Origin of the sequence: Rhodoferax sp., from assembly GCF_013297935.1 — a bacterium.
Lineage (GTDB): Bacteria > Pseudomonadota > Gammaproteobacteria > Burkholderiales > Burkholderiaceae_C > Allorhodoferax.
The window spans coordinates 620,969-673,440 of record NZ_JAAFIX010000001.1 but is presented as its reverse complement, the minus strand read 5'-3'; the positions used below and the strand labels follow the sequence as shown (position 1 = coordinate 673,440).

The 52,472-nt window shown below is 60.7% G+C and carries 61 protein-coding genes and 2 pseudogenes (2 of these 63 running past the window's edge); 28 read left to right on the top strand and 35 right to left on the bottom strand.

Features of this window, described 5'->3' with window-relative positions; genetic code table 11:
- A protein-coding gene (gene gshA / locus QZW03_RS03255; RefSeq protein WP_296508263.1) for a glutamate--cysteine ligase crosses the window boundary here: on the top strand, positions 1-1,244 show its 3' portion. Its footprint begins 298 nt before the window's first position; the window shows 1,244 of its 1,542 coding nt (coding positions 299-1,542); its start codon lies off the left edge, out of view; its stop codon occupies positions 1,242-1,244.
- Here the strand turns inward: gshA and QZW03_RS03250 are convergent.
- The gene (locus QZW03_RS03250; protein WP_296508261.1) at positions 1,241-1,816 is read right to left on the bottom strand and encodes a hypothetical protein; all 576 of its coding nucleotides are present in this window, start codon (positions 1,814-1,816) and stop codon (positions 1,241-1,243) included. The genes gshA and QZW03_RS03250 overlap by 4 nt on opposite strands.
- Before the next feature lie 171 nt (positions 1,817-1,987).
- Between QZW03_RS03250 and ylqF the strand changes: the two genes are divergently transcribed.
- Together ylqF and QZW03_RS03240 are read left to right on the top strand one after the other, a co-directional pair.
- Complete coding sequence (gene ylqF / locus QZW03_RS03245) at positions 1,988-3,001, top strand: ribosome biogenesis GTPase YlqF (protein ID WP_296508260.1); 1,014 nt, start codon at positions 1,988-1,990, stop codon at positions 2,999-3,001.
- A 67-nt stretch (positions 3,002-3,068) separates the two neighbouring features.
- A complete protein-coding gene (locus QZW03_RS03240; RefSeq protein WP_296508259.1) occupies positions 3,069-3,803 on the top strand; it encodes an SOS response-associated peptidase in 735 nt (244 codons plus the stop codon).
- A 22-nt stretch (positions 3,804-3,825) separates the two neighbouring features.
- Here the strand turns inward: QZW03_RS03240 and QZW03_RS03235 are convergent, their stop codons facing one another.
- Positions 3,826-4,728, bottom strand: a complete 903-nt coding sequence (locus tag QZW03_RS03235; RefSeq protein WP_296508258.1) for a hypothetical protein — start codon at positions 4,726-4,728, stop codon at positions 3,826-3,828.
- Between the two features lie 160 nt (positions 4,729-4,888).
- Here QZW03_RS03235 and QZW03_RS03230 point away from each other — a divergent pair, with 160 nt between their 5' ends.
- From QZW03_RS03230 to QZW03_RS03220, 3 genes are all read left to right on the top strand, one after another.
- Entirely contained in the window at positions 4,889-5,326 is a 438-nt protein-coding gene (locus QZW03_RS03230) for a universal stress protein (RefSeq protein WP_296508256.1), read from the top strand.
- 85 nt (positions 5,327-5,411) lie between these two features.
- Entirely contained in the window at positions 5,412-6,251 is an 840-nt protein-coding gene (locus tag QZW03_RS03225) for a M90 family metallopeptidase (RefSeq protein ID WP_296508255.1), read from the top strand.
- 152 nt (positions 6,252-6,403) lie between these two features.
- Positions 6,404-6,991 carry a YitT family protein gene (locus QZW03_RS03220; protein ID WP_296508320.1) on the top strand — a complete coding sequence of 196 codons (588 nt, stop codon included), beginning with the start codon at positions 6,404-6,406 and terminating at the stop codon, positions 6,989-6,991.
- A gap of 4 nt (positions 6,992-6,995) precedes the next feature.
- Here the strand turns inward: QZW03_RS03220 and QZW03_RS03215 are convergent, their stop codons facing one another.
- Positions 6,996-7,640 carry a DsbC family protein gene (locus QZW03_RS03215; protein ID WP_296508254.1) on the bottom strand — a complete coding sequence of 215 codons (645 nt, stop codon included), beginning with the start codon at positions 7,638-7,640 and terminating at the stop codon, positions 6,996-6,998.
- A gap of 526 nt (positions 7,641-8,166) precedes the next feature.
- Here QZW03_RS03215 and QZW03_RS03210 point away from each other — a divergent pair.
- Positions 8,167-9,663, top strand: a complete 1,497-nt coding sequence (locus tag QZW03_RS03210; RefSeq protein ID WP_296508253.1) for a sensor domain-containing diguanylate cyclase — start codon at positions 8,167-8,169, stop codon at positions 9,661-9,663.
- 216 nt (positions 9,664-9,879) lie between these two features.
- Here QZW03_RS03210 and QZW03_RS03205 read toward each other — a convergent pair whose 3' ends face one another.
- Positions 9,880-10,206, bottom strand: a complete 327-nt coding sequence (locus QZW03_RS03205; RefSeq protein WP_296508252.1) for a DUF6172 family protein — start codon at positions 10,204-10,206, stop codon at positions 9,880-9,882.
- An 86-nt stretch (positions 10,207-10,292) separates the two neighbouring features.
- Here QZW03_RS03205 and QZW03_RS03200 point away from each other — a divergent pair, with 86 nt between their 5' ends.
- A complete protein-coding gene (locus QZW03_RS03200) occupies positions 10,293-10,898 on the top strand; it encodes a 3'-5' exonuclease (RefSeq protein ID WP_296508250.1) in 606 nt (201 codons plus the stop codon).
- A gap of 4 nt (positions 10,899-10,902) precedes the next feature.
- On the opposite strand, the gene QZW03_RS03195 is transcribed toward QZW03_RS03200, so the two are convergent.
- The 4 genes from QZW03_RS03195 to trxC form a co-directional block, all read right to left on the bottom strand.
- Positions 10,903-11,532, bottom strand: a complete 630-nt coding sequence (locus tag QZW03_RS03195) for a DUF938 domain-containing protein (protein ID WP_296508248.1) — start codon at positions 11,530-11,532, stop codon at positions 10,903-10,905.
- A gap of 11 nt (positions 11,533-11,543) precedes the next feature.
- Complete coding sequence (locus QZW03_RS03190; protein ID WP_296508246.1) at positions 11,544-11,792, bottom strand: hypothetical protein; 249 nt, start codon at positions 11,790-11,792, stop codon at positions 11,544-11,546.
- Positions 11,793-12,039: 247 nt separating this feature from the next.
- Complete coding sequence (locus QZW03_RS03185) at positions 12,040-12,876, bottom strand: hypothetical protein (protein WP_296508245.1); 837 nt, start codon at positions 12,874-12,876, stop codon at positions 12,040-12,042.
- 39 nt (positions 12,877-12,915) lie between these two features.
- Complete coding sequence (gene trxC, locus QZW03_RS03180; RefSeq protein ID WP_296508243.1) at positions 12,916-13,356, bottom strand: thioredoxin TrxC; 441 nt, start codon at positions 13,354-13,356, stop codon at positions 12,916-12,918.
- A 166-nt stretch (positions 13,357-13,522) separates the two neighbouring features.
- Here trxC and QZW03_RS03175 point away from each other — a divergent pair, with 166 nt between their 5' ends.
- Positions 13,523-13,789: a hypothetical protein gene (locus QZW03_RS03175; protein ID WP_296508241.1), complete on the top strand. Its 267-nt coding sequence runs from the start codon at positions 13,523-13,525 to the stop codon at positions 13,787-13,789.
- A 62-nt stretch (positions 13,790-13,851) separates the two neighbouring features.
- Here QZW03_RS03175 and QZW03_RS03170 read toward each other — a convergent pair whose 3' ends face one another.
- The 3 genes from QZW03_RS03170 to QZW03_RS03160 all read right to left on the bottom strand — a co-directional run bounded on the left by QZW03_RS03170 (position 13,852) and on the right by QZW03_RS03160 (position 16,187).
- On the bottom strand, positions 13,852-14,907 hold the full coding sequence (locus QZW03_RS03170) for an alkene reductase (RefSeq protein ID WP_296508239.1): 1,056 nt from the start codon (positions 14,905-14,907) through the stop codon (positions 13,852-13,854).
- Positions 14,908-14,994: 87 nt separating this feature from the next.
- Positions 14,995-15,546: a hypothetical protein gene (locus tag QZW03_RS03165; RefSeq protein ID WP_296508237.1), complete on the bottom strand. Its 552-nt coding sequence runs from the start codon at positions 15,544-15,546 to the stop codon at positions 14,995-14,997.
- A 17-nt stretch (positions 15,547-15,563) separates the two neighbouring features.
- Positions 15,564-16,187 (bottom strand): glutathione S-transferase family protein, encoded by a 624-nt coding sequence (locus QZW03_RS03160; RefSeq protein ID WP_296508233.1) that lies wholly within the window; start codon positions 16,185-16,187, stop codon positions 15,564-15,566.
- Between the two features lie 75 nt (positions 16,188-16,262).
- Here QZW03_RS03160 and QZW03_RS03155 point away from each other — a divergent pair, with 75 nt between their 5' ends.
- Positions 16,263-17,180, top strand: coding sequence for a M14 family metallocarboxypeptidase (locus QZW03_RS03155; protein WP_296508231.1), 918 nt, complete (start codon positions 16,263-16,265; stop codon positions 17,178-17,180).
- A gap of 7 nt (positions 17,181-17,187) precedes the next feature.
- Here QZW03_RS03155 and udk read toward each other — a convergent pair whose 3' ends face one another.
- A complete protein-coding gene (gene udk, locus QZW03_RS03150; protein ID WP_296508230.1) occupies positions 17,188-17,832 on the bottom strand; it encodes a uridine kinase in 645 nt (214 codons plus the stop codon).
- A 180-nt stretch (positions 17,833-18,012) separates the two neighbouring features.
- Between udk and QZW03_RS03145 the strand changes: the two genes are divergently transcribed.
- Positions 18,013-19,140, top strand: coding sequence for a GGDEF domain-containing protein (locus tag QZW03_RS03145; protein WP_296508229.1), 1,128 nt, complete (start codon positions 18,013-18,015; stop codon positions 19,138-19,140).
- 21 nt (positions 19,141-19,161) lie between these two features.
- Here QZW03_RS03145 and QZW03_RS03140 read toward each other — a convergent pair whose 3' ends face one another.
- Positions 19,162-19,440 (bottom strand): hypothetical protein, encoded by a 279-nt coding sequence (locus QZW03_RS03140; RefSeq protein WP_296508226.1) that lies wholly within the window; start codon positions 19,438-19,440, stop codon positions 19,162-19,164.
- A gap of 20 nt (positions 19,441-19,460) precedes the next feature.
- Positions 19,461-20,243 (bottom strand): thioredoxin family protein, encoded by a 783-nt coding sequence (locus tag QZW03_RS03135; RefSeq protein ID WP_296508224.1) that lies wholly within the window; start codon positions 20,241-20,243, stop codon positions 19,461-19,463.
- Between the two features lie 158 nt (positions 20,244-20,401).
- Between QZW03_RS03135 and QZW03_RS03130 the strand changes: the two genes are divergently transcribed.
- The 3 genes from QZW03_RS03130 to QZW03_RS03120 all read left to right on the top strand — a co-directional run bounded on the left by QZW03_RS03130 (position 20,402) and on the right by QZW03_RS03120 (position 22,458).
- A complete protein-coding gene (locus tag QZW03_RS03130; protein WP_296508223.1) occupies positions 20,402-20,779 on the top strand; it encodes a VOC family protein in 378 nt (125 codons plus the stop codon).
- A gap of 106 nt (positions 20,780-20,885) precedes the next feature.
- The gene (locus QZW03_RS03125; RefSeq protein WP_296508221.1) at positions 20,886-21,599 is read left to right on the top strand and encodes a YafY family protein; all 714 of its coding nucleotides are present in this window, start codon (positions 20,886-20,888) and stop codon (positions 21,597-21,599) included.
- Positions 21,600-21,621: 22 nt separating this feature from the next.
- Positions 21,622-22,458: a carcinine hydrolase/isopenicillin-N N-acyltransferase family protein gene (locus tag QZW03_RS03120; RefSeq protein WP_296508220.1), complete on the top strand. Its 837-nt coding sequence runs from the start codon at positions 21,622-21,624 to the stop codon at positions 22,456-22,458.
- Between the two features lie 68 nt (positions 22,459-22,526).
- On the opposite strand, the gene QZW03_RS03115 is transcribed toward QZW03_RS03120, so the two are convergent.
- Both QZW03_RS03115 and QZW03_RS03110 read right to left on the bottom strand, forming a co-directional pair.
- A complete protein-coding gene (locus tag QZW03_RS03115) occupies positions 22,527-23,003 on the bottom strand; it encodes a YHS domain-containing (seleno)protein (RefSeq protein ID WP_296508218.1) in 477 nt (158 codons plus the stop codon).
- A gap of 53 nt (positions 23,004-23,056) precedes the next feature.
- Positions 23,057-23,860 carry an AraC family transcriptional regulator gene (locus QZW03_RS03110; RefSeq protein WP_296508216.1) on the bottom strand — a complete coding sequence of 268 codons (804 nt, stop codon included), beginning with the start codon at positions 23,858-23,860 and terminating at the stop codon, positions 23,057-23,059.
- An 86-nt stretch (positions 23,861-23,946) separates the two neighbouring features.
- Here QZW03_RS03110 and QZW03_RS03105 point away from each other — a divergent pair, with 86 nt between their 5' ends.
- Positions 23,947-24,495 carry a peroxiredoxin-like family protein gene (locus tag QZW03_RS03105; protein ID WP_296508215.1) on the top strand — a complete coding sequence of 183 codons (549 nt, stop codon included), beginning with the start codon at positions 23,947-23,949 and terminating at the stop codon, positions 24,493-24,495.
- A gap of 31 nt (positions 24,496-24,526) precedes the next feature.
- Here the strand turns inward: QZW03_RS03105 and QZW03_RS03100 are convergent, their stop codons facing one another.
- On the bottom strand, positions 24,527-25,066 hold the full coding sequence (locus tag QZW03_RS03100) for a carboxymuconolactone decarboxylase family protein (RefSeq protein WP_296508213.1): 540 nt from the start codon (positions 25,064-25,066) through the stop codon (positions 24,527-24,529).
- A 117-nt stretch (positions 25,067-25,183) separates the two neighbouring features.
- Between QZW03_RS03100 and QZW03_RS03095 the strand changes: the two genes are divergently transcribed.
- From QZW03_RS03095 to gorA, 6 genes are all read left to right on the top strand, one after another.
- Complete coding sequence (locus tag QZW03_RS03095; RefSeq protein ID WP_296508211.1) at positions 25,184-26,014, top strand: AraC family transcriptional regulator; 831 nt, start codon at positions 25,184-25,186, stop codon at positions 26,012-26,014.
- Between the two features lie 290 nt (positions 26,015-26,304).
- Positions 26,305-26,583, top strand: a complete 279-nt coding sequence (locus QZW03_RS03090; RefSeq protein WP_296508209.1) for a DUF427 domain-containing protein — start codon at positions 26,305-26,307, stop codon at positions 26,581-26,583.
- Positions 26,576-27,502, top strand: coding sequence for an L-histidine N(alpha)-methyltransferase (egtD, locus tag QZW03_RS03085; RefSeq protein WP_296508207.1), 927 nt, complete (start codon positions 26,576-26,578; stop codon positions 27,500-27,502). Before QZW03_RS03090 ends, egtD begins: the two co-directional genes overlap by 8 nt.
- Positions 27,499-28,695, top strand: a complete 1,197-nt coding sequence (gene egtB, locus QZW03_RS03080; protein ID WP_296508205.1) for an ergothioneine biosynthesis protein EgtB — start codon at positions 27,499-27,501, stop codon at positions 28,693-28,695. Before egtD ends, egtB begins: the two co-directional genes overlap by 4 nt.
- Before the next feature lie 677 nt (positions 28,696-29,372).
- A complete protein-coding gene (gene trxA / locus QZW03_RS03075; RefSeq protein WP_296508203.1) occupies positions 29,373-29,714 on the top strand; it encodes a thioredoxin in 342 nt (113 codons plus the stop codon).
- Between the two features lie 33 nt (positions 29,715-29,747).
- Positions 29,748-31,124 carry a glutathione-disulfide reductase gene (gene gorA, locus QZW03_RS03070; RefSeq protein WP_296508201.1) on the top strand — a complete coding sequence of 459 codons (1,377 nt, stop codon included), beginning with the start codon at positions 29,748-29,750 and terminating at the stop codon, positions 31,122-31,124.
- Between the two features lie 35 nt (positions 31,125-31,159).
- Here the strand turns inward: gorA and QZW03_RS03065 are convergent, their stop codons facing one another.
- From QZW03_RS03065 to QZW03_RS03050, 4 genes are read right to left on the bottom strand one after another with little or no spacing between them, the layout of a single operon-like run.
- The gene (locus QZW03_RS03065) at positions 31,160-32,275 is read right to left on the bottom strand and encodes a 3-oxoacyl-[acyl-carrier-protein] synthase III C-terminal domain-containing protein (RefSeq protein WP_296508199.1); all 1,116 of its coding nucleotides are present in this window, start codon (positions 32,273-32,275) and stop codon (positions 31,160-31,162) included.
- An 8-nt stretch (positions 32,276-32,283) separates the two neighbouring features.
- Entirely contained in the window at positions 32,284-32,940 is a 657-nt protein-coding gene (locus QZW03_RS03060; RefSeq protein WP_296508197.1) for a ferritin family protein, read from the bottom strand.
- A 43-nt stretch (positions 32,941-32,983) separates the two neighbouring features.
- A complete protein-coding gene (locus QZW03_RS03055) occupies positions 32,984-33,712 on the bottom strand; it encodes a cytochrome c biogenesis CcdA family protein (RefSeq protein ID WP_296508195.1) in 729 nt (242 codons plus the stop codon).
- Positions 33,713-33,751: 39 nt separating this feature from the next.
- Positions 33,752-34,123: a thioredoxin family protein gene (locus QZW03_RS03050; RefSeq protein ID WP_296508193.1), complete on the bottom strand. Its 372-nt coding sequence runs from the start codon at positions 34,121-34,123 to the stop codon at positions 33,752-33,754.
- A gap of 135 nt (positions 34,124-34,258) precedes the next feature.
- On the opposite strand from QZW03_RS03050, the pseudogene QZW03_RS03045 reads away from it, so the two are divergent.
- A pseudogene (locus QZW03_RS03045) lies at positions 34,259-34,384 on the top strand (IS5/IS1182 family transposase); the annotation flags it as partial.
- A gap of 138 nt (positions 34,385-34,522) precedes the next feature.
- Positions 34,523-34,708: pseudogene (locus tag QZW03_RS17415) on the top strand (DUF4372 domain-containing protein); the annotation flags it as partial.
- 312 nt (positions 34,709-35,020) lie between these two features.
- Here QZW03_RS17415 and QZW03_RS03040 read toward each other — a convergent pair.
- Positions 35,021-35,563, bottom strand: coding sequence for a hypothetical protein (locus tag QZW03_RS03040; RefSeq protein ID WP_296508191.1), 543 nt, complete (start codon positions 35,561-35,563; stop codon positions 35,021-35,023).
- Between QZW03_RS03040 and QZW03_RS03035 the strand changes: the two genes are divergently transcribed.
- Both QZW03_RS03035 and QZW03_RS03030 read left to right on the top strand, forming a co-directional pair.
- The gene (locus QZW03_RS03035; RefSeq protein ID WP_296508189.1) at positions 35,562-36,263 is read left to right on the top strand and encodes a hypothetical protein; all 702 of its coding nucleotides are present in this window, start codon (positions 35,562-35,564) and stop codon (positions 36,261-36,263) included. The genes QZW03_RS03040 and QZW03_RS03035 overlap by 2 nt on opposite strands.
- A gap of 41 nt (positions 36,264-36,304) precedes the next feature.
- Complete coding sequence (locus QZW03_RS03030; RefSeq protein WP_296508187.1) at positions 36,305-36,799, top strand: YHS domain-containing (seleno)protein; 495 nt, start codon at positions 36,305-36,307, stop codon at positions 36,797-36,799.
- Between the two features lie 65 nt (positions 36,800-36,864).
- Here the strand turns inward: QZW03_RS03030 and QZW03_RS03025 are convergent, their stop codons facing one another.
- The 5 genes from QZW03_RS03025 to QZW03_RS03005 all read right to left on the bottom strand — a co-directional run bounded on the left by QZW03_RS03025 (position 36,865) and on the right by QZW03_RS03005 (position 42,369).
- On the bottom strand, positions 36,865-38,433 hold the full coding sequence (locus QZW03_RS03025) for a DUF3179 domain-containing (seleno)protein (RefSeq protein WP_296508185.1): 1,569 nt from the start codon (positions 38,431-38,433) through the stop codon (positions 36,865-36,867).
- A complete protein-coding gene (locus tag QZW03_RS03020; protein ID WP_296508183.1) occupies positions 38,417-39,247 on the bottom strand; it encodes a DUF547 domain-containing protein in 831 nt (276 codons plus the stop codon). The genes QZW03_RS03025 and QZW03_RS03020 overlap by 17 nt, the downstream gene beginning before the upstream one ends.
- Before the next feature lie 306 nt (positions 39,248-39,553).
- Complete coding sequence (locus tag QZW03_RS03015) at positions 39,554-40,750, bottom strand: ABC transporter permease (RefSeq protein ID WP_296508182.1); 1,197 nt, start codon at positions 40,748-40,750, stop codon at positions 39,554-39,556.
- Positions 40,747-41,532 (bottom strand): ATP-binding cassette domain-containing protein, encoded by a 786-nt coding sequence (locus QZW03_RS03010; protein ID WP_296508180.1) that lies wholly within the window; start codon positions 41,530-41,532, stop codon positions 40,747-40,749. The genes QZW03_RS03015 and QZW03_RS03010 overlap by 4 nt, the downstream gene beginning before the upstream one ends.
- A 228-nt stretch (positions 41,533-41,760) precedes the next feature.
- Positions 41,761-42,369: a sigma-70 family RNA polymerase sigma factor gene (locus QZW03_RS03005; protein WP_296508178.1), complete on the bottom strand. Its 609-nt coding sequence runs from the start codon at positions 42,367-42,369 to the stop codon at positions 41,761-41,763.
- Between the two features lie 141 nt (positions 42,370-42,510).
- On the opposite strand from QZW03_RS03005, the gene QZW03_RS03000 reads away from it, so the two are divergent.
- Entirely contained in the window at positions 42,511-43,239 is a 729-nt protein-coding gene (locus QZW03_RS03000; protein WP_296508176.1) for a response regulator transcription factor, read from the top strand.
- Positions 43,236-44,816, top strand: coding sequence for a HAMP domain-containing sensor histidine kinase (locus tag QZW03_RS02995; RefSeq protein ID WP_296508174.1), 1,581 nt, complete (start codon positions 43,236-43,238; stop codon positions 44,814-44,816). Before QZW03_RS03000 ends, QZW03_RS02995 begins: the two co-directional genes overlap by 4 nt.
- Positions 44,817-44,928: 112 nt before the next feature.
- On the opposite strand, the gene QZW03_RS02990 is transcribed toward QZW03_RS02995, so the two are convergent.
- Positions 44,929-45,918 (bottom strand): MBL fold metallo-hydrolase, encoded by a 990-nt coding sequence (locus QZW03_RS02990; RefSeq protein ID WP_296508173.1) that lies wholly within the window; start codon positions 45,916-45,918, stop codon positions 44,929-44,931.
- Between the two features lie 100 nt (positions 45,919-46,018).
- Between QZW03_RS02990 and QZW03_RS02985 the strand changes: the two genes are divergently transcribed.
- Complete coding sequence (locus QZW03_RS02985; protein ID WP_296508172.1) at positions 46,019-46,774, top strand: helix-turn-helix transcriptional regulator; 756 nt, start codon at positions 46,019-46,021, stop codon at positions 46,772-46,774.
- Positions 46,775-46,913: 139 nt separating this feature from the next.
- Here the strand turns inward: QZW03_RS02985 and QZW03_RS02980 are convergent, their stop codons facing one another.
- The 7 genes from QZW03_RS02980 to QZW03_RS02950 form a co-directional block, all read right to left on the bottom strand.
- Positions 46,914-47,795, bottom strand: a complete 882-nt coding sequence (locus tag QZW03_RS02980) for a DMT family transporter (protein WP_296508171.1) — start codon at positions 47,793-47,795, stop codon at positions 46,914-46,916.
- A gap of 101 nt (positions 47,796-47,896) precedes the next feature.
- Complete coding sequence (locus QZW03_RS02975; protein ID WP_296508170.1) at positions 47,897-48,247, bottom strand: DUF86 domain-containing protein; 351 nt, start codon at positions 48,245-48,247, stop codon at positions 47,897-47,899.
- Entirely contained in the window at positions 48,244-48,534 is a 291-nt protein-coding gene (locus tag QZW03_RS02970; RefSeq protein ID WP_296508168.1) for a nucleotidyltransferase domain-containing protein, read from the bottom strand. Before QZW03_RS02970 ends, QZW03_RS02975 begins: the two co-directional genes overlap by 4 nt.
- Positions 48,535-48,642: 108 nt before the next feature.
- On the bottom strand, positions 48,643-49,182 hold the full coding sequence (locus QZW03_RS02965; protein ID WP_296508166.1) for a DUF924 family protein: 540 nt from the start codon (positions 49,180-49,182) through the stop codon (positions 48,643-48,645).
- An 85-nt stretch (positions 49,183-49,267) separates the two neighbouring features.
- Positions 49,268-50,143 carry a DNA adenine methylase gene (locus tag QZW03_RS02960; RefSeq protein ID WP_296508165.1) on the bottom strand — a complete coding sequence of 292 codons (876 nt, stop codon included), beginning with the start codon at positions 50,141-50,143 and terminating at the stop codon, positions 49,268-49,270.
- On the bottom strand, positions 50,130-51,854 hold the full coding sequence (locus QZW03_RS02955) for an AAA family ATPase (protein ID WP_296508164.1): 1,725 nt from the start codon (positions 51,852-51,854) through the stop codon (positions 50,130-50,132). Before QZW03_RS02955 ends, QZW03_RS02960 begins: the two co-directional genes overlap by 14 nt.
- Before the next feature lie 162 nt (positions 51,855-52,016).
- Positions 52,017-52,472, bottom strand: partial view of a glutamine--tRNA ligase/YqeY domain fusion protein gene (locus tag QZW03_RS02950; RefSeq protein ID WP_296508163.1) — the end only. 1,377 nt of this gene lie beyond the right edge of the window; the window shows 456 of its 1,833 coding nt (coding positions 1,378-1,833); its start codon lies off the right edge, out of view — the gene reads right to left on this strand; its stop codon occupies positions 52,017-52,019.

Here is a 52,472-nt window from a genome sequence, read left to right as displayed (position 1 = left end):
GCATGCCGTGTTGCCTGCCCGGTGACGACGCTATTCCGCTGGGCCAATACGGCACCTCCAATGTGGGACGCTCCAAAACCGTGTACCGCATGGGCCTGGGCCACCGCTACGGCCGGCGCATGCAAACTATTTCGGGCATTCACTACAACTGGTCCTTGCCCGATGTGTCGAGCGAAGCATATTTCGGGCTTATCCGCAACTTCCGTCGCCATGCGTTTTTGTTGCTCTACCTGTTCGGCGCTTCGCCGGCGGTGTGTGCCACCTTTGTGGCAGGGCGGCAGCACCAGTTGCAGGCGCTGACACCCGGCACCATGTATTTGCCTTATGCCACCTCGTTGCGCATGGGGCGCTTGGGCTACCAGAGCGATGCGCAGTCGTCGCTCGCGGTGAGCTACAACAGCTTGGAGGGCTACGGCCACTCACTCCACGGGGCGTTGACCCAGGCCTACCCGGCCTACGAGGCTATCGGTGTGCAGGGGCCGGACGGCGCTTACCGCCAGCTGGCCACCAGCTTGTTGCAGATTGAAAACGAGTTTTACGGCACCATCCGCCCCAAGCGGGTCACGTTTGCGGGCGAGCGGCCATTGCACGCCCTGCGTGAGCGCGGTGTCGAATACGTTGAAGTGCGGCTCATGGACCTCGACCCCTTTGAGGTGGTGGGCATCAACAGCAGCACCATGCGCTTTATTGACGTGTTTTTGCTGCACAGCCTGGCCACTGCCAGCCCGGACGATTCACCGGCCGAAATCACCGCACTGGCGCGCAACCAGCAAGATGTTGCAGAGCGCGGCCGCCAGCCCGGCTTGCTCTTGCAGCGCGACGGCAAACCGGTCACGCTGGTGGAGTGGGGGCATGACTTGCTGACCCAGATGCTGCCCTTCGCTCAAGCGCTGGACGCGGCCCATGGCAACACGCTGTACACAGAGGCTCTGAAGGCCGCTGCGGTGGGGCTGGATCAGCCAGACACGCTGCCGTCCGCCCGGGTCCTCCGGGCGATGCAGCAGGAGCACGCGGGCTCGTTTTCGGCTTTCGTGTTGGCGCAAAGCAACCAGACGCGTGCAACCATGTTGGCGGAGCCTTTGCCGGCTGCGCAACAGGCTTTGTTTGAGCAGGAGTCGGCGCGGTCGTGGGAAAAGCAACGCGCTATTGAAGCGGCAGACACCATGCCCTTTGATATCTACCTCAAGGAATTTTTAGCGCCCCACCGTTTGTTGGCAGGGCGCCGCAGCGCCACGGCGGCTTAGGCCGCGACAGCCGCTTCCACTGCCACAGCGGCAGCTTTGCGCACGCGGGGAGCCGCGGTGCGCACAGCTTTTTTCACGACTCGCTTGGCAGTGGCAGCCTTGGCTTTCACCTTGGAGCCCGCGATGCGGGTGGCCAGGTCGCCGCTCTTGGCTTCCAGCTTGGCCGCCACTTTTTGGACAGCGACCACGGCGGGTACTGCGGCATTGGCCACGGTGCTCAGGGTGCTCAAACCGGTGCTTTGTTCAAAGCGGTTGGCGTTCACTGCCACTTGCTCCAGGCTCTTGCCTGCCAGTTCCACGGCCTTGTTGACGGCGATGTCCGCGCTGTCGGTGGTCAGGGTCACGCCTTGCACGTAGTAGCCGGTGAGCTTCTTCTGGGCGCTCAGGGCGTTGGTGCGCACTTCGCTGCTGATGCGCTTGCCGGCTTTTTGTACGGCAGCAGACCAGGTTTTTTCCACGTAGCCGGCGGCGCGGGCGTTGCCCAGGCGGTAGGCGTTGATCACGTTTTTGGCGGTGTTGCCGTAGGTGTTGATCAAGTCGTTGGTGGCGAGGGTGAGGGTGGTGGCGGTCATGAAAGGCTCCTGCAAAGTTAAACCCGTGGGGTGATGGGAGGATTTTCAAGAACCCCCCTAGTGAAGGCACCTTAAATCCGGCCTGTTTCCTAGGTGCGGCTGCCTAAGCGGCGCGTACCGCCCACATACGGGACAATGCGGGGTTTAGCGACAGGCAGAAAGACACACGGCATGGCAATTCAGTGGTTCCCGGGGCATATGCACCTGACCCGCAAGGCAATTCAAGAGCGCATCAAGGAGATTGATGTGGTCATTGAGCTGCTGGACTCGCGCTTGCCCGGCTCGAGCGCCAACCCCATGTTGGCCGAACTCACCGCGACCAAACCCGCGCTCAAAGTCCTCAACAAGCAAGACCTGGCCGACCCCGAACGCACCGCGCTCTGGCTGGCGCACTACAACGCCATTCCCGGCGTGCGCGCGTTGCCGCTCGATGCGAGCATGACCACCCCCGCCAAGGCGCTGGTGGCCGCCTGCCACGAGCTGGCACCCAACCGGGGCGGCATGGCCAAGCCGATGCGGGTGCTGATTTGCGGCATCCCCAACGTGGGTAAGTCCACCCTCATCAACACCCTCAAGGGCAAGCGCGCCGCCAAAACCGGCGACGAGGCCGGAGTCACCAAAATCGAGCAGCGCATCACCATTGCCGACGACTTTTACCTCTACGACACGCCGGGCGTGCTGTGGCCCCGCATCATCGTGGCCAAGAGCGGCTACAACCTGGCGGCCAGCGGCGCTATCGGCAAAAACGCCTTTGACGAAGAAGAGGTGGCGCTGGAGCTGCTGGACTACCTGCGCCAGCACTACGCCGGCACGCTGGAGGCGCGCTACAAGCTTACCGGAGTGGCGGAGCAGACCGACGAGCAGTTGCTGGACGCCATCGGCCGCAAGCGCGGCGCTTTGCAGTCGGGCGGGCGTATCAACCTGAACAAGGCCGCCGAGATCGTGATCCACGATTTCCGCAGCGCGGTGCTGGGCCGCATCACCCTGGAAACGCCCGAGCAGTTCGCGCAGTGGCTCGCCGAGGGCAAGCAGATGGATGCCGAGCGCCAGATGAAGAAAGACGCGATCGAGATGGCCCGCCTGATCCGCCTCAAAAAGGTCAAGCGCCCCGCGCAGCCTCGCCATAGCGATGAGCGCGAAGCAGCCGCCGGTACCGGTGCCGCGCCGGCGCCTGAAGACGAATAAGAGTCATATAGGCCTCTAGCCCAGGTGGTATATGCGCAAGCAGCTATTATTTTTATAGCATAAGCCCATGTGCACCAACTTTGTACCGTCCGCCCGCACCGACTTTCTAGCGCAACGGCTGGGGGCAGTTACCCCCGCAGGTCGTGACTGGCCTGCTGAAACCTACCCCGGCTACGCCGCTCCCGTGGTGGTGCGCAGTGCCGGGGGGGCCTCAGTTCAACTAGCTCAGTTTGGCTTGATTCCGCCCTGGAGCCGCGACGCCCACCACGCCCGAGAGCTGGCGCGCGGCACCTACAACGCCCGCAGCGAAACGGTGGCCCTGAAGCCGAGTTTTCGCAACGCCTGGGCCGCCCGCCAATGGGCGCTGGTGCCGATGGAGTGTTTCTTTGAACCCTGTTGGGAAGATGCCGCCCAACAAGGCGGCCGGGCCACCCGCTGGCGGATCGCCCTGCGCGATGGGGAACCGTTTGCAGTGGCGGGCCTCTGGGAGCGCTGGACCGACAAGCTCAGCGGCGAGCAGGCCGACAGCTTTACCTTGCTCACGGTGAATGCCGATGGCCACCCGCTCATGGGCCGCATGCACCGGCCCGGGGAGGAAAAGCGCATTCCGGTGATCGTGCCGCCCGCGCACTATGCAGATTGGCTGCACGCCAGCCCGCAGCAGGCCATGGCGTTCATGCAAAGTTATCCGGCGCAGGACATGCAGGGTGAGCCTGCGCCTGTGTTGCGCACTCCCAAGACTACGCGGCCCGCTAAGCACCCGGACCGTCCTGCACCGCCAGAAAACCTGTCTTTGTTTTAAGGGTGGGAGGCCGGGGTCAGGCTCAGCGCAGCTCAGCCTCCAGGGTGTCCCACAAGGCGCTGTCGGCCAGTGGCGTCTCAGGGGAGAGTGTCAGGTTGGGAATGCGGATTACCCGTCGGCCGGAGAGGTGCAGGTCCGCCAGAATACTTTTCTTGAACACTACGTAGCGCTTCTGGAACTTGCCGTTACGCATGAGTATCCGCAAGCCCTCTTCAGCGCGCTGCGCTAAGCGCTCGCCTTCCGGGCTGCGGTTGAAAAAGTAGTAGCGCGGTAGCGGGTAGTAGAGCAGCAGTTTTTGCTCCACGGCTAGCCCAGGGTGGCTGCCCACATTGGCGGACAGCTCGGCGCTGATTTCATTGACGCCCCGCGAAAACAGGTCAAACCGCCCGGCCATCAGCATCGGGAACAGGCTCTCGTAAGTGGGGCCCGTTACCACCTCCAGGCCGGCGGTGCGCAGTATTTCGACATCAATCCAGCTGCTGGCCTGCCCGATGCTGAACTGTTTGAGCTCGCGGGTGCTGCGAATGCCGCTGAAGGCAGCCTGATTCGCCTCGTTGATTAAAAACAAACGGTAGCCGGTTAAGCCCTTGTCCACGGGAATGCGGATCGGCAAGAGCTTTCGCTCGCGTTCCTGGCTGGTCGTGCGGGCCATGATGGTGATGTCCTGGCCGCTAGTCAGCTGAACTTCTGCCCGTGCCGAAGTCATCACTTTCGCGGCGGGCCGTAACTCAAAAGGGCCCCATTTGGCGCGCGTCTCATCTAGCGCGAGCTGGAGCACATCCCAATAGAACTGCAAGCGCACGTCCGACCCACTCTCGGGTGGCGGGTAGGTGTATTGCATGGGCGCCGTGGCTCGGGCTGCAGGATGCAGCCAAGCCAGGCAAGCGAAGCCAACGACGGCAAGTGTTTTGAAGAGTCGCAGCATGTCTGCTCTCATGGTGTTTTGGAACTAGTGTATCGCCGCCATATGACAGCGTAACGCCGTGGTCCTGCAACCCTGTGCAGCTGGGCTGCATGTGATGCAGATCAAGGACACCAGCGCAAGACACCTACACAGTGGGGGTATGGATTCACAGGAGCACTTTATGTTCAAGCACATTCTTTTAGCGACAGACGGCTCGGTATCTTCGGAGCATGCATCGCACATGGCCGTCGGGCTGGCCCGCACACACGGAGCCAAACTCACAGCCCTGTATGTGGCAGACCCGTACCCCTATATCGGGCTGGGCGAAATGAACCCAGCTGGTCTGCAGGCTTACGCCACCGCCGGCCAGCAAATGGCGGCCAAGGCCCATGCTCAAGTCGACGCTTTGTGCCGCGATGGCGCTGCGGTGGAGTTGGAGGTGAGTCTCGTGGAGGATGTCACCGCCGTGAACGGCATTGTGCAAAGTGCGCAGGCGCTGGGGGCGGACTTGATCGTAATCGGCTCGCATGGGCGGTCTGGCATTGAGCGCCTGGTGCTGGGCAGTGTGGCGACTAAAGTGGTCGCCCAGAGCACGGTGCCGGTGTTGGTGGCGCGCTAAGCACACTGCGCGCCGCATGGGCGCTTGAAAAAGGCTGCACGGTCTCCAGTTACATTGCTCACGCAGTGCTGCTGACGGAGACCTTGTGGCCTTTTTGATTTTTTGCCTTGCAGCCTTGTTGCTGCTGATCGGGTTGCTGGGTTACCCGCGGTGGATGCGTTGGCGGCGCGAACGAGTGCAGCAGCAGCCCTTTCCGCCAGCGTGGCGCAAACACCTTCGCAAGCGTGTGCCCCTGTTTGGGCGTCTCCCGGCGGATTTGCAACTGCAGCTCAAAAAACACATGCAGGTGTTCGTGGCTGAAAAATCGTTTATCGGCTGCGACGGACTGCAGGTCACTGAAGAGATGCGTGTCGTGGTGGCCGCCAATGCCTGCCTCCTGCTGCTCAACCGCACCCGTGGCGTGCCGGCGGACTACTTTGCCGGGGTGCGCCAGATATTGCTCTACCCGGCCGCGTTCGTGGTGCAGCGGCAGCACACCGATGCCGCCGGGGTTCACCATGCCGAGCGCCAGTCATTGGCGGGGGAGAGCTGGTCGGAAGGGCAGGTCATCCTGTCGTGGCAGGACGTGGTGCAAGGTGCTGCGGATCCGCACGATGGTCGCAACGTGGTGATTCACGAGTTTGCACACCAGCTTGATCAGGAAAACGGGCAAGCTATCGGTGCACCTCTGCCGCTGCCCGGCGATGCCGACCACCATCCCGAGCGCTGGAAGGCGGTGTTTACTGCGGCCTTTGAGCGCTTGCAAGGCGAGGCCTTTATGCACCAGCAGGTGCTGCTGGACCACTATGGCGCGCAGGACCCGGCCGAGTTTTTTTCGGTCGTGTCCGAGGTCTTTTTTGAGCAAGGTGCTGCCTTGCGCGCTTACGACGCGGCGCTGTATGGGGAGCTGCAGGGCTACTACAAGGTGGACCCCTCCAGCTGGTGAGCCGGTAAGCGGCCTGTCAACATGGCGGCGAGTCGCGCGGCACAATGCTTGCTCCGCTCAGACCCATGTCACCCTCCATGCCTCCCACTGAACCTGAAAACTCCCCACGCGGACCGGTTGAACTGCCATCTGCCTTGCAGGGGGCCGTGCAAATGCACACCTGGTTTGAAGACGCTCAGGCCATTTTCACCGGCACCTTGTTTGTGAGCCTGGCGCTGATTTTGTTTGCGCAAGCCGGACTGTTGACCGGTGGTACGGCCGGGGCTGCGTTTGTGCTGCACTACGCCACGGGGGTGAGTCTGGGCAAATTGTTTTTCCTCATCAACTTGCCGTTTTACTGGTTCGCCTGGCAGCGCATGGGGCGCGAGTTCACCATCAAGACCTTTGTGGCGATCAGTTTCTTGTCGGCCATGGCGGAGTGGTCGCCCAGACTGTTTGCCATCGAGCGCCTGCACCCTGCCTACGCGGCGGTGCTGGGCGGCTTGCTCTTGGGTTCGGGTTGCCTGTTTTTGGCTCGGCACCGCGCAAGCCTAGGGGGCGCCACCATTGTGTCGCTGTACCTGCAGCGCTCACGCGGATGGCGCGCGGGTATGGTGCAAATGGGGATGGACTGCACCATTGTGTTGCTCGCACTGACCGTGGTCGAGCCGGTGCGGGTGGCCTACTCGGTGTTTGCCGCGGTGGTGATGAACCTGTTTATTGCGGTCAACCACCGGCCCGGCCGCTACGCGGTGCTCTAGCGGTTTAGCTCAGGCCCAAAAGCTCGGCCAGCGCCGCAGTTTCCATGGCGCCAGCGTGGGTAACCACCTGACCTGTCTTCACATTTTTGGCCACCACATAGGGCACGGACTCGACCGACAGGTCGTTGAACAGCACGGTGTTGGCCTTGATCGTGGCCTCTACCTCCGGTGCCACCGACGCTGGCAAAGGGGTACCGCCCGTGCCGGCGAGAAGCGAAGTCTCATGTGCAGCCATGAACTCCGCCGGATTGGCCGCGCTCAAGATGGCGGCACCCTGCGGTGCGCTTTTGCCGTTGATGAAAGACACCGGAATCCACACGAACTTGGCCTTGGGCAGCAGCGCCTGCGAGGCGGTCCACAAGTGGCCGCAGTGCGGGCACTGGGGGTCAAACAAGACATAGGCCGGGTTGGCCGCCATGAGTGCGCCCACGGTGAATCCCTTGCCTTGGGCTGCAATCTTCTCGTAGGCCTGATCAGGGGTTACCGCTGCCGCCTTGGCGGCGGGTTGGGCACCCTCGTCTTTTTTGTCGCCGCACGCGGCCAGTGTGCCTAAACCCAGCAGCGCAGGCAGTGCCAGCAGATGCAGGCGACCCCGCTCAGCGTGGCGGGTAGGCAGGGCGGGGGTGGACGAGGTGGACTTCAAAGTCATGGTGTTGCAGTGTGTAAAAGTTTCAGCGTGGGTGGAGTCATGAAAAGCGGCATTGATTCCCGCAGTGACTACTTTACAGGCACGGCCTTCAAAGCCCCTGTTTACGCGGGTTTTGGTGGTTGTGAACATAGTTATCCACAAAGTGGCGCACAGTTTCGAGGGGTAATTCCGGTGCCGTTGGCTTCGTTTTCATCGACTAAACCGATTCGCCGCGGGTGCTAACACATAACTTTCCCTCATTGACAAAATGCCACTTTTTCTTTGCTCCGTACGGGTTGACGTGCTTAAAAAAAAGGCATCGTGTTGCAGCCCAATACTGGCGCGGATTTGGCGGCTTATGCCTAGGGTTATCCACAGCGTGGCCCACACGGGAAAGGGGTGAGTTTTTTTACAAAGTTGTTGTCTTCACGTTCCTCTGCCATAGTGTGGACAGAGGAAAAAAGAATTCATCACAACACGGGGCTGTCACCACATGCCAAACCGGATACGTGCACGCCGCAGTGTTTCGCTGCGGCGGGCTTTGAGAATGCTGGTCATCGTCAGTGTGCTGCCTGCCGCTCTGGTCGGTGTTTTGCTGGCCTATGCCAACTATCTCCTGCAACGCGAGAGCGTGGAGCAACAAACGGCGCTGATGGTGCGTGCGATCCAGAGCGATCTGGACAACGAGTTGGCGGCCATTGAATCGGCGCTCAAAACCCTGGCCACTGCGCCCGAGTTGGCGGACGGCAACCTTCGGGGCTTCTACCTGCGTGCATCTAACGCACTGCAGTCCGGCGTGGTGTTGAACTACATACTCTCCGACCGCGAGGGGCGGCAAGTCCTTAACACTCTGCTGCCGTTCGGTGCGGTCTTGCCCGACAACCGGACCCCTCCGCAACTTCGCCGTGTGTTTGACGAGCGAGTCGCGGTGCTCACTGATGTATTTATCGGGCCGACAACACAGCGCCACATCATCGCCATGGGGGTGCCTGTGGTTGTGAAGGGCGAGGTGGCCTACAGCCTGAATATCGGGCTCACCCCGGAGCGCATCAACGCCATCATTGCCCGGCACACCCTGCCGGATGGGTGGTTGGTGGCTGTTTTAGACAGCAGCTACACGATTGCAGGGCGCTCCCGGGATTCGGACCGTTTCGTAGGTCAAGCCGCCGGCGGCACCTTGGTGGCCCGAATCAGGGAACAACGCTCAGGTTTCCTCGAGTCTGTCACCAAGGACCACATTCCGGTGTTTACCGCCTTTAGCACCTCAACCCGGTGGGCATGGACCGTGGTGGCGGCGGCGCCCAAAAGCGAGTTGCACAGGGGGTTAATGGTGCAACTCGCCCAAGTGTTGTTGGGCTTGGCGGCAGCATTGGCGCTGGGGCTGTGGATGGCACACCGGGCTGCTGCCAAAGTGCTGAATTCGGTGCGCCAGCTCAACGATGCGGCCATTGCACTGGGTCGCGGAGAAGACATCACTTTGCCCGGCCTGGAGCTTCAGGAAGCCCAAGCAGTCGGTACGGCGATGCTGCAAGCAGCCGATGCCATGCGCAAGGTCAAGTTCTATGCCCAGCACGACGCCTTGACCGAGCTGCCCAACCGCCTGCTCTTCGACGAGCTGGCCCAGCGCAGCTTGGCCGGCGCTCGCCGCAGGGGAGGCGAGGTCGCGGTGTTGGCACTCGATCTGGACGGCTTCAAGCAAGTCAATGACACCCAGGGCCACTCGGTCGGCGACGCAGTGCTGAAAATCGTGGCACAGCGTATCGGGCAGACGATCCGCGCGTCTGACGTGGCGGCCCGCATAGGTGGTGATGAGTTCCTCGTATTACTCAGCGAGGTGAGCACGAGCGAAGCGCTCCACACGGCAGACCGCTTGGTGGGGGCGCTCGCCATGCCGTACCCGGGTGTAGACGTTCCCCTGGGTGCCAGCATCGGCGTGGCCCTGTTCCCCCGGCATGGCGAGGATGTGAAGGCCTTGATGCTGGCCGCCGATCGCGCCTTGTACTCCGCCAAGGCAGCCGGCAAAGGCCGTGCCGTGCTGGCGTAAGCCTAACCCCGTAGCACAAAAAAACCCCGTAAAAAACGGGGTTGAGAATGTGCCTGTTTTTTAGGCGTCGTGTTGAAAGCTAAGCTGGGCGGGCTTTTCGACGCTTGTAAACACGCTTTTCCACACAACAGTCCACAGGCGATTGGGGTAAGTTTTTTTCAACTTTATTTGCCCCGCGCGCAGCAAAACAGAAGTCAGGCTGTGCTAGCCCCGGCCTCACTCTTCCAGAAAGTTGCCAATCGTGGGCGCTGCCGACGGGTCACGTGGCTTGCGCACCCCGTGCTTGGCCAGAATTTCTACATAAAACTGGGTGCCACCCGCTTTGGCGGTGGTGTCGATCAGGCTGATCAGCTCTGCCGGGTGAGCCACAACGGCCTCTTGTTCGGTGGCGCCGAAGCGGCAATCAAAGTCCCAAAAGTCTACGCCTTCGGGCAGCGCGCGGTTGCGCTCGCGCTTCATGTACTTGCGGATTTCGTGTTTGGTCGCGTCCAGCAGACGGTCAGGGTGTTTGCCTTCAAAGAGGAGGGGGAATGTTTTTTTCATGGGGAATCCTTGTGCGCAGGGCCCCAGAGCGGGCCGCGGGCAAATCAGTGAGGCCAACCAGTGGCAGGTGGGCGATGATACGCCCCATGCAACAAAACCCCCGAGAACAGCACGCCACCCCCGATAAAGATGCCATTGCACTGCTCCCTGAGTTCAGCCGCCTGGGCTTAGATCGCATCACCTTGGTGAGCGATGGCCCGCAGGCCCAAACCGCCTCAGCTGCCTTGCGCCAAGCGCGCGCTTGGGGGTTTGACACCGAGTCCAAGCCCACTTTCAAGGTGGGCGAGGTGTCCGACGGCCCGCATGTGCTCCAGCTCTCCACGCCTGAGCGCGCTTGGGTGTTCCAGCTGCACGACCCAGCGTGCCGTGCGGTGGCCGCAGAGCTTATGGCCTTGCCGGGCATTGCCAAAGCAGGTTTCGGGCTCGGGGACGACCGCAAGCGCATCTTGCACAAGCTCGGTGTGGAGCCCATGGGCGTGTTGGAGCTCAATACGGTGTTCCGCGAGCGCGGTTACCGCAAGGACATGGGGGTTAAGGGCGCAGTGGCGGTGCTGTTTCAGCAGCGCTTTGCCAAAAGTAAAAAGGCAGCCACCAGCAATTGGGCAGCGCCGCGGCTCACGGAATCGCAATTGGTCTACGCGGCCAACGATGCCTATGCCGCCATTCGCGTCTTCAACGCTTTAGGGCTATAGGTCTTCAGGCGACGGTGCGCTTGCGCGCCCAGACCAGCAACAGGTTGTTGGCCGGCAAAGCATGGCGCGCTCGGAGTTCCAAGCCGAACCGGCCGGCTTCAGCAGCCACATCGTCCAGTTGCCGGATACCAAAACTAGGGGCATGCGCCCGCAGGCTGGCGTCGAACGCAAGGTTGCTTTCCGTCGGCGCTATGCCTGTCTCGAAATACGGCCCGTAGGTGACCAACACACCGTCGTCCGCCAGAGACGCGGCGGCCCCGCGCATCAAGGCTGCGCAAGCCGCCCAGGGCGCAATGTGCAGCATGTTGATGCACAGCACCAGCTGGTAGGGCTGTGCCATGGCTGAGCCGGGGGCAAACCAAGGCTCCCTGCACACATCGAGTTGCTGAGCGATCTCGATATTCGCCAGATCCGCCTCGGTGGCGCGCACTTCAATGTTGTAGAGCGCGCCCCGGTGCACCTCGGTGGGGTACCAGGTCCACTCCGGCATGCCTTGCGCAAACCACACCACGTGTTGCCCGGTGCCGGAGGCAATCTCCAGCGCCCGCCCGCTGGCGGGCAGCACGGAGCGCAGCACCTCCAGAATGGGGTGCTTGTTGCGCTCTGCAGACGGGCTGTGGTCCGGTTGGGCCATGCGGGTGTGGCTTAGTGGGTCACAAACTCGTAGCTGACTTCTTCACTCTCGACCATGTCGAGAATGTCATTGAGCTCGTCTTCGCTCTCGGTGCTGCTCCAGGTGTCTTCGGGGTCGGCCGCAAACAGGGGTTCGATGGCAATGTCCAGAAACTGGCCGTCCGGCAGGCTCAGTACGGGGGTGCCTTCCGAGGTTTCAACCAGGGCCCAGTCATCCGGTACCGACATTTCCAGCTTGATGGTGACGTTGAGTTTTTTCATGGAAAAGTCCTTGTGTGTGTCATTCAGTGAGGCGGCGAGGTTACCTCATCAGGCAGACGGGGGGCTACTGAGCCGGACAGGCGGTGTTCCTTAACACAGGTTTTTGCCTTTAAAAACAAGGCTTTACGACCTGCCTATTTATTGGGCAGCCTTGTCAAAGCCAATGCCGGCGCGGATTTCGCGGCTTGTAAACACGCTTATCCACACATCAGCCCACAGGTGACTGGGGTAAGTTTTTTTACTTTTTTTAGGGGGCGCTTACATCTGCAGCCACCACATCGGGCGGGTAGTACTTTTCAAAAAACATGCGTAAGTTGCCGTCGCGGGCACTTTTCGCCATGGCGGTGCTGAGCAGGTCTATGTCCCGGGCGCTAAGCGTTTGCCGTGAGAGGTAGGCACCCACCCGGGACTTGGGCAAGCCTGCCAGCGCGCTGAACCTGAACTCACCCGTCTGCACACCACCCGCCCCCACCTGCAGTGCGGAGTAGAGCAAGGTGGGCGGCAAAATGGTGAAGTCCACCCGCCCGGCGCGCAGCATGCGGCCAACCGTTTCCAAGTCATTCACAAAGTCGACCCGGTTCTCGGCCACCAGATAGCGCACCAAGGCATCGTACTCATCGCCCCAGCTGTAACTGCGCACCAGGGCGCCGCGCAACTTGGTGCGAGTCTCCAGCGAGCGCAGGTCTTTGGGCGGCGTTGGTTCGCTCGCTAGCGTAATCAATGAGGGCGTCAGGTTGACCAAATGCACAAATTGCGCCTTTTGGTCCCGCTCCTGGTTTTGAGAGGCCGGCAGCAGCACGTCGGCCTGCGCAGCTGCAAAAACCATGGAATCCGCCCGCGCCCTAGGCATTACAGGGAGAAGAAGCTGGCAGCCCGCTTTGCGGCCCACGTCGCGCAACCAGTCAGGGTACACACCGGAGACGACATCTTCTGCCACCTTGACGTTGAAGCCCGTGGGCGCGGCTGGCACCACGATGCTTTTGCTGCACTGCGCCCATCCGGCTGTCGTGCCCAGTGCGAACAGCGCCCAGACTGTGAGCTGTCGGGCATGGACCGTCGAGAATTGAAAAAATGCGCTGGCCATGCGGGCACTATAAGCCCGGCCGGCGCCTTGTTGCTACTGTTACACAGGAAGGTGCATGCGCACCCAGCGCACAATGTCCGCCTGCCCCATGGCGCCGGGCTGCCGGGCGACTTCGCGCCCATTCACAAACAGGGCGAGGGTCGGAATACTGCGGATCTGAAAACGCGCGCCCAAGGCTTGTTGCGCTTCGGTGTCGACCTTCGCAACCCGGATATGGGGCTCCAACTGGGCCGCCGCAGCGGCGTAGGCCGGGGCCATGGAGCGGCAGGGCCCGCACCAGGGAGCCCAAAAGTCCACCAGCAGCGGGATATGGCTGCGCTGCAAGTGCTTGTCGAAAGAGTTGACCGTCAGCTCTGTGGGCTTGCCTGCAAAAAGTGGCGATTTGCAGCTGCCGCAGTCCGGGGCGCTGTTGATCTGGTCAGTCCGGACCCGGTTGGTGGTGTGGCAGTGGGGGCAAACAATGTGGAGCGCTTCAGTCATGTGCCGTAGCTGGCGATGCTCCGCCGAAACTCAAGCGGCTGGAGGGCAGCCCTTAGGCGTTTGCCCCTAAGAAACAACAGATACTAGGGTTAACCCTTGCATTGAGTCTAGGGTTAACCCTATACTGCGGTGCAACATCACTTGTTTTTACTTAAAGGAGCCCACCATGGCCAGCACGACACTCAACAGCATTTCTCTGCCCCGCAACGAACAGCCTACCGTGGGCGCGTCTTTGCAGGCATTGTGGTTGGCTGCCAAGAGTCTGGTGGTGGCCCTGAGCCAGGCAGCCTTTGGTACCCAGGTGGAGGATACCCGCAGCACTCGCTTCCAAGAGGCTGAAGAGCTCCGGACTTTTGCGGCCAGCATCCAAAAGTCGGACCCTGTCTTTGCCTTGGACCTGTTTGCCGCAGCCGACCGCCACGAAGGCCTGTAAGCCCGAGTGATGTTGTCACCACCCCGGCTGTGCTGGCCGGGTGGTGACTGTCTCTCGTCCCCTTACATCGCGGGGTAATCGGTGTAGCCCTTGGCACCGGGCGTGTAGTAGGTGCTGCTGTCAGGCGTGTTCAGTGCAACACCCGCCTTGACGCGTTCCGGCAGGTCCGGGTTGGCAATGTAGGCGTTGCCGAATGCGACTGCATCCAGTTTTCCTTCTTTGATCGCTTGCTCAGCCTCTTCTGCGCTGTAGCCCATGTTGCCGATCAACACACCCTTGTAGTGGCTGCGCGCGACCGACATGACGTCGGCCTTTTGCACGCCGAAGAAGTCCGCCCGCATCATGTGCAGGTAGGCCAGCTTGAAGCTGTTGAGCTGCTCAGCCAAGTAAGCGGTCAGGCCGACGGGGTCGCTGTCCACCATGCTGTTGAAGCTGTTCAGGGGCGACAAGCGCAGGCCCACTCGCTCTGCGCCGATGGCGGCGGTCACGGCGGTCAACACTTCCATCAAGAAGCGGGCACGGTTTTCCAGGGAGCCGCCATAGGCGTCGGTGCGCTGGTTGCAGCCGTCGCGCAAAAACTGGTCGATCAGGTAGCCGTTGGCGCCGTGGACTTCCACGCCGTCAAAGCCAGCCGCGATGGCGTTTTTGGCACCTTGCACAAAGTCGGCCACGATGGCGGCAATTTCTTCTGTGGTGAGTGCGTGCGGCACCGCGTGTGGCACTTTGCCGGTGGCGGTGTGGATGTCGCCTTCAATCGCTATGGCGCTGCTCGACACGGTGCGCGCACCGCCGTTGATATCGGGGTGGGCAGCGCGGCCGGCGTGCCAGATTTGCATGAAGATGCGGCCACCCTTGGCGTGCACCGCGTCGGTGGTTTTCTTCCAACCGGCAATTTGCTCTGCGGAATACACACCCGGCTCGGCCACAAAGGCAGAGGTGCCCTCGGTCACCATGGTGCACTCGGTGATCAGCAGGCCACCGCTGGCGCGCTGGGCGTAGTACTCGGCCATCAAGTCATTGGGCAGGTGCTCCATGCCGGCGCGGGTGCGGGTCAAGGGGGCGAGCACAAAGCGGTTAGGCAGCGTCAAAGCGCCGACTTGCAGGGGAGAGAAAAGCATGGTCAAAACCTGTAAACGTAACAACAAGGGGCGCGAGTGTGGCACCGCAGCAAAAGGCGGGCCCCTGTGGGGTTACTCGGTTTTGGGTTAGGCGGCGGCCAGTGCCGCATCGCGCACGCGGGCCAGCAAGCGCCTGCGAATCAGGCCGCTCACCGGCCGGATCAGGTACCAATACGGGGTAAAGCGCCGCACGGCATCCCGGTCGGTGCAGAACACCCGGGTCTCGGTGTGCAGCCAAGTGCCGCCGTCCGCATCGGGCCGCGTGCTGAACTGGAGCAGCAGCTTGGCGCTACCGGGCTCGCCAAAAGCGGCGAACGCCTGCGCGTCGGCCAGGGGCCTCTGCCCGTAGTCCGCTTGCCAGAAGCGGCCTGCCAGACCCAGGGCAATTTCGGCATCTCCCTCGCGGCCTAACAGGGTGAAGTTGTCGATGCCGAAGGGCGGCTTTGCTTGCAAGCGGCTGGTTCCGCCCAGTGCTCCGCGCAGGCGGTCGGGCAGCTCGCGCAGCTGTATGAAGCGGCGCGCCCACGGGTCTTCGCTCACGCCGGGTTGCAGCACCGCATCCATGAGGCCTGCGGGGCTGGCCTGCGTGAGCAGGCGGTGCTGCTCAGAGAATTGGTAGTGCGGCAAAAGCCGCTCCATGAGCTGCACCTGGCCGCTTACTTGGCTGCAAACTGGGCGTAATAGCCCTTGACGCCAGGGTGCTCGCCCACACGCTGCATGTGCGCGTTCAGTGCAGGGGCCACGCGCGCCACCAGGTCGGCGGGCACATGGTCAAAGCGGCCGGAGTTCAGGGCGCGCACGTCCACAAATACTTTCAGGTCAGCTACGGTCAGGCGGCCATCGGCAAAAAACTCGCCGCCTTGGGCTTGCAAACGCGTGGCCAGCCAGGCCAGGTACATCGGCATGGAGCTGTTCACCAGCGCCAGGCGGGCTGCCTTTTGCTCTTCACCGCTCATGCGGAAGGTGGGGCCCATCTTCACGCCGGCTTCTTCCACCACGTACATGACTTCATCGCAATACAGGGCTTGCAGCGGATCGGTGGGGTACAAGCCGGCGAGTTTGCCGGCGTAGCGCACGATGGCGTCGCACTGGGTGAATTGCACGCCGTCTACATCCAGCGTGGGCACTTGGCCGAACGGGGTGGTTTTGCGGAACTCGCCAAAGGCCGGGAATGCAAAGCGGTGGTCGTTGAACGCAATGCCACCGATGTGCAGTGCCAGGCGGGCCGGTTCGGCACGGCCGCCGTGCATGTCGAAGTAGTTGAGTTGGAGTTGGGGCATGGTGAATCCGGTTATTGAATGAAAAATGGCTCTGGCGCTTATAAAGCGTGCGCGGGTAGCTATTAAAATCGTAGCATGAGTAACCCGCACTTTTACCCGATAGGGACCCCCGGCCAGCCTTGGGGGCCCGCCGAGATTACACAATGGCGCGCCCGCCAGCAAAAACACCGCAGTTACCCCCACAAGGTGCTCGCCGCGCTGGAGCCCTTGCGCTCAGCGTGGGACCTGGAAACCTATGGCGAAGTGGTCTATGGCGAGGAGCGCTTCCCCCTCATGGCCCTGCGCAGCCGGGGCTGGAGCAGCCAGGTGCCCACGGTGCTGGTGACCGGTGGTGTGCATGGCTACGAGACTAGTGGTGTGTATGGTGCTATTGCGTTTGCCGCCCACCAGGCCGCTGCCTATGCCGGGCGGGTGAATCTGCTGGTGGTGCCCTGCGTGAGCCCTTGGGCCTATGAGCGCATCCAGCGCTGGAACCACGACGCGCAAGACCCCAACCGCAGCTTCCGCGCCGATAGCCCCGCACAAGAGAGTGCGGCTTTGATGCGCCTTGTGGCCCCGCTGCTCGGGCAGTTTGCCGCCCACATCGACCTGCACGAAACCACCGACACCGACGAGAGCGAGTTCCGCCCCGCCGTGGCCGCGCGCGATGGCAAGCCGTTTGAGCCCGCCACCATTCCCGATGGCTTTTATCTGGTGGACGACACCGGCAACCCCCAACCCGTGTTCCAGCAAGCCATTCTGCGGGCGGTGGAGCAGGTCACCCACATCGTGCCGCCGGACGGGGCGGGCGGCATTATCGGCACACCGTTGGCGGCGCCTGGTGTGATTGAGTACGACATGGTGGGCTGGGGCCTGTGCGCCGGTATCACCGGTGCGCGATACACCAGCACCACCGAGGTCTACCCCGACAGCCCGCGCGCCACGCCCGAGCAATGCATTGCCGCGCAGGTGGCGGCAGTGTGCGGGGCGCTGGACTTCGTGCTGGCGGCTTAGCGCCGGCTCAGGCTTTATCCAGATCGCGGATCAGCGTCTTGACCTTGGTGGTGATGATGTCCACCGCCGGGTCGTTGGCACCGTGGGGCAGGATCACGTGGGCGTGCCGCTTGGTGGGCTCAATGAACTGCTTGTGCATGGGGCGCACGGTTTCCAGGTACTGGGCAATCACACTCTCGGTGCTGCGCCCGCGCTCGGTAATGTCGCGCTGCAGACGGCGGATAAATCGCACATCGGGCGCGGTGTCCACAAAGATTTTGAGCGACATCATCTTGCGCAGATCAGGGTCAAACAGCGCAAACAAACCCTCAATCACGATCACTGGCGCCGGGTTCACCACCACCGTGTTGGGCGCGCGGTTGTGCGTCACAAAATCGTAGGTGGGCATGTCGATGGCCTCACCGCGGCGCAGGGCCTGCATGTGTTGCACCATGAGCGGCCAGTCGAAGGCGTCGGGGTGGTCGTAGTTGGTTTTGACGCGCTCTTCGGGCGCCAGGTGGGTCTGGTCGCAGTAGTAATCGTCCTGGTAGACCACCGAGGCCATTTCGGGGCCGATGGAAGCCAGCACCTCGCGGGTGACAGTGGATTTGCCGCTGCCACTGCCCCCGGCCACGCCGATCACGAAAGGTTTGCTATTGATTTTTGCGGGCATGATTTTTAGGGGCTCCGGATCGACAAAGCGAACTATTTTACGAGGGCGGCCCTTTTGGGTACTAGGAGGCCCTTGCCGCAATTGTTTGCATCCAGAAACCGTAGTTGTTTTGCAAACGCTTCCGTAGAATGGAATTCAAAGCTGCAAACCGAGTAGCTACAAACTCATACCCTCCACTCCATGAAGCCCCTTTCCAACCTATCGGCTAGTGACCGTTTGGTAGTTGACCAAACGGGCTTCGCCTTGTGGGTGGCATCCTTTCGTCAAACTCTGCACTCCACGCCGGCTGGGTGGTTTGTAGCTGCCTGGATGGCATGGGGTCGCGTCCCCGAGAAAAACTTGTTGTCTTGGCTGGTCCTTTTCTTTGTGGTGTGGATGATGGGCTTGCTTTCAATCGGCCGGGCCCTTAAGGAGGGCTGCGATCAGCAGACCCATGGCCCTCGCATGCGGTTCATGGCGGCACTGGACGGCATGGCTTGGGGCCTGTTGGGTTGGTTGCTGGCGGGGCATGATGTGCTGTTAGACCCCTTTTTGGTGGCGTTGCTGTGCGGAGTGAGCGCCGTCAACGCGCAGGCGTATGTGCCTTACATCCGCGGCTACTACCTGCAAAGCGGGCTGATGTGGTGTGTCTCGGTGCTGGGGCTGGCTCGCTATGCCAGCCAGCAATACAGCCTCGACCTCATCATGGCGTTCAGCGTGTTTCAGGTGCTTATGTTCTACCACTCCAGCCGCATTGCCAACCGCGTGCGGGAAGGCATTTCCTTGCAATTGGCCAATGCCACCTTGGCCCAACAATTGCGCGGCTTGCTGACCAAGGTGCGAACGGATGCCGCCACCGACGCGCTCACCGGCCAAGGCAACCGCCGTGCGCTGGACGAGTTGCTCAAGCAGCAACAGGAGTTCTCGGTCAGCACGGGCCAGCCTTTTTCTATCCTGATGCTGGATATCGATTTTTTCAAAAAAATCAACGACGCTCATGGCCACCTGGTCGGCGACGACGCGCTGCGCTCGTTTGCACAGCGCCTTCGTGACTGCCTGCGCCAGGGCGACGTGTGCACACGCTACGGCGGGGAAGAGTTTTTGATTGTGCTGCCCCTCACACCTTTGCCGGTGGCGCTTGAGGTGGCGGAGCGTTTGCGCCAGGCCGTAGCGGCTGAGGCACTGCCCACCACTCCGCCGTTGGCGATAACCGTGTCTATTGGTGCTGCCACCTACAAGGCGGGGCAAACCATCGATGCACTCATGGCCGCGGCCGACGCAGCCCTCTACATGGCCAAGCGCAGCGGGCGCAACCAGGTCCAGAGCTGAGGCAAGGTTTCAGCTGGAGAGCTACCCGGCCAGCAAGCGCGCGCTCACCTTGGCCGCGTCAGGTGTTTGGAACTGCAAGTTGTGCCGGTCGGTCAGCGGCCCGCCGCCGGGCTCCATATCCCCGGCCTCGTCATAGCCCATGGCCTTGAACTTCCAGACCGCGCCAATCTTTTTGAGCGAGCCCACATGCGCGCCCTCTGCGGTGTGCACGGCCAGCACATCGGCGTTGACGGGCAGCAGTCGCAAAGGGCCGGGTACCGGGCCATCAGGCAGATGAATGAACTTCGGGGTCAAGGGCATGCCGACGAGCTTACCCGAGCCTAGCTGCACTGCAGCGCCAGCCCTTGCACCGGCTGGGTGTAGCCCGGCTGGGTCACGATAAACACCACCCGTCCTTTACCGCTCTGGGCGGGCACGGTGAGCTGCAGGGTGTGGGGGCTGTTGGCGTTCCAGGCGGGCACGGGCTGGTAGTGCGAGACCACGTGGTCGTTGACCAAGCGGCTGCCCGCGTTCTCGCCGCGCGTGACTTGCTGGCTCAGCCCATCGCTCAGTACCGCCCAGTAGCCGGCCAGTTGGCCCTGGCCCGGCAGGGCGCCCACTTGTGCGGTGACTTGGGTACCGTTGCGCGCCAGGCTCAGGGTGGGGGCCTGCGGGGTAGCCGGCAGGCGGGGCAGGGGGTGCGTGCCCTGCTCGCGCCACTGGCGGTGGTCGCGCCCATTGAGCACTACCTGGGGCGTGTAGACATAGGCGCCTTTCATGGCCTGCTGTAGTTGGCGCTGGCGCTCGGTGGTCTCGGCGGTGGCGTAGGGGTCTTTCCAGCCTAGGTAATTCCAGTAGTTCACATGGAACGACAGTGCAATCACCCCTTCGTTGCCTTTGAGGGTAGACAGCCATGCGTCAGCCGGCGGGCACGAGCTACACCCTTGCGAGGTAAACAGCTCCACCACCGCAGGCGGCTGGGCCCCGGCGCTGCGCTGGCAGGTCTGGGCCATGGCCAAGGGCAGGCAAGTAGCTGCCAGGGCTCCCACACTCAGGCTACGCCAAAGGCGGCCACGCCTGTGGGCCATGAGGTGCGGGGTGTAAGGGGGGCGAGGTGTTGGCATGGCGGACTCCGTGGCTAGTGGAGCTAGGTCGCCGTGGGTCGCTAAACCTTACAGGGGAGTGAGCGGGGAATATGCTGCAGGCGTTCAGGCTACTGACACCACGCTGTCAGCAGGGGGTGCGCACCATCGAGGCTTCTTCAACACATTAGGAGCTACCTATGAAAAACGCCATCAGCTGGTTTGAGATTCCCACCACCCAACTCGACGCTGCCCAAGCCTTTTACGAAACCGTGCTGCAGCGCCCCATGCGCCGCGAAGCCATGGGCCCCAGCCAAGGTGCGGTGTTTGCTTATGACCCCGAGGCCGACGGCACGGGCGGCGCGCTCTTGATGGGCCCCACCGCGCCAGCGCCCTCGTCGGGCGGCACGCTGGTGTACCTTGATGCGTCGCCCTCACTCGACGCGGCCTTGGCCCGTGCGCAAGCGGCGGGCGGCACCGTGGCGCAGCCGCGCACCGCACTGCCACCGGGCATGGGCTTCTTTGCCCATGTGTGCGACCTCGACGGCAACCGCGTGGGCCTGCACGCCATCGCTTAATTCTCCACGTCGATCAAAAGCGAGTTTGCTACAGTTTTAGTAGCTACTGGCGCAGGTATCATGTGGGCTACAGCCTCAAAATGCCTGCAACTCCACCCGCCTTGCCATGCGCCGCGCCGATCGTCTTTTTCAGCTGGTACAGCTCATTCGCGGGCGCCGCCTGAGCACCGCACTGTGGTTGGCGCAGCGGCTCGAAGTGTCGCCGCGCACCGTGTACCGCGACGTGGCCGACCTGCAGCACCAAGGTGTGCCTATCGAGGGCGAGGCCGGAGTGGGCTACCGCATGGGGAGCGGCTTTGAGCTGCCGCCGCTCATGTTTTCGGTAGACGAAGCCCGCGCCCTGGTAGCCAGTGTGCGCATGGCTCAAGGCTGGCAAGACCCGGCCATGGCCCGCGCCTCGCAGGCGGCGCTGGGAAAAATTCTCTCGGTGCTGCCACCTGCGGCGCGCGCTGCCGCCCAAAGCATGGCGCTCTATGCGCCGCCCGCCACGCTGGAGCCCGCGCTACAAGCGCATTTGCAAACCCTGCGCGAAGCCGTGCACGCGCACCACCGTGTGCAGCTGCACTACCGCGATGCCCACGGTCAGGCCACCGAGCGCACCGTGCGGCCACTGGGTTGTTTCTTCTGGGGCAGCGTGTGGACGCTGGCCTGCTGGTGCGAGCAGCGCCACGACTTTCGCAGCTTCCGGCTGGACCGCATCGCCAGCCTGCAAGTGCATTCCGATGCGCCTTTTAGTGACGAGGCGGGCAAAGCGCTGGCCGACTACCTGCGCACCGCCGCCCCGCCCGGCACACTGGAGCGGCTGACAGGTGGTGGCTAAACACCGGGCGCACAATCGCGCCATGCTCAACAAAGCCCTGATCCTCGCTCTTGTCTGCGCCTTGAGCCCATGGCCTGCGCTGGCCTGCACATTGTGGGGAGCGGCGGGCGCTGCAGCTGCCGGTGGCGGCACCCTAATATCCAAAAACCGCGACTGGGCACCCGACCACCGCCAGGTGCTTAAAAAAGTGCGGCCTGCCAAAGGCTTTGCCTACTTGGGCTTGTTTGCCGAGGGTAATGGCGACCCGGGTCTCAAGGCCGGGGTGAATGCGCAGGGGCTGACCATTGTGTCGGCCGCCAGCAGCAGCCTGGCGCGCAGCGTGCGCGCAGACCAGCCCGGCATGCACGGTGTGATGGTCAAAATCCTGACCGACTACGCCAGCGTAGACGCGCTGGTGGCCGACGCCGACAAAGTGTTCTCTCAGTCGCGTGCTAATTTCTTTCTGGTGTCGGACCACAGCAAGGTGCTGACCGTGGAGGTCGGCCTGCACGGCATCTACGCGCTCAGCGTGACCGCCAATGGCACCACCACCCACACCAATCACTACCTGGACCCGGCACTCGCCAGTGCCCAGCCGCAAAAAGCCGGCGAGAGCAGCCGCACCCGCTACCAGCGTATCAACGCCCTGCTGGGCGAAAACGCCGCGCCCTACACCCTCGCGCTATTCAGCACACTGGCCCGTGACCAACACGACGGCCCCGAAAACAGCTTGTGGCGCAAAGGCCGCGAGTACACCTTGGCCTCGTGGATCGTGGCCACCCCCGCACAAGGCGCCCCGCGTCTGCACTTGGTAGTGGCCAACCCCGGCGAGGCTGAAGTGGTGCACGAGCTGCTGCTCGATGCGCAGTTCTGGCAGTAGTCATGCCTTCCGGCCCCCGAAACCGGTGAATGGCTTGTTGGGGTGCAACGCAATCACATAGAGACGCCTCAGCGCCCGGCGGCCACTATGTCTTGCCAGGCCTTGTCGGCCTGCTGGCGATAGGCCTTCCAGTCGCCGTTGAGCCAGCGCTGGCGGCCGCGCTCGGCGTAAAACAAATGCAGCTTGTCGCCAAAAAACTCCCACACCGAGCCGTTGGTAGGAATCAGCCCTTCGCCCAGCGACAACCCGTTAGAGCAATGCCCGTTGTACTGCGGCGCATAGGCTGCCGGGTTGGCTGCAAACTTGTCAGCGCTGGCCTTGGACGCAAAGCGCCACGGTACGCCCAAATACTGCACGGTAAACGTGGCGCTGCCTTCCACCACTTGGTGGCTGGCTTTGGCTTCGGGAGAGTAATACGACACCGCATCTTTGCCACCAATGGCTGCACCACTCATCCAGCCGGTGCTCACAGGCTCGGCGGCATAGGCCAATGTGGCGAGCGCGGCCAGCAGCAACGCGGCGCAGCGGATAAGTCGGGTGTACATCGTGAGTTGGCAATGTGGGGTAAAGACCATTGGTCCTGCCAACCCCCAAATTCTTACAAACTGGGGTTCATAGTGGCGCCGGTCGTTGCCACGCCGCCGGCCGGGCTGCGCGCGCGCCCCAGTGCACGTGACAAGGCAGACACATCTTTGTAGCCGGACGCGCGAGCCGCGCCTTTGAGCCCCTTGCCGGACTGCACCGCGCGCTGCGCGATCTGCAGGCGCAGCTGCGCGAGGTATTTGCCGGGCGGCGTGCCCATGGCGTCTTTGAATCGGGTGGCAAAGGCGGTGCGTGACATGCCCGCCCGCTCGGCCAAAGACTCTAGGCTCCAGGCGGTGTGCGGCTGCTCGTGCATGGCCACCAGTGCCACCGCAATGCGCGGATCGCTCAGGCCCGCAAACAAGCCCTGGCGGGTTTGCGGCTGAGCCACCAGGTGGCGCAGCAGCCCAATGAACAACATATTGCCCGCGCTGGCCAGCATGGCGGGTTGCCCGCAGCGGGGCGCGGCCAGCTCGTTGCACAGCAGCTGCACTGCCTGTGCCAGCGCACCATCGGTCCCGGCAAGCGGCAGCTCCATGGGCTGCGCAAATTCGCGCATCAGCATGGGTGCTGCCGGGCCGTCCAGGTGCACCTGCATCACCACAGCAGGGGTGGGCGAGGGCGTGCCAGCCGCTCCGCTATGGGGGCCGTGCGCAACCGTCAGGCTATGGGGCGCAGCGCCCGGGTTGGCCAGCAGACTCACCGACAAGCTGTTGGGTTGCCCACTGGCCGCGCCCATCTCTACGCGGGGTGCGGCGGCCAGTAGCAAGGCCGAGAGGCGGTCCAGACGGGCTGTGTTGGGAGCAGGGGATGGAGTCATTTCTGAATGAATTGCAAAGCTTTTTGTACTAGTTGTTGCTAATCGTACCGCACAATGGGTTTTTTTCATCCTGCAAGGAAACCCCCATGCGCTCACAGTCCCTCATGCCCCGCTTCCCCGTGCCCGCCCTGAATGTGGCGCTCACCACCGGTGACCGGTTTGTACTCGGTGCCAACCCGGGTGAGAAATTTGACCTGCTGGTGTTTTACCGCGGGCTGCACTGCCCCCTGTGCGCCAAATACCTGTTGGAGTTGGAGCGCTTGGCCCCCGAATTTGCCAGCCGGGGCGTGCAGGTGGTGGCCATTAGCAGTGACGACGCAGACCGCGGCCAGCAAATGGCCGCCAAGGTCAGCGCCAAGGGCGTCAAGTTTGGCTATGGCCTGAGCCTGAAGGCCGCGCGCGAGTGGGGCCTGTACATCAGCGCCTCGCGCGGGCAAACCTCCATCGGTATTGAAGAGCCTGCCTTGTTCTCGGAGCCCGCAGTGTTCATCGTGCGCCCTGACGGCACGCTGTACTACGGCGCAGTGCAAACCATGCCGTTTGCGCGCCCCCCGTTTCAAGACCTGTTGGGCGCTATCGACTTTGCAGTGGCCAAAGACTACCCGGCGCGCGGCGAATACACCGGAGCGGTGTAAGCGGCCCGGAGCTTGCCGGGCCAGTTCAGCCTCAAAGCGCCAAAGGCACTACGGGGAAGTCAACGTCAGTTGCTGCAATGTGGTTGGTGTAGTTGGTCAAGACATTGAGCGCCACATTGGCGTTGATCTCGATGACCAGGCCTTCGTCAACACCGGCGGCGGCAGCTTCGGCCAGATCGGCGTCGGACAACACACCGCGTTGGCTCACGATTTTGTTGGCCAACACCACCACGGCTTTGTCTGTAGCGTCTGAGGCTGTGCCCAAGCGCGCATCACGAATGGCGGCCTCTGACAAGCCGGCGCCTTTGCCGATCAAGGTGTGGGCGGACAAGCAGTACTGGCAGGCATTGGTTTGCCCCACAGCCAGCGCGACCAGTTCGCGCTGAGCTGCCGACAAACGGCCTTTGCTCAAAGCGTCTGAAAAGGCAAGGTAGCCGTTCAGCGCTGCCGGTGCGCGGGCAAAAGTGCCAAATAAATTGGGCACCATGCCCAGCTTGGCCTTGACCCCGTTCAGGGTGGCCTGGGTCGTGGCGTCAGCGTGGGCGAGGGCGATGGGGGCGATGCGAGACATGGTGATTGCTTTCTATCAAAGGTTGAGTGCGATGTGCACGGTGTTATTGTTGGATACCTTTGGTAATCAAAAGTATCTTTAAAATAACCAATCGTCTCAAAACCGGTATTTCTATCGATGGACCGTCTTTCCCCCTTATTTGCTCGCTCGGTGCCTAGCGCCCGGGTTTTTTACTCCGGCAACCTGTGCCAGATCTCTACCTTTGAGGCCGAAGTCAACACAGGCCATGTGCATCTGCTGCGCCGGGGCCGCATGGGCGTTACTGATCGCCACGGGCGCCTGACACGGGTGGAAGAGCCCAGCCTGCTGTTTTTCCCGCGCAGCTCTGCCCATCGTTTGACGCCCGACGACGGCGCTGGTGTGGATTTGGTCTGTGCTTCGGTGGATTTGGGCGATGAAGTGCGCAGCGCCTTGGTGGCGGCCATGCCCGAAATGCTTGTCATGCCGCTAAGCGGCACACCAACCCTCGCGCCGGCTTTGAACCTGTTGTTCGAAGAAGCCTTCGACACGCAGTGCGGCCGCCAAGCGGCGCTGGACTTGTTGATGGAATACCTGCTCATCTTGCTGCTGCGCCATTTGTTGGACAGTGCATCAGTGAGCAGCGGCATTCTGGCGGCCCTGGCGGATCCGCGCTTGTCACGTGCCGTTACCGCATTGCACGACAAGCCGGCCTATCCCTGGACGCTAGAGTCTCTGGCCGAAACGGCGGGCATGTCGCGGGCGCGTTTTGCCAGCCACTTCAAAGCCGTCTCGGGTCTGACCGCGCTGGACTACCTCACTGCCTGGCGCATGACAGTGGCCAAGAGCCTGCTCAAACGTGGCAAGCCGCTTAAAGCGATTGCCCCGTTGGTGGGCTATGCCAGTGCCGTGGCCTTGACCCGCGCCTTTACCCACCGCACCGGCATGCCTCCGCAGGCCTGGGTAGCCGCGCAAACCGTCACTGACTGAGCGCAGGTGGGCGAGACGATGGGCACATCAAATGAGACGCTCAGGCCTCCGCCAACGAGCGGCCCTCTCTACACTGCTGGCATGCCATCCATTGCGGCTGGCCTTCATTCAAGCCAACAGGAAACACCATGGAATCCATCACCCCAACTCCGCGCGTTACCCCGCTGGACAGCAGCAGTTTTGACGGCTTTATGGAGCAGCAACACGGAGCTGCCAAGTGAGGCGAGGCCGTGTCATTCGGTCTGATTGCCATGCCACACTTAAGCCCCACCCTACCCAAAAGGAATGCCATGCGTGCCCTCTGGAAAGACAAAGTGATCGCTGAAAGCGACGACACCGTGCTGGTTGAAGGCAACCACTACTTCCCGGCCCAATCGTTAAACCAAACGTATGTGGTGGCCAGCAACCACACCACCAGCTGCGCCTGGAAGGGCCGCGCCAGCTACTACTCATTGCTGGTCGATGGCGACATGAACCGTGACGCTGTGTGGTATTACCCTGACCCCAAACCCGAAGCGATGGCCGTCAAAGACCGCGTCGCCTTCTGGAAGGGCGTGCAGGTTGTCTGATTCAGTGAACGACGCAGCGCATGAAATCAAGGCCAGCCTGGGAGCGACCCCAGCCAGCCTGTCTCCGAAGTTTTTCTATGACGCCGCGGGTTCGGCGCTGTTTGAAAAAATTACCCAGCTGCCCGAGTACTACCCCACCCGCACTGAGGCTGCCTTGATGCAGATGCACGCCCCAGAGCTGCGTGCATCCATTGGTCCGGGTGTCACGCTGATTGAATTTGGTGCGGGCAACTGCACAAAGGCCAGCACGCTGTGCACACTGCTGGAGCCGGTGCAGTTTGTCGGCGTGGATATTTCGGGCGACTTTTTGGTGCAATCGGTCAAGGCCCTGCAAGCCCGGCACCCCAGGCTCGACATGCATGCCGTGCACGCAGACATATCGCATGCGGTGGCACTGCCTTCGGCGGTGCACAGCGCCCGCCGCCTGGTGTTCTACCCGGGCTCGTCCATCGGCAACTTTGACCCCGATGCCGCTTTGCAACTCCTGCAGCGAATGCGCAATTGCGTGGGTGGCGACGGTGGACTCTTGATCGGATTTGATCTGCCCAAAGACCCAGCCTTGCTGGAAGCGGCCTACAACGACGCCCAAGGCGTGACCGCCGCGTTTAACCTGAACATCCTCACGCATGTGAACGCCTTGATTGGCAGCAACTTTGACCTGCGCGAATGGAAACACCATGCCTACTTCAATGCGGCTGAGTCGCGCATCGAAATGCATCTGCAGGCGCAGACCCCCACCCGGGTCCTCTGGCCCGGCGGCGAGCGCATTTTTGCCAAGGGCGAGACCATTCATACGGAAAACAGTTACAAATACTCTGCTGCGCGATTCACGGCCCTGCTGGGCCAGGCAGGCTTTCCTACAGCCCGCCTATGGACCGACGACCAAGCCTGGTTTGCCGTAGCCCATGCACAACCATGACTGACCCTAGCGCCCTCTTACACGCTTTTCGTACCATCCGCGCACGCAGTGTGGCCCTGATTGAGGGCCTCTCGGCGGAAGACTGCGCCGCGCAGTCCATGCCCGATGCCAGCCCCGCCAAGTGGCACCTGGCACACACCACCTGGTTTTTTGAAACCTTTGTGCTGGAGACCCACGCCCCGGAGTTCAGGCCCTTTCATCCCGCGTATCGGGTGCTGTTCAATTCGTATTACAACCAAGTTGGCGACAAGCACCCGCGCCCGCGCCGTGGGCTTCTCACGCGCCCGGGGCTTGAAGACGTGTTGCTGTACCGCCAGCATGTCGATGCCGCCGTATGGGCCCTCCTGACCGCAGAGCCCCTGCCCGCGCCAGTGTTGGAGCTGCTGACCTTAGGTTTGCACCATGAACAACAGCACCAGGAGTTACTTGTCACCGACCTCACACATCTGCTGTTTTTCAATCCGCTGGCCCCCCCTTGGCCCGCCGCACCTAGCCTGCCTGCCACCTTACCCCCCATGGCCTGGCTGCCCCTGGCGTCAGGAGTGTCCGAAGTGGGCCACACAGGTACTGGTTTTTGCTATGACAACGAGCTCCCTCGCCACCGCACCTACATCGCCCCAGGGCAGATTGCATCGCGCTTGGTGCGCAATGCAGAGTACCAGGCCTTTGTGGAGTCTGGCGGCTACCATGACCAGGCGTATTGGCTCGCCGAGGGCTGGGACTGGCTGCAACTGCACCAGCGTACGCACCCGCTGTATTGGCAGCGTACCGGTAGCCAATGGCAAGAGTTCACCTCAAGCGGCTGGGCGGCCCTGAACCCGGTGCAGGCGACCTTGCATGTGTCGTACTACGAGGCAGATGCCTATGCCCGCTGGGCAGGCGCCAGACTTGCCACCGAAGCGGAGTGGGAAGTCGCCGTGCTCACGCACGGCTGTGCACCCAGCGGTGCACTGTACGAGGTTTATGACACCGCGTGGCAATGGACCCAATCGTCCTACGGGCCCTACCCCGGCTACCAGCCCTCAGCCGGGGCCGTGGGTGAGTACAACGGCAAGTTCATGGTGAACCAGTATGTGCTGCGCGGCGGCTCGGCGGCCACGCCCCCCGGCCACTCCCGCCCCAGCTACCGCAACTTCTTTCCGGCGGGCACCTGCTGGCAGTTTTCAGGGATACGGCTGGCAAGGCAAGGCTGAGTGCAGCGACTATTGCAAGGTTGTCCCTAACTTAAACTGCACGCTGGCTAGCATTTCATCCCAGCTTTGGCTGGCGTTGCTGCCCAGGCCATAGCCAAGATAAATGTGGGTGACCTTGAGGTCACGTCAATCTGTAAGTCCACCCCGGGTTCCACAAGCCTATGCCGTAGCCTTCGCGATTGACATTGTCCATTGGCAGCCCCCCGTTCAAGGTGTCGGTGTACGCCCTGCCATCGGGCAGGATGGGGTTCTGTCCGAATAAGCCATGACTGGCAATTCCATAATGACCACGACAACGCTAACGGCGATGAAAGGCGAGCTGCGCAAAGTGCTAAACCGACTGCACTATTCGCTGGAGTGATGCTGACCATGAACATGGTGAAGAAGGGGTAGTTACGCTGTCTCGTTGGCCAGCCCATGTCTGCAGCGGAGCAGTTCTACAGCCTTGGGTTTTGAACTTCGATGAACACGGCACCTCTTTTCGATCAACCATCGCTATTGCGACAGAACCCTCAAGCCTGGCTCGCCGCACAAACCGCCACTGATTGAGCGCAGGTGGGCGAGACGATGGGCACATCAAATGAGACGCTCAGGCCTCCGCCAGCGAGCGGCCCTTTCTACACTGCTGGCATGCCATCCATTGCGGCTGGCCTTCATTCAAGCCGACAGGAAACACCATGGAATCCATCACCCCAACATCTCGCGTTACCCCGCTGGACAGCAGCAGTTTTGACGACTTTATTGAGCAGCAATCCGGAGCAGTGCTCATAGACTTTTGGGCGCCTTGGTGCGGTCCTTGCCAGGCCCTCGCGCCGACGCTGGAACGTGTGGCCGCACGCTTTGAAGGTCAACTGGCTGTGCGCAAGATCAATGTTGATGAGGCAAGCGCTATCGCTGGTGGTTTTGGAGTGCGCAGCATTCCAACGCTCATACTTTTCAAAGACGGTCAAGCCCTCTCCCAAGTGGTAGGCCTGCAATCCGATGAACAGCTGGCCGCCTGGATACGGACAGCGCTTTAACATCCTGACCCCACTCATTCCTGAAGGGGAACCATGTCCGAATTTGATCTCATTGTGGTTGGCGGTGGCTCTGGTGGTGTGCGAGCTGCTCGCATCGCTGCAGGCCACGGGGCTCGGGTGGCGCTGATTGAGGAATACCGCTTGGGCGGCACCTGCGTAATCCGCGGCTGTGTTCCTAAAAAGCTGATGGTCTATGCCTCGCGCTTTGCGCAAGAGTTTGAAGAAGCGGCGGGCTATGGTTGGACCCTGGGGGACAGCCACTTTGACTGGGGCACGCTCAAAGCTCGGCGTGATGCCGAAGTCACTCGCCTGGAAGGTATCTACCGAAACAACCTGGTGGGCGCTGGCGTGCAAATTTTTGACGGACGCGCGCGCCTGCACGATCAAAACACAGTGGTTCTTGCTGATGGCACGCAGTTGCGCGGAACTCATATTTTGATAGCAACTGGCGCAACACCCACGCAGGCTAACGATACAAAAGGCCATGAATTGGCTATCGACTCCAACGGCTTTTTTGATCTCGAGGCATTGCCTCAACGGGTCGTGGTGCAGGGTGCCGGTTACATCGCGCTAGAGCTTGCCTGTGTGCTGCAGCGCCTGGGCTCCAGCGTGCGTGTGGTGGTGCGGGGCGACCATATTCTGCGAGGGTTTGACGACGGCGTGCGCGCCCATCTGCTCCACGAGCTGGTGGAAAGTGGTCTGCAGTTTGACTTCGGTCGCTCCATCAGCGCGATCAGCAAGACAGATGATGGTCTGCAGGTTCAACTCGACAACGGCGAACTCGTCAACACCGACTGTGTGCTGCGTGCCCTAGGGCGCCTTCCCAATACGCTCAATCTGGGGCTCGAATCGCTTAGCATTGCGCTGGATGCCCAAGGCGCAATCCCCGTAGACGCCTACAGCCGGACCGTGGTCCCCAATATTTACGCCGTGGGCGATGTGACCAACCGCGTCAACCTTACGCCTATGGCGATTCGCGAGGGGCATGCTTTTGCCGATACCGTGTTTGGTGGCTTGCCGCGCAGCGTGGACCATAGCCTGGTGCCTACAGCGGTATTCACCACCCCGGAGCTTGGCGTAGTGGGTTTGACCGAAGAAGCCGCCTTGCTGGAGCATCCCCACCTAGACGTGTACCAAGCCACATTTCGCCCCATGAAGGCCACGCTCTCGGGGCATCCCGGAAAAATGCTGCTCAAGTTGCTGGTAGACCGCGACACCGACCGCGTGCTGGGCTTTCACGGTGTGGGGCCGGATACCGGCGAAATGGCGCAATTGGTGGGGGTGGCTTTGCAGCTCCAAGCGACTAAGCGTGCGTTGGACAGCACATTGGCCGTCCACCCAACGGCGGCTGAAGAACTGGTAACCATGCGCAAACCAAGCGTCCAGCATGGCCTGGTCGGGGCGGTGTAGGCACAGCCCATAAGCGCACTGAGAGTGCTGGAGTTTTAAAACTCCAGCGCAAACCCCCCATACGAATATTGCGTAGCCTCTGCACCCAAAAACAGCATCGGTGCAGTGCCCGCGGGACTTTGCGTAGGGGTTTGCAGACTGTCGTGAAGGGCCGCCCACAGGCTGGCGCTGCCCAGGTTACCAACCTGGCGGGCGTGGTTGCAAATCAGCTCGGGTGCCAGATCCCAGCGCTTGGCAAGCCAAGCAGCCACCGCGCCGCTTGCTTGATGGGGAACGACGCGGCTGGCGCGATGGACATCAAAACCCGCGCTGAGCAACAGGTCGCGGCCAGCCTCCAGCAGCGCTGCACCATGTGTTTCGACAGATTTAAAGTCATGCTCAAAACGTATCGGTCCACTCGCGTGCGGGCAATCTGAACCCCCTGCGCCCAGAACCAGGCCGGACGCTGGCGGATCTTGTAGTTGCCCGAAAAAGGCATGGCTGATCCACGGGCCCTGCGTGCACCCGGGCGTATCAGCGCCAATGATGACGCCCGCAGCACCATCGCCCATTTGCAAAAAATTCACCCATTGGCTGATGTCTGCGTGCGAGCAATGGGGGTCAAAAAACACCGAACCCGTCTCCACACCCACGATGGCCACTGGCGCCGAGTCTGGCGCAGCCGTCAATGCAAATGCGAGTTGCAGAGCATTCGCGAATCCGGTGCAGGCTTGCCGCAGCTCCACATGGGCACCCGGGTAGCGCAATAGGTGTGCAATCTCGCCGGAGCCACCGGGCAATTGGCGTGCCGGCGTCGCAGTGTGGCTGATCAAATACCCCAAGGCGTGCGACGGTAGTTGGGCCTGGCCCAAAGCGTTGTGCAGCGCGCGGGCAGCCAGCTCAGGATTGCGTGCGCCAGGGCGCGGTTGCTCGTGAGCCTGAACAAAATCGCGGCACAAATGGCGTTGCTGTACGTCCAGCCGTGTACTGAGCATCGTCAGGTAGCGGGGCAATGGAATGCCTAGCTGTTGCCGTACTTGCTGGCACAGCGCACCCGTGCTAACCGCCTCGCCGGGAAACGCGGCCCCCACCCCCAGCAGGCGCCTGCGCCCCGCGTTGATAGCCGGCGTCCCCCGCGGGTTCAGTGGGGCGGGGGTGGTTAAAGGGTTCATAGCTTGAGCTAGTGACATGCAGCTGCGTCTCTTTGCATCAGGCGTTGTAAGCCGGGTTGAATAGGCGCCAACAACAAGGCCAGTTGCGCGGCAAGGTCTTGGTCAATTTCTTCTTGCATTGCCAGGCTGACGCCGTGTTGGCCTGCGAGCTGGCTGGCGACCCGCACATGCCGGGCCTCGTCCCGCGCGATGTGCGCTAGCCCCTGCCGGATATTCGGCGCAGCTTGCAGCGCGGCATCGCGGTGGGTGAGCCGAGCCAGCAGCCGGCAGACGGCCAAGTCCAACGCCGCGATGCGGGCGAAATGCAAGCCCACATTGCGGGTCACCAAGTGCTTAAAAAACGCGGCACTCTCTGAGGTTGATAGCGACGATTCAGGCGCCGGCAATGCCAATGCCAGACGCGCGAGCCAAGCCTCGTGCCTTAGCTCGTCTTGCGCAACCCGACGCAACTGAGCGCGACTGGCCTCTTTCACGCGCCGAGACAACGTGCCGGCAAACGTGTGTGCCGCTGACTCCTCGCCACACGCCAAAAACGGCAAACAGTTGGCCAGATCCTGTTGGTGAGCAAGCGCTAGCGCGCCACAGTCAATGACAACCTCATCAAACTCGGTGCAGCGCCGCCGCAGCGTAAAACAGCGAGCAGAAAAGTCTTCGGTTGTGAGCATCGAAATTTGCATTTTTTAAGGTCAAACCCTGCAGGGAGCGGAGTCAAAAGCGCGTGGTCAATGACAGCCAGCTATCGGGCAGCAGGTCAACAACCCGGGCCTCCAGCCACTTGTCGCCACCGCTCAAAATGGCAATGCCGGCCAGCAAAATGACCACGCCAAACACTTTCTTGATGCGATCAATGTGCGTTAGCACCCAGCCACGCACCAAAGTCAGACCGCTGCGCGAGGCATAGGCCACGGCCACCAACGGCACAGCAGCACCCAGCCCGAACACACCCAGAACAAGCGCGCCGCGCCCGCCACCGCCCTCGCTGGCCACCAGTGCCAGCGCCGAAGCCAGCAACGGGCCCGAGCACGGACTCCACACCAGGCCCAACACGGCCCCCAACACAAAGGCGCCGCCGAGCGAGCCGCTGTCGAGCTGGGTCGAGGCGTTATTGGCCGACGAGGCGATGGGCAGCATCCATGCGGTGAAGCGCTCATTCAGTTGCGGCACCAGCATGACCACGCCAAAGGCAATCAACAGTGCCGCTCCGAAACTGCGCACATGGTCACCGTCCAGGCCAATGGCTGGGCCCAACGCTCCCAGAAGGAAACCAATGGCCGCGAAGGACAGCGCCATCCCGACACCCATGGCTACGGGCGCCAGGCGATTGCGCTGCACGGCGCCACCGAGCACAAGCGGAAGAATGGGGAACACGCACGGAGACAGCGTGGTCAAGCTACCTGCGGCCAGGGCCAGCAGCAGGTGGGTGGTGGGTAGATCCATGGGCAAGAAGGCGGTGTGTGGTTCGGGTTGGTGCAGGTTTTATTGGGCAGATTGCAGCGCAGTGCGCAGCGTCGCGGGATCAGTTGCACCGCCCAGGCGAGCTGTTTCCATACTGCCTTTGAACACGATCACAGTGGATTGACTGCGCACGCCGTACTGCTTTTTCAGGTCCTTCTCCTTGTCGTAGTTCGCAACTAGCAGCGTGCCGGGAACGGTGGTGTCGCCCTTCCACTGGTTAAATACTTTCTCTTGCGCGCGGCAGGTAGGGCACCAGTCAGCGTGAAAGTGCAGTGCTACGGGTTTTCCTGCCTGCTGCAAATCAGCGAAGGCCTGGGGCGTGTAGGGCTGAATGTCGAGCGCGAAGGCGGCGCTGGCGCACAGGCCAAGGAGTAGGGTGGCGATAGTTTTCATGGCGTTGGCTTCCAAAAAATAGGGGTGTGCCCTTCAGTCGGCTCGGGGGGGGGCTTTCTTACAGTTACGGCTTAAGGCTTTGACGATTAAGATCTACGCCCCTAGCGGATGAGGCGTTGTAGACCAATGAAACAACAAACCCTCAAAGGCAAGCAGTGGCACTTCGACATGAAGCTGCGCATTTGCGGTGGCTCGGCCTATGCCGATCAGAAGGCGCTGATTGCGGGCAAGGCCCCAAACGCCTGCGACTTCACCAACCAGGCAAGGTGCGCCCATGAAGCGAGAATCCGGGCAACATAGCCCGTAAATCTGGCCTGTGAGGCCAAAAAATGCGGCACATTTGGCACCAACGTCGCAAAACCTGGTCGCCTCACGCCCCTGCCAGCGGTTTGATGCTACGTGTTCATCATTGATCTAACCTCATTTGTCGAGGTCTACGACATAAACATTGAGCGTAGCGGTTTTGTACAACTTTTGGCAGTCGTGCCGTTGAGTCACTTCGAACACCTCGTTGATGGGTACCAAGCTAACCGTTGGAACTGTGACTTCACGGCCTGGAGCTATTTCATTTGCATTGCTTATGCGCACCTGATCAGCGCAGGCGTACTGGCCCAGACCGACAAGGCAAGCCTGCACTCGGCTGGGACCACGCATCATGGCGCTCGATGGAAGCTATATGGATGTGGCTGACGACACGGCCAATGCTGAGGTTTTTGGCTAGCCTGGTGCCTCGCGAGGCACCAGCGCGTTCCAGATCGCTTGAGCTTCGTGCACGCCGTGCGCGTGATCAAGTGCAAGATGAGTAGCTTCAACACCCGCCATCGTGGTGATTTGCTACATCAGCCTCATCATCCAGTCCCTGCGTTACGCATCTGAACGGTATTGGCTCTAGCCCCTCTAAAAAAGTGCACAACCAGCTATATAAACAATAGCTAGCCAGCCGCGTGAAACCTGATGCTGCACCACACTCTTGGTGCAAACATAATATTTTTTCCAAACCTTTTGTAATGTTCTTTCGCTGGCAAGCGACTGACCTCTCGTAGCGCTTTCACAAAGCAGTTTTTGCCCCGCTACAGGCGCAATGAAACCTCCGGAGTACTCCATGAAATCCAAATCACTGTCAGCATCTTTGAAAAACATCGTCGGCGCGTCTTTGGTGGCTGCCGCTGCCGTGGCCGCAGCACCTGCATTTGCAGCCTGTGCAGCTTCACCTTGTGCAGCCAAGTCTGCCTGCGCGGCCAAGAAGGGTTGCTGTGGCGCTAAAGACGCGTGCTGCGCGGCTAAGAAAAAGAAGCTCAAGAAAGGTTGCTGCGCGGCGAAGAAACACGGCTGCTGCGCTGCCAAAACCGGCTGCTGCGCTGCCAAGAAGTAAATATTTCCGACGGATGGCCGCAGCACGCCCACAGGGCGTGTAGTGGCCATCCTACTGGTATCAACCATGCACACTCCCCAACGCCTTCAACCCTCTGCAAGCGCGTTACAAGCCCTGTCACTGCCCTATACCCAACGCATGCGTGCCGCAACCCGACTGGTGGGTAGTCTGCACAACCTGCAGCAGCAAGGCAGCCAAGTGGTTCACCGCATAGTGGGTGACGCAGTGTTCAGCGAGTGGGACCATTACCCCGACAACGATGTGCGCGACGATGCCCGTGCATCGCAGTACTATTTTCATGCCCATGCCAGTAAGAAGCGCCCGTTTAAAGAGCATGGGCACTTCCACATCTTTGTGCATCCCGACGCCTTGGGCCTGACCCGCAAAAACCCCAAATACGCCCCAGCACCGGCTCACATCGTGGCCGTTTCGATGGACGCGCAGGGCCTGCCGATTGGGTTCTTTACCACCAACCGCTGGGTCACCAAAGGGCCCTGGCTGGACTATGCCGCCTGCGAAAAAGGGCTGAGTGCCTTTGCCATCGGTAGCCGCCGTGGCGACCCTAATGTCAATGTGTTTTTGCGCTCGCTCTTAACCCTGTACCACGGCCACATATTGTTGTTGCTACAGCAGCGCGACGCAGTGATGCAGCGCCTATGCGCCCAGCGTGACCGGCGCAGTGTATTTGCTGACGCCAGCATTGAGGCGCTGTGCTACCTACCCATCGATTTGTTAGACGATATCGCCGGGCTGGAAGGCGCAGCCTGAGTCATCCGTATTCACACCATCTTTATCTTCTGGAGCCCAATATGCACCTGCTTTCAATCCACCGTCGCAACTTCTTGGCCACCAGCACGTTGGCTTTTGCATTGGGGAGCCTGGTGGCGGCGCCTGCCCAAGCGTCAGACGCTATCAAGCCGATTTTTTCGACTGAGGCCGGTGCTATTCGCGGTTATGACCCTGTGGCCTATTTCAAGCTGAACAAGGCAGTCAAAGGCAAAGCATCAATCACCACCGAATGGCAAGGTGCTACGTGGCACTTCAGCAATGTCGCCAATCGCGATGCATTTGCTGCTGATCCCGAAAAATATGCGCCCCAATACGGCGGTTACTGCGCCTACGGTGTTGCCCAGGGCTACACCCCAGAGATCGACCCTGCGGCCTTCAAAGTGCTGAACAACAAGTTGTACCTGAACCTCAACCAAACGGTGCTGAAGAAGTGGAAGATGGATATTCCGGGCTATGTCAAAGATGCTGACCAAAACTGGCCGGAGCTCAAAGCGGGCACCTACGTCGAGCAGTAGGGGGCAAACTTGCTATTGCCGTAGGGCTTTGCATAGGTGATTCGTATATTGGTAATTGGAGTAACTCACTGCTTGCGCTGCCACAGCAGCGTGGCAGGCCTAAATTGACTCCAAGCAAACCAAAAAGCTTCATGGCTAGGCATTTCAGTATCACCTGCAAAAGCGCGTAAGCCATCAGCGTCAGCGCGAACCGTTACGCCGGCAAGGCGAACAGGTTCGCCTGCCTTAATAGCCAGTTGTGCGGCAGCACGCGAAAACGCCAACGCCCTGCCGTCTGGTGAGATAACACCCAGAACCACGTCATGTACGCCCAAGCGCGTATCCACCGGGCCGACTGGAAAGATGGGACCTTGATCATCTCGCCCGCGCAGTGGGTTGGCAGGATAGCGGCGACCCACGCCACCGTCTTCGGCCAGTATGGTGGTGTTGGGGTAGGCCTTGCGCCAAGCTGCCCAAGTTGAGATCACAACCGTGGCTTGAGGCAGCACGATTTTGGCGCGGTGCAATGGGCCGGATATGGCTTGCCCGGTGAACGTATCGACTGCAGAAAATGTACGCAGGTCGTACATGAATTTATTGGAGCGGGACAGCAGGCCTGATGTGCGTAGCAAAGGCTTGAAGCTACCTGCACGATCTGTGAGATAGGCTTGCACCGACCGACACAGCGTGCAATAGGGCATACCGATTTGTCGCCCGCCCAGAGTGTCGTTGACCATTTCATGCACTTCCATTATGTTCTTGGGATAGGCTCTAGCCTCACCGTTGATGACCAGACCAAAAACGATAGCGTTGTCTGGATACCAATTGCCCTGAGCAGCTGGCGTGGTTTTGGGCTGGTCTAGAGCGGGGATGCAACCGCGTGGACAAATTTGGCCTTGGGTGGCATCAGGCCTATCGTCAATAAACACGCCACCCCAACCCACTTGTCGCCAATCGATGGCTGATTGCGCATCGTCAAAAAAAGGTTGCCAGCGCGGCTCGATCTGCAAAAACAAATCGCGCTTCATCTCTCGGTAGCCCGGTGGCGCTGGCAGGTTCCAAGCTAGAACACGGTCACCCATGGCGGTGAAGGCATCAAGTGGTAGCGGGGCTTGGGTCAGCTGCTCGAATGCCGCGACGACTTCATCAGCCGCAGATTGGCTGTTGACCAGACGGATCAAATCATTGAGATACCAGGCCATGCGCGCATCGCCCCCTCGGCCAATGGCTCTTACGGCAGCGGTTGGAAAGCGATTGTCACGAATCGCCGGTGCAACCAAAGCTAGCGCTTGACTCACGGCCGGAGCTAGTGGCCCGCTGCGAACGGCTGGTGCTGCTGGGAAATCTTGCTGTGCTTTATCTTTCAAACCCGTCGCTGGCGCTACAGGCGCTGTTTGACTGGGTGTAACAAGGGTTTGGGCTGCTGAAGTTTGAGCAGTCGCTGTTATGGGTACAACCAACGCCAACATCGCTGATAGCACCGATAGCGAGGTGCTGATGGGCATCAACTTAACGGGTGATCTTGCAAAAAAGCGTGACAAGAAAATGTGGAGGTATTGGGCTGAACACCACCAGAATCTGTCCCGGTACGTAGCCAGGCGTATCGCTGGCAAGGTCGGCTCGGCGGCTTGATTTGCGTTAGCGACCGGTGTCATTCAATGACCAGTCGTAGTCTAAAAAGCTGATACTGACCGTTTTCGCGCGCAGCTTGTCTCTGGTTGCTGCGTCGTTGGTTAACTGGTCCGCATAAAAGGCAAACACGTCCTCAAGCTTGGCAAAGCCGCGTTGACCTTTTTCAAAGTCTTCGCGAAACCATTTAAAGATGGCGCTGACTTCCAGCTTGCCTGATTGCGCGTTGTAACGGTTGCGGCTGCGGTCGCTCATAAAGCGCAACATGCCGTCAGTCAGTTGCGCATCCAGTTTGGCGGGCGTGAATGCGTCAGGCCGCAGAGCGGGGCAACCAATACTGGCGCAGTTAACTGCAGCGTGGACGCGTGGGTCGTTGTAGTTGGGGCGGAGTTGCTCATGCTCAATCCAGTCCAAGTGGCGTTGCTCACCAAGCAAGGTAAAAAACTTGTTTTTCCACGGTGACTGTAACAATGAGCCTGCATCCTTGATGGACTTTAGGTTGGGGTACTTGGTCAGGATGAGTTCTGCGGTGAAGCCGTTGTAGGCGTTGATGAGAAACACCATTTGCTGTTCACGGCTGAAGGTTGCAAACTGCGCTGGCGTGACCGCCGACCACTGCGCCAGCACGGCTTGCAAAGCCGCGCGGTCTGCCGCCAATGCGCGGTAGTCCATGCGTGACTGTTTGCCGTCAGGCAGCCATTTGACATGCTTTTGCAGCAGGGCGTCCCAGCCGGCGTAACTATGGTCTAAACCAGAGCCTTGAGCAAAAACATGTGGACTACTGGCAAAAACAGCGTAAAAAGCCATGAGTTTGATGGCATTGCGGCGTTGTATGGGCATAGTTGACTCGATTTAAATGAATGCTGAGGCTGCCGCACAAAATGTGGTGCTCATTGGTCGAGCCAACCAGCAGGTTCTTACGTCAATTCATTTTTGATTCGACAAGCCTCGCAGCGACTATCAAAGCGGTGCCAAGGTCTTGGCCAGGGCCGCTGCATGAAAGGGCAAGGCTGTGAGTGCCTGGCTGAGCGCGCTGGCCAAAGGACCGGTTGAAAACACCAGGGTCTAAGGGACAGTTCCGTGTACATAGAAGCTTGACTCCTAAAAAGGGATGAGACCCACGGGTCGATAGGCGGCCTCAGTTCCTCACACCCGGCGCCGATAGCCCCACACCGAAAGGCCCAGCGCCAGGCCGGCAAACAACACGATCGGGGCACCCAAGCTCAGCACCTGAGTAGCATCGGCGCCGCGGAACAATTCGGCTCGCAGTGCGCGCAAAAAATGTGTCAGCGGCAGCAATTCACCCAAGCCGCGCGCCCAGGCCGGCATGCTTTCAAACGGGAACATAAAGCCAGACAAAAGAATCGAGGGCAGATAAAAGAATACCCCCAGCTGCAATGCCTGCAACTGGGTCCGCGCCAGCAGCGATAAGCACAGCCCCAGGCCTAGTTGACCCAGCATGAAGCCCGCCGCCAAGCCCCACAAACAGAGGCTAGCCCAGGGCGTGCCAAACAGGGCGGCTGCCAGTGCCTGCATCAAGGCATAAAGCACAAGGCCCAGCGTGGCATAGGGCAGCAGTTTGCCGATCACAATATGGATGGCACCCAGTGGCGTGGTGCGCAATGCATCCCAGGTCCCACGCTCCAGCTCCCGCACCACGCACAGCGCAGCCATCAGCGTCAGGGTGAGCGTGAGAATGACCCCACTGAGCGCCGGCACGAGGTAGGCACCCGAATCAGGAGACTGCGCGAAGCGCCCGCGCAGTTCAAGGCTGAGGGCCATCCCCTCCGGCAGCTGCAAACGCAGCGGTGGCCCGGCGGGCCCAGCCAGACGGGCCGATAAGCCATGCGCTAGCCCGTCACCCAGCTGGGCGACCAGTGCGTGGACATAAGGGTCAGAGAGGTCAGCCTCCAAGCGCAAGGGCAGCGTCTGACCTTGTAGCAGGTAGCGTGAGGGCTGGGCGGGCCAAGCTAGGAGTAAGCGCAGCTCGCCCCGCTGCAGCTGGGCCTGGGCCTGCTCGGGTGTCAGCGGATCGGGCGCGATGCGCAGGCCCTGGCCTTGGCTCAGGTGGGCCAGCATGGCGCGGTGGACGTGCGCATCCAGCGCGGCATCGGTTGGCTCTTTCTGCATGCCGCTGGGCGGCAGCGCCACCCAGGCGGCGGGCAGTTGGGTGGGCGTGAGCGTGATGGCAAAGCCGAACAACAAAATCTGCGCCAAGGGCACACCCAGCAAGAGCGCGAGCGTGAGGCGGTCGCGCCGCAGCTGCTGCCACTCCTTGCGAGCCACCGCCCGAATCAGGCGGGAATGGCGTCGCATACCCTGGGCCCATTCAAGTAGTCTCATGGGCAGGGCACCGTGCTAACTCGCAGCAGCGCCCGCAGGCCGGCCTGCAAGCTGCCGTCGCCCAGGCCGGCGGCCAGGTCTTGCGGCCGACCTTGAAACACCAGTCGCCCGCTGGCCAACGCCAGCAGCTGCTCGCATTGCTGGGCGTCCTCGCTGTCGTGGCTGCTGACCAAGACGGTCACCCCTGCTTCTCGCAGGCCGTGGATGCGCGCCCAGATCTGCGCCTTCGCCTCCAGATCGACTCCGGCACTGGGTTCATCCAACAACAGCAGGCGCGGACCCGCCAACAGGGCCGCCGCAAAAGCCACTCGTTGTCGCCAACCGCCGGACAGCTGTATCACTTTTTGTCGCCAGACTGGTTGCAGACCATGCGCTTGCACATGGGTTTGCAAGAAGGTCGCTGCGTCGGGCAGGTCCAGCAGCTCGGCGCGAAATTGCAGGTTTTCGGCAACGCTGAGCTCCTCGTAAAGCCCGCCTTGCTGCGGCATATAGCCCAAGCGAGCCCGTTGCGCACCCCCGCGCCCTAATAAGGGCTGACCCAGTACCTCACCCGTGCCTTCAATGCACAAACCGGGCTGGCCTTCCAGCAGACCGGCCAGTAGCTTGAGTAGGCTGGATTTGCCCGCCCCGTTTGCGCCGTACAGCAAGCAGATCACTCCCTGTGGCAGACGCCAACTGAGCGCATCCAACAGACGGCGGCCAGGCACGCCACAGCTGACGCCGCGCAGCTCAACGCTGGCCTGGCCGGGGGCCTCGGCCGCGCTCAAGATCGAAGCAGCCATAGCTGTACTGGAGCGCTTTTGCGCCGAGAAAAAGCACCGGCCTGGTGCGTAGACTTGGGTCGCTGTCGGCGAGCCAGCCTTGTGCCGTTTACTCCGCGCCACACGCCAAAAACGGCAAACAGTTGGCCAAATCCTGCTGGTGAGCAGGCGCTAGCGCGCCGCAGTCGATGACAAGCGCATCGAACTCGGTACAGCGCCGGCGCAGTGCAAAGCAATGTGCGGACTCGCTCAGCACATGAGCTGCTTGCGCGCGCGGTGCAAGCCTACAAACAGGCAGTTGGCAGATATTTGAAGGCGCTCGCACACCTCTTCGGAGCTCGCATCCCCCAGCAAACGCAGCTGCACTATGTCTTGCAGCGTGCGCGGCAGGGTGGCAATGCGGCCTAGGGTGTGGCGCAGGCGCTCGCGTTGCTCGGCTACCTCATCGGGGCGGGGGCGCGGGCACTCCAGGTGGGCGCCGTGGCCACCATCGGTATCGCCATCGCCTTCGGTGTCTACGTCCAGCGTGGTGTCGCAGCGGGCGCTGGTGCGAATCAAATCCACCACCTTGTTTTTCAGCACTGCGGTGAGCCAGCTGCGCAAGGCACTGCGACCGGCAAAGCGGGCATGCCCCGACATCACAGCTTCAAACACGTCGTGCACCACGTCTTCGGCCTGGGTGGCGTCGCGCAACTGGCGCCGGGCGTAGCGCACCAAGTATTCGCGGTGCGGCACCAAGTCGGCCCAGCCCAACGACACGTTGTCTTGGCACACGATGGGTTGCACAGACAACGCGGCGGCAGCAAACGCAGCGGTGCAAGAGTTTGTTGCGGTGGGCATCAAGGTGGCGGTCATCATGGCGGGCTCCTGGTGGGCCCAGCGAGGGGTGCTCAGGCCATGGGTAGACTGTGCGTGCCCAAGCTCACACCCTGCTCGCGAAATATCACAGCCAGATAACAAATGCGTAAGAATCCGCCCGCTCACGCGACCACAGCCCCTATGGACAGCAAAAGAATCCTCGTGGCCGAGGACCAAACCGATATTCGCGACGTGCTGGTGATGAACCTGCAGAGCGCGGGCTACGCCGTTTCCAGCGTGGCGGACGGGCGCGCCGCGCTGCACGCCGAAACCGACCAGGCGCACGACCTCTTGATCTTGGATTGGATGATGCCCGGGCTCGACGGGCTGGAGCTGTGCAAAACCCTGCGCGCGCGCGGCAGCAGCACCCCCATCCTCATGCTCACCGCCAAGTCCACCGAGCTAGACCGTGTGCTCGGGCTGGAGCTGGGCGCCGATGACTACCTGACCAAACCCTTCTCGCTGGCCGAGTTGCTGGCGCGGGTCAAAGCGCTGTTGCGGCGCTCTGACCTCATGCGCCAGGCACAGGGTGCCCAGCACACTGGTGGCGAAACCCTGCGCAATGGGGAGCTGCACATCGTGCCCAGCAAACGCCAAGCCGTGCTGCGCGGGCAGGGGCTCGACTTCACCGCGCTGGAGTTTGACCTGCTGCTGTATTTCACCCAGCACCCCGGGCGGGTGTTTTCCCGCTCGGAGTTGCTCAACGCGGTGTGGGGCTACAGCCATGACGGTTACGAACACACCGTCACCACCCACATCAACCGCCTGCGCGCCAAGCTAGAGCACGACCCGCTGCGCCCTGAGTACATCCTGACCGTGCGCGGCGCGGGCTACAAAATGCGCGACACCCCGCCGCACCACGCCCCATGACCGTTCGCTTCAAGATCGCGCTCACCATCCTGCTCACGGGCCTCTTTACGGTGCTGGGCGTGCTGGTGGTGGTGGGCTTGGCGTTCAAGCAGTTTGAGCACGAAAGCGCCTACTATCGCGCCAGTGCCTTTCTGGACCGGGTTATTGCCAAACACAATGACATGTTTGCCATGCAGGACCGGTACCAAGAAAATTTTGATGGCTTTTTGAGCAACCTGGTGCTGTTTGAACCGGGCACCCAGATCTACCTGCTCGACAGCCAAGGCACCGTCAAGGCATCGTCTACCGAAGACACGTCCACCCGCGGGGTGCGGGTAGCGTTAGGCCCTGTGCAAGAGGCGGCTGGCGCCAAGCCCATGCCCTATGTCATGGGCGACAACCCCGAAAGCGGCTCGGCCGCCACCATCGTGGCTGCCCGCGCCCTGTACCGCAACTCCATCGGGCAGCACGCTGCCCCCGATGGCTATTTGTATGTCGTGTGCGACAAGCCTTTGCTCACCCCCAGCAACTGGATGGCGCTGCAAAGCACCTTTGCCTTGCCCACCGTGGTGCTCATCTTCTTGGTGGTGGGCCTGGGCACGCTGATGGCGGTGTGGGTTATCAGCCATGTGACGCGCCCCTTGGCCCGCATCACCACCGCGCTGGCCCATGTCACCCAACACGGCCTGCCCATCATGCCGCCCGGTGCGGCGCAAGAGGGCCAGCCCAACGCGCCCCCGCCCCTGCCGGATGATTTGTGGGGCACCGCTGCCACCAGTAAAGACGAGCTGGGCCAACTGCACAACGGCATTCGCGCCATGCTGCTGGCGCTGCGCGCGCAGTGGAGCCTGCTGGCCCGGCTGGACCATTTCCGCCGCGAGGCCGTGAGCAACCTGTCGCACGACTTGCGCTCGCCGCTCACCGCCACCGCCGCCTGCCTGGAGACCCTGGAAACCCGCTGGGCGCAGCAAGCCCAACACAGCGCAGACCTGCCCTTGGTGCAAACGGCCCTGCGCAACACCCGCAACGCGGCGCGGCTGGTGCAGTCCATGGGCGACCTAGCGCACCTCGACGAGCCCGCGTTTCAACTCAAGCCCCAGGTCATGGACTTGGGCGAGCTGCTGGACGACATTGCGCTGCGCTTCGGGCCGCGTGCCCAGCAGCAGGGCATGGCGCTGGTGGTTTTGCCCACCGACCCGGCCGACCCGCCCTGCGCGGCGGTCGATGTGGAGCTGATCGAGCGGGCCCTGTCGAATCTGCTCGATAACGCGCTCAAGTTTTGCCGCAGCGGCGACACCATCACCTTGGCCGCACAGCGCCAGGGTGCGGAGTGGGTGGCGCTGCAAGTGCGTGACACCGGGCCCGGCATTGCGCAGGCCGACCTGCCCCAACTGTTTGAGCGCTACTACCAAAACAAAGCCAACGTGGCACCCGCTACCGGCGAGGGCGGCAAGGGCTTGGGGCTGGCCATAGTGAAGCGCATTGCCGAGCTCCACACCGGCCGCGCCGAAGTCCACAGCAGCCAGCCCGGCGGCACCACGGTCTCGCTGGTCTTGCCGTTTTGTAGCGACCCCCATGCGGTGGGGGCTCTCTCGTAGCCTAGGCGCCTAGGCCTTCTTCCAAATCACCAGGCCAATGCCACCCAATATGGCGCCGCCCGACTGACATTGGCAGCTTTCTTTGTGGCTCCTTTTTTGGGGGGGCAATAACTTACTTGGCAGCCAACTTCTGCTGCACCAAGCCATACACGCTGTAGCTCACCAAGTCGGCCATGGCATAGGTGGGGAAGGCTTTGACCAATTCGGCTTGGATCGCGGCGTGGTGGGCGCCTTGTTTGGCGGGGTCGAGCAATTCAACCTTCTTGTCGCCCAGGCGGGCGATGTAGGCATCCACCACGGCTTCGGCTTGGGTCAGGTATGCGGTTTGTTGTGCCACGGCCTGGGCCACCGGCAAGAAGTCGCCACGTCCGCCGTAGACCTTGGCGTTTTGGAAGCCTTTGCTCAAGGCGGGCAGCTCTTGCAGCGCGGCCTTCCAGCCCACCAAGGTGGGTGTGGCTTTGCCGTTCACAATGCCGCCTTCGAGCCAAGCGTGGTTGTTGGAGTGAACCAGGTCGCCCACGATCAGGTCACCGGTTTTGTCGATGCGCACCACGGTTTGGTTGTTGGCGACGCCGGGATGCTTCAGCTCAAACAGGCTGATAGTTTCGCCAGATTTGAGACGAATAGTTTGCTTGCCACTGAAAGTGCTTTGCACAGCTTCGACCCTGGGGTAGGTCTCATCGGTGAAGGCTTTGGCAATCTTCACCCAGAAGTAGCGCTTGTACGCGTCGGCAACCGGGATGGCGTCAGCGGTGGCCTTGGATGCGATGCTCTTGGCGCCCAGCCCATGGAACACCGACAGCGCGTTGAACTTGTCCGGGTTGGGGTGAGTGACGATGATGCGGGTGATGGGCGATTGGGTTTTACTACGAATGTCAGCCACCAATGCTTGGGCAATGGCGGGTACAAATTGGGTATCCACCACGGTTACCTCTTTGCCATCGTCATACCAAGCCGAGTGGGTGTTGAAGCCTGCAGCGTCTGAGGTGAAAACTTGCAGTTGACCGGCCAACGCAGGTGTGGCCAGGCTGGCGCCGATAGCGGCAATGCCCAGCAGTTTGGATAGGGCGGAAAGCGTGAAAACGGAACGTGATGTTTGCATGAGAAAACTCCGATGGGTTGAAAGTGATGTAAGTGTCCAGCGCTGCGACTTGTCCTTTTCGGCATAAAATGACAAAACATATGCCAAAAATGCCAATCGTATGGCGTTGATCAACGCAGACCATGCCCTGAGCGCTGTAGTGGTGCTGGCCGAGCGCTATACGGCTATGGACGGCCCGTGGCACAGCCACCGGCGCGCGCAACTTATCCATGCCAGCGAGGGCGTGCTCACCGTGCAAAGCGCCACCGGCTTGTGGGTGGTGCCGCCGCAGCGCGGCGTGTGGATTCCGGGCGAGACGGTGCACAAAGTCTCCTCCCAGCGCGACTTTTGGCTGCATACCGCCTACGTCGATCCCACGGCCATTGCCTGCCCGAGCGAGTGCCGTGTAGTGGCGGTGGACCGGCTGACCAATGAACTGCTGATCGAGGCCGCCACCTTTGATGCCGAGGTTCTCACCCCCACTCAGGCGCGGTTGATGCAGGTGCTCACGGACCGTTTACCCCATTTGACGCACATGCCGTTTCATCTGCCGCGCCCCCAAGATGCGCGGCTTCTGCGCATCACTCAGGCGCTGGAGCGCGACCCGGCCGATGCCCGCACGCTGGAGCAACTGGTCATTGGTATGGGTTTGAGTGCGCGCACGGCCGCGCGTTTGTTTCAGTCAGACACCGGCCTGACCTTTGGCAAATGGCGCTTGCAACTGCGCTTGCTGGCGGCCGTGGAGCGCTTGAGCTTGGGGCACGCGGTCTCCAGGGTGGCGCTGGATGTGGGTTACGAGGACGTGTCCGCTTTTATCAGCGTGTTTAAAGAAGCCTTTGGTCAAACCCCGGCCAAGTGGGATCCGCAGTCGGGGTAACCGCGTTGTATGCCCCAAGGTAACCCAGAGTGCCCGCAGGGTCAGCAACAGCGCAGCAACACTTTTATTGTGGTCAAGAACCAAACTTCGGCCAGGAACACGTGGCTGATGATTTGCCCCTAGTGGCTGATCCCAACAATTATTGAGGGCGCGCCTTCTTCCAAATCACCAGGGCAATGCCACCCAATATGGCGCCGCCCGACAGCGCCATCGGCAAGGTAGCCGCCTCGCCCAACAGCAGCACGCCACCCACCGCAGCCAGCACCGGCACGCTGAGCTGCACCGTGGCGGCGTGGGTGGCTTGCAGCGTGGGCAGCACCCGGTACCACACCGCGTAGCCCACACCCGACGTCAGCGCGCCCGAAGCCAGCGCAAACACCAAGCCACTGGTAGTGATGTGCAACTGCGGCAGCGCCACCGCACTGAGAACCAGCGCCATAGGCACGGTGCGCATGAAGTTGCCGGCCGTCACTGCCGTAGGGTCCGCGCCACCCTGGGCCGTTTGGCGGCGGCCCAAGAGCGAGTACGCGCCCCACGCCACCCCGGCCCCCAACATGGCCGCAGAGCCCGCCAAGCCCGGCGCTGCCACGCCCGGCAGCATCAGCACCACCAGCCCTGCCACCGCCAGTGCAAACCCGCCCAGCTGCCGTGGGCTCAAGCGCTCGCCCCGGTACAGGCCCCAGGCAATCATGGTGGCCTGCACCGCCCCAAACAGCAGCAGCGCCCCCGTGGCCGCCGACATGCTGAGGTACGCAAACGAAAACCCCGCCGCATACACAAACAAAGCCAGCGCCGACCAGCCATCCCCCGGCAGTGCAGCAGTGCGCGCACCCGGCGGGCGTGGCTTGCGCTGCAGCCACACCAGGGCCGCCAAGGTGATAGCCCCCGACACCAAACGCACGGTCGTGAAGCTGGCCGCATCGATAGCGCCACCCTTGAGCGCCACGCGGCACAACAGCGAGTTGCCCGCAAAGGCCAGCATGGCCAGCGCCAGTAAAGAAGTATTGAAAAGTGAACCCATGCGGGGCAGTGTACGGGGCAGGGCGGTTAGGCTTGAAATGAGCCTCTAGCCCATGTGGAATGTGCGGTAGTAGCTACTAAAAGCGTAGCAAATGCGATGCGTTAGCGCAGGGCAAGGACTTGTAGCTTGAGTGAAGGCAAATCGTTTTGGAGGGTTTGCCACACGATGGCAAGGTCAACCGTGAAATAGCCGTGCGCCAGTGCATTGCGCATTTCATAGGCAAAGCCCCAAGGTACGGTAGCGTGCTGCGCAGCAAAGTCCGGGTGATTCTTGGCTACGTTGTTACATGCTTCGCCTATGACTTCAAGATTGCGAATGACTGCATCGCAGGTTTTGCGGTCGGCCATGAATCCAGCAAGGTCCATACCTGTGGTGTATTCCTGAATGTTGCCAATGGCATCCAGGATATGCTGAAGATAGTCTGCCACCCGCAGCGGGTGCGCACGGCTCATACTGCCATGGCCTCGCGCAGCACTTGGTCGCGAAAACTGGCGGGCAAACTGTTGGGTGTGAGCACATCCACTTCCATGCCGAGCAACTGCTTCAGCTCGAACCGGATGGCGCCAATGTCCATCAGCGTGGTTTGTGCTGTGGGCTCCACCAGCAAGTCCAAGTCGCTATCGGTCGTGTCGTCGCCGTGCAGTGCAGAGCCAAACACCCGCACACCGCTGACGCGGTGGCGCAGCGCAATCTCGCGAATTTGCGTGCGGTGCAGGGAGAGGGCTTCGGAGGGGCGCATGGGCTGGAGTTTACCGGAGCAAGCCATTTGCGTGTCAAATCGGCCTCTAGCCCACGAGTAATATGCGCAAGCAGCTACTAAAAGCGTAGCAAATCTACGGCCGTAAACCTAGAACGAAGACCCCGGTTCACTCAAAAAAGCCAGCTCATCAGGCGTCGAGGTGCGGCCCAGAATGGCATTGCGATGCGGGTAGCGGCCGAAGCGGTCGATGATTTCTTTGTGGCGCAGCTCAAAGCGCAGGGTGTCTTCCATGCCCGGCTGCGAAAACAGGGCCACGGCCTCTGCGTGCACCAGCGCGGACTCGCTGTGCATGTAGGGCATGTAGGCAAAGCTGCGCTGCGCCAGGGGAAGGCTGCGGTCCTGCCCACTGGCCACCAGCTCTTGCGCCAACACCAGGGCCAGCGCGTCCTGCGCAAAGGCGCGGGCGGTGTCGCGGTACACATTGCGCGAGAACTGGTCCAGCACCAACACCTCCGCCAGCCGCCCCTCTGGCGTGGCGCGCCAGGCAAACAGCTCACACTGCGCCGCAGCTTCCAGCGTGGCGCCGAAGCGGGTGCGGATGGCTTCGTCCAAGGCAGCGTCTTTGGCGAAGTGCTGCTTAGGGGTTAGCTCGGTGAACCAGAATTGGAGGATTTGAGAGGGTTGCATCTTGAATTGAAATCGCAACGCTTTTAGGGCAATCGAAGTTTGAAAGTTCCTTTGGCGAACGTGCTGTTCCCCAAGACAATACTAATCAAGCGAGTTTTTTTGTCTGAGGGATAACGTCATCAGAAACGATCAGGTCTTGACTGAAAAACATGACCTCATTACCCACATAGCGCCGTTGGGCCGTGTAGTTGAGCCCGTATGTCTTAGTGTTCACTAGCTGATACATGGTGCGTATCTCATCTACGTTGTCATAAGAAACCACCCAATGCCGCTTGAAGCTTTTGGCCTTGATAGTTTTCGCGATCGCAACGTGATCGTCGTGCTCGTAATAGTTGCGATACAGCCCCTTGCCTTTGACATAGTAAGGAGGATCAAGATAGATCAATGACTCTCTAGGCAGAAACTCTTTGCAGCGCTTCAGAAGAGTCAAAGAATCCTCGCTATACACGGTGATGTCTTTCGAACGTTTAGCGATCTCCACAATCCGGGCGGCGATGACTTCCTTCTTGAAACGGGCGTCCAGTTTGTAGGCACCTTCCTGACTCTTCCCGCCAATGACGCCCGCTTTCAATATGCCAGAGCGGTTGGTTCTGTTCATAAACAACGTGGCAAACCCCTTCTCGACCAAGCTGGCTTGGACGTCTTCACGAAGTACAGCGCGCCACTTGAACCATTCTTCGATGGTGATAGGGGTTGTTGCAAGCAGCTCAAGTAATTCCTCAGAATGCTGCGTCACAGAGACCCAAAACGCAAAAACTGCAGGGTCTGCGTCGTTGATGTGAATGTGGCTCGCATGGCCCTGAAACAAAAGATCGAGAGCAACCCCTGCTCCGCCAGCGTAAGGCTCTAGGTAATGTCCACCCGCAACACTATTGACCTCCATCAACTTGGCAATGAATGGTGCAAAAGGCGCTTTACCTCCGGGGTACCGGAGCGGGCTGTAAAGCCTATTTGAGAACATTGGGTACCTTCTTCAATTTCACTTCCAGCGCGGTTAGTTTGGCATCGTCTACGGCGTAACCGTCTTTCATGACGCTGAAGACCGCCGACTTTAAGTTCTCTAAGAATTCATTAGTTGCCTGCGGATTATTTTTTACCCAATGCATCCACGGATTAAACGGTTTTCCGCTATTGGTCACGAGCATCTGGATATCTGCAGAATTATAAAAATCCTTAAAAATCTGCCGTTTTACTTTGTTGCCAAGGTAAGCGGCAAGGCGCTCTTTAAGATTGACTGCAACTCCACTGATAGCCAACTCCCGCATTGCCTCACGCGCTGCCGAATTGGTAAAGACATCACGCGAGAACTGCAAACCGTTTTCCCAATAAACATCATCACTAGGCAAGTTAAAAAGATGCTCAAAAATAAGTTGGTCTGGCGGCAAATCACCTGGGAGTAAAAGTACAGTTTTAAAGCCTTTACCCTTGATGCGCGGTTTGGCATCAGTGTCCAAGCAAACGACACTTTTCACTGCAAATTCCGGGACTTTCCTGTCAAGCAGATACACGTAATTCGTGCAACCCATCTTGATGCCCGACATTTGATTTAGAAATTTCTTTATTGGCTGCCGATAAACCAACGCTGAGAAGAAATCCTCCGCCTCTTTGTCTTCAAAATATATGTTGACGCTCGGTAGGCTTGCCGTCGGTCCTGCGCCGACAGTCCTAGTGTGGATGTCGGCGCTGATTTTTGCCCACGACCAATCCTGCATCACCCGGACTGAGCCGTATGTGTTGCTCAGATAAACTGTTTTAAATTTCTTGCTGTGTTCAATCTGACTTTGCTCGTATGCGTACTCGATCATGACAGGGGAGTGAGATGTCATAACTACTTGCAAGTTGAGCTTCCTGCATTCACGCTCGAATATTTTCAGTAGGTTCAACTGGGCCGTTGGAAACAAGCCAGCATCAGCCTCATCAATCAGCAGCAAACCGCCTTTGTAATCAGCATATTCTGCTTTGAGTTTTTTGAAAGACAGCAGCGCCATGATGATCTGGCCAGCATTGTCCTCGCCCGCTGAGACCGACTCATGGTTGTAGTTGTCACCGTGGGCTACGGCAGATGTGATTGTTCCATGGGTGCCAGTAGCTTGGGTAGAACTGCGGTTGAGTAACTCGTTAGTTAGTGCAATGAAATCCTGCTCATGAGCTTTCAAATATTCGAAGTCGATGGCTTTGTAGTCGCGATCTGCAATTGGGTATAAACGCTTCAAGCTCAAAAAAACCACAGGGTGGGTGAAATTCCTGCTTGTATTGCCCGCAGCCGTACTGTTTTTTCGGATGACCGGGCGCGGCAATATTTTTTTGGTTTCATCGTCAGTCCGCGTCATTAACTCCAAGTTTGCTGTTGCCGCTTGGTCTGTGTACCCTTCGTGGAGAAGAATACTGGCCGACAGGGAACCTGGCACATCAAATTTCTCAGATATTCTGATGTGCTCTTTGTACTGCGATTTGAAGCCCTTACCGCTGATTTGCTTGAAGTCGCGCAGACTCGCCCCTGTTACGTAGTCTTTTTCAAAGCTAAAAATTTGCGCGGCGATTCCAAGGATTGAGGACTTGGATGTACCGTTCTTCCCACAAATAACGGTGATGTAATCACCGAACTCAACTTCGACGCCATTTAGTGCGCGGAATTTCTCAATTGTTATTTTTTTGAGTTGTGTCCCTGTCATGCTGCCTCCCTTTTTGTCTTATTGAAGTTTCCATTCAATCATGAATGAAGGACGTGTTTGATCGCTTGCTAAGTCTGCTTCGGGTCGAACTCTGTCGACTTTCCAAATCAAAAAGCCAGCAAAATTTCTGGTCTGCTGGCTTTTTTGTTACTTCACGGGAAATCACTTCCCCCAACTATCCTTCAACCCCACCGCCAAGTTAAACACCGGCTTGTCCGCCTTGTGATCCACCCGATCCGCCACAAAGTACCCATGCCGTTCAAACTGAAACTTCTGGTCCGGCAGGGCATTCGCCAATGAAGGCTCAACAATCGCGGTCACCACCTTCAGGCTGTTGGGGTTCAGGCTCTCAATAAAGTCTTTGCCGCCCGCGTCGGGCTGGGCGTCGCTGAACAGGCGGTCGTACATGCGCACTTCGGCGTTCACGCCGTTGGCCATGCCCACCCAGGTGATGGCGGCTTTCACCTTCACCAGATCGCTACCGGGGGTGCCGCTCTTGGTGTCGGGCACCACGGTGGCCAGCACTTCGGTAATCACTCCGTTCGCGTCCTTTGCACAGCCGGTGCACTCAATCACGTAGCCGCCCTTCAGGCGCACTTTGTTGCCGGGGAACAGGCG

Bases quoted from the DNA above. Each gene is read 5' to 3' on its own strand.
- QZW03_RS03220 (WP_296508320.1), top strand. From the start codon at position 6,404: ATGCACACCTGGTTTGAAGACGCTCAGGCCATTTTCACCGGCACCTTG.
- QZW03_RS03020 (WP_296508183.1), bottom strand. From the start codon at position 39,247: ATGCCCATACAACGCCGCAATGCCATCAAACTCATGGCTTTTTACGCT.
- QZW03_RS03210 (WP_296508253.1), top strand. From the start codon at position 8,167: ATGCTGGTCATCGTCAGTGTGCTGCCTGCCGCTCTGGTCGGTGTTTTG.
- QZW03_RS02980 (WP_296508171.1), bottom strand. From the start codon at position 47,795: ATGGGTTCACTTTTCAATACTTCTTTACTGGCGCTGGCCATGCTGGCC.
- QZW03_RS03105 (WP_296508215.1), top strand. From the start codon at position 23,947: ATGCGCTCACAGTCCCTCATGCCCCGCTTCCCCGTGCCCGCCCTGAAT.
- QZW03_RS03035 (WP_296508189.1), top strand. From the start codon at position 35,562: ATGCACACTCCCCAACGCCTTCAACCCTCTGCAAGCGCGTTACAAGCC.
- QZW03_RS03005 (WP_296508178.1), bottom strand. From the start codon at position 42,369: ATGATGACCGCCACCTTGATGCCCACCGCAACAAACTCTTGCACCGCT.
- QZW03_RS02970 (WP_296508168.1), bottom strand. From the start codon at position 48,534: ATGCGCCCCTCCGAAGCCCTCTCCCTGCACCGCACGCAAATTCGCGAG.
- egtB (WP_296508205.1), top strand. From the start codon at position 27,499: ATGACTGACCCTAGCGCCCTCTTACACGCTTTTCGTACCATCCGCGCA.
- trxA (WP_296508203.1), top strand. From the start codon at position 29,373: ATGGAATCCATCACCCCAACATCTCGCGTTACCCCGCTGGACAGCAGC.
- gorA (WP_296508201.1), top strand. From the start codon at position 29,748: ATGTCCGAATTTGATCTCATTGTGGTTGGCGGTGGCTCTGGTGGTGTG.
- QZW03_RS03205 (WP_296508252.1), bottom strand. From the start codon at position 10,206: ATGAAAAAAACATTCCCCCTCCTCTTTGAAGGCAAACACCCTGACCGT.
- QZW03_RS03145 (WP_296508229.1), top strand. From the start codon at position 18,013: ATGAAGCCCCTTTCCAACCTATCGGCTAGTGACCGTTTGGTAGTTGAC.
- QZW03_RS03125 (WP_296508221.1), top strand. From the start codon at position 20,886: ATGCGCCGCGCCGATCGTCTTTTTCAGCTGGTACAGCTCATTCGCGGG.
- QZW03_RS03060 (WP_296508197.1), bottom strand. From the start codon at position 32,940: ATGCTCACAACCGAAGACTTTTCTGCTCGCTGTTTTACGCTGCGGCGG.
- QZW03_RS03130 (WP_296508223.1), top strand. From the start codon at position 20,402: ATGAAAAACGCCATCAGCTGGTTTGAGATTCCCACCACCCAACTCGAC.
- QZW03_RS02955 (WP_296508164.1), bottom strand. From the start codon at position 51,854: ATGACAGGGACACAACTCAAAAAAATAACAATTGAGAAATTCCGCGCA.
- QZW03_RS03160 (WP_296508233.1), bottom strand. From the start codon at position 16,187: ATGCCCCAACTCCAACTCAACTACTTCGACATGCACGGCGGCCGTGCC.
- QZW03_RS03050 (WP_296508193.1), bottom strand. From the start codon at position 34,123: ATGAAAACTATCGCCACCCTACTCCTTGGCCTGTGCGCCAGCGCCGCC.
- udk (WP_296508230.1), bottom strand. From the start codon at position 17,832: ATGCCCGCAAAAATCAATAGCAAACCTTTCGTGATCGGCGTGGCCGGG.
- QZW03_RS03120 (WP_296508220.1), top strand. From the start codon at position 21,622: ATGCTCAACAAAGCCCTGATCCTCGCTCTTGTCTGCGCCTTGAGCCCA.
- QZW03_RS02995 (WP_296508174.1), top strand. From the start codon at position 43,236: ATGACCGTTCGCTTCAAGATCGCGCTCACCATCCTGCTCACGGGCCTC.
- trxC (WP_296508243.1), bottom strand. From the start codon at position 13,356: ATGACTGAAGCGCTCCACATTGTTTGCCCCCACTGCCACACCACCAAC.
- QZW03_RS03015 (WP_296508182.1), bottom strand. From the start codon at position 40,750: ATGAGACTACTTGAATGGGCCCAGGGTATGCGACGCCATTCCCGCCTG.
- QZW03_RS02965 (WP_296508166.1), bottom strand. From the start codon at position 49,182: ATGCAACCCTCTCAAATCCTCCAATTCTGGTTCACCGAGCTAACCCCT.
- QZW03_RS03250 (WP_296508261.1), bottom strand. From the start codon at position 1,816: ATGACCGCCACCACCCTCACCCTCGCCACCAACGACTTGATCAACACC.
- QZW03_RS02975 (WP_296508170.1), bottom strand. From the start codon at position 48,247: ATGAGCCGTGCGCACCCGCTGCGGGTGGCAGACTATCTTCAGCATATC.
- QZW03_RS03230 (WP_296508256.1), top strand. From the start codon at position 4,889: ATGTTCAAGCACATTCTTTTAGCGACAGACGGCTCGGTATCTTCGGAG.
- QZW03_RS03170 (WP_296508239.1), bottom strand. From the start codon at position 14,907: ATGCTTTTCTCTCCCCTGCAAGTCGGCGCTTTGACGCTGCCTAACCGC.
- QZW03_RS03190 (WP_296508246.1), bottom strand. From the start codon at position 11,792: ATGAAAAAACTCAACGTCACCATCAAGCTGGAAATGTCGGTACCGGAT.
- QZW03_RS03135 (WP_296508224.1), bottom strand. From the start codon at position 20,243: ATGCCAACACCTCGCCCCCCTTACACCCCGCACCTCATGGCCCACAGG.
- QZW03_RS03090 (WP_296508209.1), top strand. From the start codon at position 26,305: ATGCGTGCCCTCTGGAAAGACAAAGTGATCGCTGAAAGCGACGACACC.
- QZW03_RS03165 (WP_296508237.1), bottom strand. From the start codon at position 15,546: ATGGAGCGGCTTTTGCCGCACTACCAATTCTCTGAGCAGCACCGCCTG.
- QZW03_RS03175 (WP_296508241.1), top strand. From the start codon at position 13,523: ATGGCCAGCACGACACTCAACAGCATTTCTCTGCCCCGCAACGAACAG.
- ylqF (WP_296508260.1), top strand. From the start codon at position 1,988: ATGGCAATTCAGTGGTTCCCGGGGCATATGCACCTGACCCGCAAGGCA.
- QZW03_RS03065 (WP_296508199.1), bottom strand. From the start codon at position 32,275: ATGAACCCTTTAACCACCCCCGCCCCACTGAACCCGCGGGGGACGCCG.
- QZW03_RS03030 (WP_296508187.1), top strand. From the start codon at position 36,305: ATGCACCTGCTTTCAATCCACCGTCGCAACTTCTTGGCCACCAGCACG.
- QZW03_RS03215 (WP_296508254.1), bottom strand. From the start codon at position 7,640: ATGACTTTGAAGTCCACCTCGTCCACCCCCGCCCTGCCTACCCGCCAC.
- QZW03_RS03200 (WP_296508250.1), top strand. From the start codon at position 10,293: ATGCAACAAAACCCCCGAGAACAGCACGCCACCCCCGATAAAGATGCC.
- QZW03_RS03110 (WP_296508216.1), bottom strand. From the start codon at position 23,860: ATGACTCCATCCCCTGCTCCCAACACAGCCCGTCTGGACCGCCTCTCG.
- QZW03_RS03195 (WP_296508248.1), bottom strand. From the start codon at position 11,532: ATGGCCCAACCGGACCACAGCCCGTCTGCAGAGCGCAACAAGCACCCC.
- QZW03_RS03100 (WP_296508213.1), bottom strand. From the start codon at position 25,066: ATGTCTCGCATCGCCCCCATCGCCCTCGCCCACGCTGACGCCACGACC.
- QZW03_RS03115 (WP_296508218.1), bottom strand. From the start codon at position 23,003: ATGTACACCCGACTTATCCGCTGCGCCGCGTTGCTGCTGGCCGCGCTC.
- QZW03_RS02990 (WP_296508173.1), bottom strand. From the start codon at position 45,918: ATGCAAACATCACGTTCCGTTTTCACGCTTTCCGCCCTATCCAAACTG.
- QZW03_RS03040 (WP_296508191.1), bottom strand. From the start codon at position 35,563: ATGGTTGATACCAGTAGGATGGCCACTACACGCCCTGTGGGCGTGCTG.
- QZW03_RS03025 (WP_296508185.1), bottom strand. From the start codon at position 38,433: ATGACACCGGTCGCTAACGCAAATCAAGCCGCCGAGCCGACCTTGCCA.
- QZW03_RS03000 (WP_296508176.1), top strand. From the start codon at position 42,511: ATGGACAGCAAAAGAATCCTCGTGGCCGAGGACCAAACCGATATTCGC.
- QZW03_RS03140 (WP_296508226.1), bottom strand. From the start codon at position 19,440: ATGCCCTTGACCCCGAAGTTCATTCATCTGCCTGATGGCCCGGTACCC.
- QZW03_RS03235 (WP_296508258.1), bottom strand. From the start codon at position 4,728: ATGCTGCGACTCTTCAAAACACTTGCCGTCGTTGGCTTCGCTTGCCTG.
- QZW03_RS03010 (WP_296508180.1), bottom strand. From the start codon at position 41,532: ATGGCTGCTTCGATCTTGAGCGCGGCCGAGGCCCCCGGCCAGGCCAGC.
- QZW03_RS02985 (WP_296508172.1), top strand. From the start codon at position 46,019: ATGGCGTTGATCAACGCAGACCATGCCCTGAGCGCTGTAGTGGTGCTG.
- QZW03_RS03055 (WP_296508195.1), bottom strand. From the start codon at position 33,712: ATGGATCTACCCACCACCCACCTGCTGCTGGCCCTGGCCGCAGGTAGC.
- QZW03_RS02960 (WP_296508165.1), bottom strand. From the start codon at position 50,143: ATGTTCTCAAATAGGCTTTACAGCCCGCTCCGGTACCCCGGAGGTAAA.
- QZW03_RS03155 (WP_296508231.1), top strand. From the start codon at position 16,263: ATGAGTAACCCGCACTTTTACCCGATAGGGACCCCCGGCCAGCCTTGG.
- QZW03_RS03095 (WP_296508211.1), top strand. From the start codon at position 25,184: ATGGACCGTCTTTCCCCCTTATTTGCTCGCTCGGTGCCTAGCGCCCGG.
- QZW03_RS03240 (WP_296508259.1), top strand. From the start codon at position 3,069: ATGTGCACCAACTTTGTACCGTCCGCCCGCACCGACTTTCTAGCGCAA.
- QZW03_RS03185 (WP_296508245.1), bottom strand. From the start codon at position 12,876: ATGGCCAGCGCATTTTTTCAATTCTCGACGGTCCATGCCCGACAGCTC.